The sequence below is a fragment of the Pelomonas sp. CA6 genome (genome assembly GCF_022549225.1).
GTDB lineage: Bacteria > Pseudomonadota > Gammaproteobacteria > Burkholderiales > Burkholderiaceae_C > Roseateles.
In genome coordinates, this window is sequence record NZ_JAKZFD010000015.1 from 1 (window position 1) to 54,574 (window position 54,574).

At 67.2% G+C, this 54,574-nt stretch carries 56 protein-coding genes (1 of these 56 cut by a window edge); 18 read left to right on the top strand and 38 right to left on the bottom strand.

What is annotated here, in order from left to right; translation table 11 throughout:
* Positions 1-233 precede the first annotated feature (233 nt).
* The 4 genes from LZ017_RS20210 to LZ017_RS20225 are packed head-to-tail and all read right to left on the bottom strand — an operon-like array spanning position 234 to position 5,378.
* Positions 234-1,601 carry a replication-associated recombination protein A gene (locus LZ017_RS20210; protein WP_241398736.1) on the bottom strand — a complete coding sequence of 456 codons (1,368 nt, stop codon included), beginning with the start codon at positions 1,599-1,601 and terminating at the stop codon, positions 234-236.
* 17 nt (positions 1,602-1,618) lie between these two features.
* Entirely contained in the window at positions 1,619-2,245 is a 627-nt protein-coding gene (gene lolA / locus LZ017_RS20215; protein WP_241398737.1) for an outer membrane lipoprotein chaperone LolA, read from the bottom strand.
* 47 nt (positions 2,246-2,292) lie between these two features.
* Complete coding sequence (locus LZ017_RS20220; protein WP_241398738.1) at positions 2,293-4,653, bottom strand: DNA translocase FtsK; 2,361 nt, start codon at positions 4,651-4,653, stop codon at positions 2,293-2,295.
* 56 nt (positions 4,654-4,709) lie between these two features.
* Positions 4,710-5,378 (bottom strand): Crp/Fnr family transcriptional regulator, encoded by a 669-nt coding sequence (locus LZ017_RS20225; RefSeq protein WP_241398739.1) that lies wholly within the window; start codon positions 5,376-5,378, stop codon positions 4,710-4,712.
* Between the two features lie 220 nt (positions 5,379-5,598).
* On the opposite strand from LZ017_RS20225, the gene trxB reads away from it, so the two are divergent.
* From trxB to rpmG, 3 genes are all read left to right on the top strand, one after another.
* Positions 5,599-6,558 (top strand): thioredoxin-disulfide reductase, encoded by a 960-nt coding sequence (gene trxB, locus LZ017_RS20230; protein WP_241398740.1) that lies wholly within the window; start codon positions 5,599-5,601, stop codon positions 6,556-6,558.
* Positions 6,559-6,842: 284 nt separating this feature from the next.
* A complete protein-coding gene (gene rpmB / locus LZ017_RS20235; protein WP_241398741.1) occupies positions 6,843-7,076 on the top strand; it encodes a 50S ribosomal protein L28 in 234 nt (77 codons plus the stop codon).
* A 22-nt stretch (positions 7,077-7,098) separates the two neighbouring features.
* Entirely contained in the window at positions 7,099-7,269 is a 171-nt protein-coding gene (gene rpmG / locus LZ017_RS20240) for a 50S ribosomal protein L33 (protein WP_025564431.1), read from the top strand.
* Positions 7,270-7,345: 76 nt separating this feature from the next.
* On the opposite strand, the gene LZ017_RS20245 is transcribed toward rpmG, so the two are convergent.
* The 3 genes from LZ017_RS20245 to LZ017_RS20255 form a co-directional block, all read right to left on the bottom strand.
* Positions 7,346-7,858 carry a DUF3016 domain-containing protein gene (locus tag LZ017_RS20245; protein WP_241398742.1) on the bottom strand — a complete coding sequence of 171 codons (513 nt, stop codon included), beginning with the start codon at positions 7,856-7,858 and terminating at the stop codon, positions 7,346-7,348.
* A gap of 134 nt (positions 7,859-7,992) precedes the next feature.
* Entirely contained in the window at positions 7,993-9,216 is a 1,224-nt protein-coding gene (locus LZ017_RS20250; protein ID WP_241398743.1) for a fatty acid desaturase, read from the bottom strand.
* Positions 9,217-9,386: 170 nt separating this feature from the next.
* Positions 9,387-10,655, bottom strand: a complete 1,269-nt coding sequence (locus LZ017_RS20255) for an RsmB/NOP family class I SAM-dependent RNA methyltransferase (RefSeq protein WP_241398744.1) — start codon at positions 10,653-10,655, stop codon at positions 9,387-9,389.
* 50 nt (positions 10,656-10,705) lie between these two features.
* Here LZ017_RS20255 and LZ017_RS20260 point away from each other — a divergent pair, with 50 nt between their 5' ends.
* Positions 10,706-10,954, top strand: coding sequence for a DUF1653 domain-containing protein (locus LZ017_RS20260; protein WP_241398745.1), 249 nt, complete (start codon positions 10,706-10,708; stop codon positions 10,952-10,954).
* Entirely contained in the window at positions 10,951-11,601 is a 651-nt protein-coding gene (locus LZ017_RS20265; protein ID WP_241398746.1) for a DUF1345 domain-containing protein, read from the top strand. Before LZ017_RS20260 ends, LZ017_RS20265 begins: the two co-directional genes overlap by 4 nt.
* A gap of 27 nt (positions 11,602-11,628) precedes the next feature.
* Here LZ017_RS20265 and purN read toward each other — a convergent pair whose 3' ends face one another.
* Positions 11,629-12,270 carry a phosphoribosylglycinamide formyltransferase gene (gene purN / locus LZ017_RS20270; protein ID WP_241398747.1) on the bottom strand — a complete coding sequence of 214 codons (642 nt, stop codon included), beginning with the start codon at positions 12,268-12,270 and terminating at the stop codon, positions 11,629-11,631.
* Between the two features lie 36 nt (positions 12,271-12,306).
* Here purN and trpS point away from each other — a divergent pair, with 36 nt between their 5' ends.
* From trpS to LZ017_RS20285, 3 genes are read left to right on the top strand one after another with little or no spacing between them, the layout of a single operon-like run.
* Complete coding sequence (gene trpS / locus LZ017_RS20275; protein WP_241398748.1) at positions 12,307-13,332, top strand: tryptophan--tRNA ligase; 1,026 nt, start codon at positions 12,307-12,309, stop codon at positions 13,330-13,332.
* A gap of 14 nt (positions 13,333-13,346) precedes the next feature.
* Positions 13,347-13,814, top strand: coding sequence for a DUF3717 domain-containing protein (locus LZ017_RS20280; RefSeq protein WP_241398811.1), 468 nt, complete (start codon positions 13,347-13,349; stop codon positions 13,812-13,814).
* Positions 13,815-13,819: 5 nt separating this feature from the next.
* The gene (locus LZ017_RS20285) at positions 13,820-15,181 is read left to right on the top strand and encodes an MATE family efflux transporter (protein WP_241398812.1); all 1,362 of its coding nucleotides are present in this window, start codon (positions 13,820-13,822) and stop codon (positions 15,179-15,181) included.
* A 25-nt stretch (positions 15,182-15,206) separates the two neighbouring features.
* On the opposite strand, the gene LZ017_RS20290 is transcribed toward LZ017_RS20285, so the two are convergent.
* The 5 genes from LZ017_RS20290 to clpS all read right to left on the bottom strand — a co-directional run bounded on the left by LZ017_RS20290 (position 15,207) and on the right by clpS (position 20,741).
* Positions 15,207-16,571 carry a HAMP domain-containing sensor histidine kinase gene (locus LZ017_RS20290; protein WP_241398749.1) on the bottom strand — a complete coding sequence of 455 codons (1,365 nt, stop codon included), beginning with the start codon at positions 16,569-16,571 and terminating at the stop codon, positions 15,207-15,209.
* Positions 16,568-17,275 (bottom strand): response regulator, encoded by a 708-nt coding sequence (locus tag LZ017_RS20295; RefSeq protein WP_241398750.1) that lies wholly within the window; start codon positions 17,273-17,275, stop codon positions 16,568-16,570. Before LZ017_RS20295 ends, LZ017_RS20290 begins: the two co-directional genes overlap by 4 nt.
* A gap of 89 nt (positions 17,276-17,364) precedes the next feature.
* Complete coding sequence (locus tag LZ017_RS20300) at positions 17,365-17,862, bottom strand: Spy/CpxP family protein refolding chaperone (RefSeq protein ID WP_241398751.1); 498 nt, start codon at positions 17,860-17,862, stop codon at positions 17,365-17,367.
* Positions 17,863-18,069: 207 nt separating this feature from the next.
* The gene (clpA, locus tag LZ017_RS20305; protein ID WP_241398752.1) at positions 18,070-20,388 is read right to left on the bottom strand and encodes an ATP-dependent Clp protease ATP-binding subunit ClpA; all 2,319 of its coding nucleotides are present in this window, start codon (positions 20,386-20,388) and stop codon (positions 18,070-18,072) included.
* Positions 20,385-20,741: an ATP-dependent Clp protease adapter ClpS gene (gene clpS / locus LZ017_RS20310; RefSeq protein ID WP_374109961.1), complete on the bottom strand. Its 357-nt coding sequence runs from the start codon at positions 20,739-20,741 to the stop codon at positions 20,385-20,387. Before clpS ends, clpA begins: the two co-directional genes overlap by 4 nt.
* A 192-nt stretch (positions 20,742-20,933) precedes the next feature.
* On the opposite strand from clpS, the gene LZ017_RS20315 reads away from it, so the two are divergent.
* Positions 20,934-21,176: a cold-shock protein gene (locus LZ017_RS20315; protein ID WP_241398753.1), complete on the top strand. Its 243-nt coding sequence runs from the start codon at positions 20,934-20,936 to the stop codon at positions 21,174-21,176.
* A gap of 162 nt (positions 21,177-21,338) precedes the next feature.
* Here LZ017_RS20315 and icd read toward each other — a convergent pair whose 3' ends face one another.
* The 3 genes from icd to hemN form a co-directional block, all read right to left on the bottom strand.
* A complete protein-coding gene (gene icd / locus LZ017_RS20320) occupies positions 21,339-22,592 on the bottom strand; it encodes an NADP-dependent isocitrate dehydrogenase (RefSeq protein WP_241398754.1) in 1,254 nt (417 codons plus the stop codon).
* A 144-nt stretch (positions 22,593-22,736) separates the two neighbouring features.
* On the bottom strand, positions 22,737-23,474 hold the full coding sequence (locus LZ017_RS20325; RefSeq protein WP_241398755.1) for a sulfite exporter TauE/SafE family protein: 738 nt from the start codon (positions 23,472-23,474) through the stop codon (positions 22,737-22,739).
* A 31-nt stretch (positions 23,475-23,505) separates the two neighbouring features.
* A complete protein-coding gene (gene hemN, locus LZ017_RS20330; RefSeq protein ID WP_241398756.1) occupies positions 23,506-24,909 on the bottom strand; it encodes an oxygen-independent coproporphyrinogen III oxidase in 1,404 nt (467 codons plus the stop codon).
* Positions 24,910-25,077: 168 nt separating this feature from the next.
* Between hemN and fnr the strand changes: the two genes are divergently transcribed.
* Entirely contained in the window at positions 25,078-25,812 is a 735-nt protein-coding gene (gene fnr / locus LZ017_RS20335; protein WP_241398757.1) for a fumarate/nitrate reduction transcriptional regulator Fnr, read from the top strand.
* Between the two features lie 155 nt (positions 25,813-25,967).
* Here fnr and LZ017_RS20340 read toward each other — a convergent pair whose 3' ends face one another.
* The 9 genes from LZ017_RS20340 to LZ017_RS20380 all read right to left on the bottom strand — a co-directional run bounded on the left by LZ017_RS20340 (position 25,968) and on the right by LZ017_RS20380 (position 33,924).
* Positions 25,968-26,285, bottom strand: coding sequence for a hypothetical protein (locus LZ017_RS20340; protein WP_241398758.1), 318 nt, complete (start codon positions 26,283-26,285; stop codon positions 25,968-25,970).
* Positions 26,282-26,563: a hypothetical protein gene (locus LZ017_RS20345; RefSeq protein ID WP_241398759.1), complete on the bottom strand. Its 282-nt coding sequence runs from the start codon at positions 26,561-26,563 to the stop codon at positions 26,282-26,284. The genes LZ017_RS20340 and LZ017_RS20345 overlap by 4 nt, the downstream gene beginning before the upstream one ends.
* 21 nt (positions 26,564-26,584) lie before the next feature.
* Positions 26,585-28,057 carry a cytochrome c oxidase accessory protein CcoG gene (gene ccoG / locus LZ017_RS20350; protein WP_241398760.1) on the bottom strand — a complete coding sequence of 491 codons (1,473 nt, stop codon included), beginning with the start codon at positions 28,055-28,057 and terminating at the stop codon, positions 26,585-26,587.
* Between the two features lie 90 nt (positions 28,058-28,147).
* Positions 28,148-29,047, bottom strand: coding sequence for a cytochrome-c oxidase, cbb3-type subunit III (gene ccoP, locus LZ017_RS20355; protein WP_241398761.1), 900 nt, complete (start codon positions 29,045-29,047; stop codon positions 28,148-28,150).
* Entirely contained in the window at positions 29,040-29,210 is a 171-nt protein-coding gene (locus LZ017_RS20360; protein WP_374109962.1) for a cbb3-type cytochrome oxidase subunit 3, read from the bottom strand. Before LZ017_RS20360 ends, ccoP begins: the two co-directional genes overlap by 8 nt.
* Before the next feature lie 11 nt (positions 29,211-29,221).
* Positions 29,222-29,848, bottom strand: a complete 627-nt coding sequence (ccoO, locus tag LZ017_RS20365; protein ID WP_241398762.1) for a cytochrome-c oxidase, cbb3-type subunit II — start codon at positions 29,846-29,848, stop codon at positions 29,222-29,224.
* A 15-nt stretch (positions 29,849-29,863) separates the two neighbouring features.
* On the bottom strand, positions 29,864-31,330 hold the full coding sequence (gene ccoN, locus LZ017_RS20370; protein WP_241398763.1) for a cytochrome-c oxidase, cbb3-type subunit I: 1,467 nt from the start codon (positions 31,328-31,330) through the stop codon (positions 29,864-29,866).
* Positions 31,331-31,369: 39 nt separating this feature from the next.
* Positions 31,370-31,552 (bottom strand): cbb3-type cytochrome oxidase assembly protein CcoS, encoded by a 183-nt coding sequence (ccoS, locus tag LZ017_RS20375; RefSeq protein WP_241398764.1) that lies wholly within the window; start codon positions 31,550-31,552, stop codon positions 31,370-31,372.
* On the bottom strand, positions 31,552-33,924 hold the full coding sequence (locus tag LZ017_RS20380; protein WP_241398765.1) for a cation-translocating P-type ATPase: 2,373 nt from the start codon (positions 33,922-33,924) through the stop codon (positions 31,552-31,554). Before LZ017_RS20380 ends, ccoS begins: the two co-directional genes overlap by 1 nt.
* A gap of 35 nt (positions 33,925-33,959) precedes the next feature.
* Between LZ017_RS20380 and LZ017_RS20385 the strand changes: the two genes are divergently transcribed.
* On the top strand, positions 33,960-34,409 hold the full coding sequence (locus tag LZ017_RS20385) for a DUF192 domain-containing protein (RefSeq protein WP_241398766.1): 450 nt from the start codon (positions 33,960-33,962) through the stop codon (positions 34,407-34,409).
* Positions 34,410-34,417: 8 nt separating this feature from the next.
* On the opposite strand, the gene LZ017_RS20390 is transcribed toward LZ017_RS20385, so the two are convergent.
* The 4 genes from LZ017_RS20390 to xseA all read right to left on the bottom strand — a co-directional run bounded on the left by LZ017_RS20390 (position 34,418) and on the right by xseA (position 38,758).
* Positions 34,418-35,821, bottom strand: a complete 1,404-nt coding sequence (locus LZ017_RS20390) for a sensor histidine kinase (protein WP_241398767.1) — start codon at positions 35,819-35,821, stop codon at positions 34,418-34,420.
* A gap of 58 nt (positions 35,822-35,879) precedes the next feature.
* Positions 35,880-36,581, bottom strand: coding sequence for a response regulator (locus LZ017_RS20395; protein ID WP_241398768.1), 702 nt, complete (start codon positions 36,579-36,581; stop codon positions 35,880-35,882).
* 120 nt (positions 36,582-36,701) lie between these two features.
* Positions 36,702-37,283 carry a superoxide dismutase gene (locus LZ017_RS20400; protein ID WP_241398769.1) on the bottom strand — a complete coding sequence of 194 codons (582 nt, stop codon included), beginning with the start codon at positions 37,281-37,283 and terminating at the stop codon, positions 36,702-36,704.
* 104 nt (positions 37,284-37,387) lie between these two features.
* Positions 37,388-38,758, bottom strand: coding sequence for an exodeoxyribonuclease VII large subunit (gene xseA, locus LZ017_RS20405; RefSeq protein WP_241398770.1), 1,371 nt, complete (start codon positions 38,756-38,758; stop codon positions 37,388-37,390).
* A gap of 388 nt (positions 38,759-39,146) precedes the next feature.
* On the opposite strand from xseA, the gene LZ017_RS20410 reads away from it, so the two are divergent.
* The 7 genes from LZ017_RS20410 to LZ017_RS20440 all read left to right on the top strand — a co-directional run bounded on the left by LZ017_RS20410 (position 39,147) and on the right by LZ017_RS20440 (position 43,883).
* Complete coding sequence (locus tag LZ017_RS20410; protein ID WP_241398771.1) at positions 39,147-39,779, top strand: MotA/TolQ/ExbB proton channel family protein; 633 nt, start codon at positions 39,147-39,149, stop codon at positions 39,777-39,779.
* Positions 39,776-40,192 (top strand): biopolymer transporter ExbD, encoded by a 417-nt coding sequence (locus LZ017_RS20415; RefSeq protein ID WP_241398772.1) that lies wholly within the window; start codon positions 39,776-39,778, stop codon positions 40,190-40,192. The genes LZ017_RS20410 and LZ017_RS20415 overlap by 4 nt, the downstream gene beginning before the upstream one ends.
* Positions 40,189-41,247, top strand: a complete 1,059-nt coding sequence (gene lpxK, locus LZ017_RS20420; protein ID WP_241398773.1) for a tetraacyldisaccharide 4'-kinase — start codon at positions 40,189-40,191, stop codon at positions 41,245-41,247. The genes LZ017_RS20415 and lpxK overlap by 4 nt, the downstream gene beginning before the upstream one ends.
* A complete protein-coding gene (locus tag LZ017_RS20425) occupies positions 41,228-41,425 on the top strand; it encodes a Trm112 family protein (RefSeq protein WP_241398774.1) in 198 nt (65 codons plus the stop codon). The genes lpxK and LZ017_RS20425 overlap by 20 nt, the downstream gene beginning before the upstream one ends.
* Positions 41,425-42,186: a 3-deoxy-manno-octulosonate cytidylyltransferase gene (kdsB, locus tag LZ017_RS20430; protein WP_241398775.1), complete on the top strand. Its 762-nt coding sequence runs from the start codon at positions 41,425-41,427 to the stop codon at positions 42,184-42,186. The genes LZ017_RS20425 and kdsB overlap by 1 nt, the downstream gene beginning before the upstream one ends.
* A gap of 161 nt (positions 42,187-42,347) precedes the next feature.
* The gene (gene adk / locus LZ017_RS20435) at positions 42,348-43,001 is read left to right on the top strand and encodes an adenylate kinase (RefSeq protein WP_241398776.1); all 654 of its coding nucleotides are present in this window, start codon (positions 42,348-42,350) and stop codon (positions 42,999-43,001) included.
* Between the two features lie 123 nt (positions 43,002-43,124).
* On the top strand, positions 43,125-43,883 hold the full coding sequence (locus tag LZ017_RS20440; RefSeq protein ID WP_241398777.1) for a 3-hydroxyacyl-CoA dehydrogenase: 759 nt from the start codon (positions 43,125-43,127) through the stop codon (positions 43,881-43,883).
* A 116-nt stretch (positions 43,884-43,999) separates the two neighbouring features.
* On the opposite strand, the gene LZ017_RS20445 is transcribed toward LZ017_RS20440, so the two are convergent.
* The 9 genes from LZ017_RS20445 to LZ017_RS20485 all read right to left on the bottom strand — a co-directional run.
* On the bottom strand, positions 44,000-45,244 hold the full coding sequence (locus LZ017_RS20445; protein ID WP_241398778.1) for a hypothetical protein: 1,245 nt from the start codon (positions 45,242-45,244) through the stop codon (positions 44,000-44,002).
* 76 nt (positions 45,245-45,320) lie between these two features.
* Positions 45,321-45,752 carry a biopolymer transporter ExbD gene (locus LZ017_RS20450; RefSeq protein WP_241398779.1) on the bottom strand — a complete coding sequence of 144 codons (432 nt, stop codon included), beginning with the start codon at positions 45,750-45,752 and terminating at the stop codon, positions 45,321-45,323.
* A 15-nt stretch (positions 45,753-45,767) separates the two neighbouring features.
* Entirely contained in the window at positions 45,768-46,196 is a 429-nt protein-coding gene (locus LZ017_RS20455; protein ID WP_241398780.1) for a biopolymer transporter ExbD, read from the bottom strand.
* Between the two features lie 24 nt (positions 46,197-46,220).
* Positions 46,221-47,072 carry a MotA/TolQ/ExbB proton channel family protein gene (locus tag LZ017_RS20460; RefSeq protein WP_241398814.1) on the bottom strand — a complete coding sequence of 284 codons (852 nt, stop codon included), beginning with the start codon at positions 47,070-47,072 and terminating at the stop codon, positions 46,221-46,223.
* 123 nt (positions 47,073-47,195) lie between these two features.
* Positions 47,196-47,840, bottom strand: a complete 645-nt coding sequence (locus tag LZ017_RS20465) for an ABC transporter substrate-binding protein (protein ID WP_241398817.1) — start codon at positions 47,838-47,840, stop codon at positions 47,196-47,198.
* A gap of 642 nt (positions 47,841-48,482) precedes the next feature.
* Positions 48,483-50,360, bottom strand: a complete 1,878-nt coding sequence (locus LZ017_RS20470) for an ABC transporter ATP-binding protein (RefSeq protein ID WP_241398781.1) — start codon at positions 50,358-50,360, stop codon at positions 48,483-48,485.
* A 14-nt stretch (positions 50,361-50,374) separates the two neighbouring features.
* Positions 50,375-51,850, bottom strand: coding sequence for an ABC transporter permease (locus LZ017_RS20475; RefSeq protein ID WP_241398782.1), 1,476 nt, complete (start codon positions 51,848-51,850; stop codon positions 50,375-50,377).
* Positions 51,851-51,865: 15 nt separating this feature from the next.
* The gene (locus LZ017_RS20480; RefSeq protein ID WP_241398783.1) at positions 51,866-52,849 is read right to left on the bottom strand and encodes an ABC transporter permease; all 984 of its coding nucleotides are present in this window, start codon (positions 52,847-52,849) and stop codon (positions 51,866-51,868) included.
* Between the two features lie 26 nt (positions 52,850-52,875).
* On the bottom strand, positions 52,876-54,574 hold the 3' portion of the coding sequence (locus LZ017_RS20485; protein ID WP_241398784.1) for an ABC transporter substrate-binding protein. Its footprint extends 566 nt past the window's final position; only the last 1,699 of its 2,265 coding nucleotides appear in the window; its start codon lies off the right edge, out of view; the stop codon is at positions 52,876-52,878.

The window sequence follows — 54,574 nt, forward strand, 5'->3', positions numbered from 1 at the left end:
TTGAAACAGGATGTCCATGGACCGACTCCGCAGCGACGCGCCCGTGGCGCCGCGTTCATTGGTGGAGCAGGCCCGCCCATAAAAAAGCCCACGGCGGGCGTGGGCGCAATGCCGCCGTCGGGCCTGCAAGTGCGGAAATTCTAGATAGGCCGCACTGCGCACAACGGCTGTGGATTACCCGCAGGGCGGCCCTGCGGCTTCGTGCTAGCGTCCGCCTTCGCGGCTGACGGCGGTCAAGCGCCGGTGTCGTCTTCGCGAGCCTCGTGATTCAATCGGCGCAGCTCGGCCAGGCGGTCGGCGATGCGAATCTCCAATCCGCGCGGCACGGGCTCGTAAAAGCGCTGGTCCTCCAGGCCGTCGGGCAGGTACTGCTCGCCGGCGACGAAGGCACCCGGGAAGTCATGCGCGTAGCGATAGGCCTTGCCATAGCCCAGCTCCTTCATCAGCCGGGTCGGCGCATTGCGCAGATGCACGGGCACCGGGCGGCTGCTGTCCTGCTTGATCAGCGCCCGCACCTGGTTGTAGGCCTTGTAGACGGCGTTGGACTTGGGCGCAATGGCCAGATAGACCACGGCCTGCGCCAGCGTCAGTTCGCCCTCGGGCGAGCCCAGGCGCTCATAGGTGTCGGCGGCGTCCAGCGTGAGCCGCAGCGCGCGCGGGTCGGCCAGGCCGATGTCCTCGCTGGCCATGCGGATCAGGCGGCGGGTGATGTAGCGCGCATCCACGCCGCCATCGAGCATGCGCACCAGCCAGTACAGCGCCGCGTCGGGATCGGAGCCGCGCACCGATTTATGCAGCGCCGAGATGACGTCGTAGAACTGATCGCCACCCTTGTCGTAGCGGCGCAGCTGCTCGCCCAGCGTGCGCTCCAGCAGCGCATCGTCGATCTCGGCGGTGCCCGACGGCGTCAGCTGGGCCACAGTCTCCAGCGTGTTGAGCAGGCGGCGCGCATCGCCATCGGCATAGCCGATGAGGCGCTGGACCGCACTTTCGCTGAACGGCGGGCATTGCAGCGCCGCGATGCCGCGCGACAGCAGCTCGCGTTGGTCCTCTTCGTCCATGGCCCGCAGCACATGGACAGTGGCGCGCGACAGCAGCGCCGAGTTGACCTCGAACGACGGGTTTTCGGTCGTCGCGCCGATGAAGCTGAACAGCCCGGATTCGACATGCGGCAGGAAGGCATCCTGCTGCGCCTTGTTGAAGCGGTGCACCTCGTCGACGAAGACGATGGTGCGCCGCCCCTGCCCGGCCGCCGCCTGGGCGCGCTCCACCGCCTCGCGGATGTCCTTCACGCCGCCCAGCACCGCGGAAATGGCAATGAACTGCGCGTCGAAATGCTGCGCCATCAGCCGCGCCAGCGTGGTCTTGCCCACGCCGGGCGGCCCCCACAGGATCATGGAATGCGGACGGCCGGTCTCCAGCGCCACGCGCAAGGGCATGCCCTCGCCGAGCAGATGGCGCTGGCCGACGACTTCGTCGAGCTGGCGCGGACGCAGGCGCTCGGGCAGCGGCGCGGCGCCGGGTGCGGCGACCGGCGCGCGCGCGGACGACGGCTGCGGCACCGGGTCGAACTCGTCCGGGAACAGCGAGGCGTTGCTCATGCGTGCATTCGCCGGCCTCAGCGCGACTGGACCACGTCGGTGCCGGCCGGCGGATCGAAGCGGAAACGCTCGGCCGGGAGTCGGGTGTTGACCTGCACCTCGCTGAACTGCATCAGCGAGCGTTGACCGAAGGCATCGGTGAACTCCATCGCCGCCAGGGTCTGGCCCTTGAAACCCAGCTTCAGGCCCTGGAAGCCGCTGTCGCTGCGGCGCGGCGAGGCCTGCACCCAGTCCAGGCCCTGTTCGGAGGGCAGGTTCTTCAGTTCGAACTCGCGCTGCAGGTCGCCGCCGGCGAGCAGGGCCACCGGCGTAGCGCCCAGCGCCTGGTCCATCGCGCGCACCGTGGCCTGGGCCAGCTCGGGGTCGTAGACCCAGACCTTCTTGCCATCGCCGATGATGAGCTGAGGCGCCGGCTTCTCGTAGCTGAAGCGGAACTGGTTGGGGCGCTGGAACTCGAAGCTGCCGCTGGAGCTCTTCTTGCGCCGGCCATCGGGCGAGCTGACGGTCTGGGTGAAGCTGGCGCGGCCGCTCTTCACCTCGGCGACAAATTGCTGCAGCGCGCCGACACCATCGGCACGGGCGGCGCCCGCGGTTGCGGCCAGCAGGGCCAAGCCCAGCGCCGAATTGAGGAACAACTTCTTCATGACTTGCTTGTCCATCGCGAAGGGAAAGGGCGTCTCGATCGCCGCGCTCATTCGTCGCGCTTGGGCACGATGATGTCGCGGTTGCCGTTGGTGGCCATGGACGAGACCAGGCCCGACTTCTCCATCTGCTCCAGCAGACGGGCCGCGCGGTTGTAGCCGATGCGCAGATGACGCTGCACCAGCGAGATCGAGGCCCGCTTGTGCTGCAGCACGATGGCGACGGCCTGGTCGTACATCGGATCGGACTCGGCGTCGCCGCTGTTGCCCAGGCCCGGCAGCCCATCGCCGCCTCCGCCCTCGCCGTCGAGCACCCCGCCCTCCAGGATGCCTTCGATGTAGTTGGGCTCGCCGCCCTGCTCCTTAAGGTACTCGACGACACGGTGCACCTCGTCGTCGCTGACGAAGGCGCCGTGCACGCGCACCGGCAAGCCGGTGCCCGAGGCCATGTAGAGCATGTCGCCCATGCCCAGCAGCGCCTCGGCGCCCATCTGGTCGAGGATGGTGCGGCTGTCGATCTTGGAACTGACCTGGAAGGACAGTCGGGTCGGAATGTTGGCCTTGATCAGGCCGGTGATCACGTCCACCGACGGACGCTGCGTCGCCAGGATGAGGTGGATGCCCGCGGCACGCGCCTTCTGCGCCAGGCGCGCGATCAGCTCTTCGATCTTCTTGCCCACCACCATCATCAGGTCGGCCAGCTCGTCGATCACCACCACGATGTGGGGCAGGCGCTCCAGCGGCTCCGGCTCCTCGGGCGTCAGGCTGAAAGGATTAGGGATCTTCTCCTCGCGCTCGGCGGCGTCGGCGATCTTCTTGTTGTAGCCGGCCAGGTTGCGCACGCCCAGCTTGGACATCAGCTTGTAGCGCCGCTCCATCTCGCCCACGCACCAGTTCAGCGCGTTGCCGGCCTGTTTCATGTCGGTGACCACAGGCGCCAGCAAATGCGGGATGCCCTCGTAGACGCTCATTTCCAGCATCTTCGGGTCGATCAGGATCAGCCGCACGTCGCGCGCCTCGGCCTTGTACAGCAGCGACAGAATCATCGCGTTGATGCCCACCGACTTGCCCGAGCCGGTGGTACCGGCGACCAGGCAGTGCGGCATCTTGGCTAGGTCGGCCACCACGGGCTGGCCGACGATGTCCTTGCCCAGGCCCATGGTCAGCGACGACGCGGCATCGGCATAGACCTGGGAGCCGAGGATCTCGGACAGGCGTATGGTCTGGCGCCGCGCATTGGGCAGCTCCAGCGCCATGTAGTTCTTGCCCGGGATGGTTTCGACCACGCGGATGGACACCAGGCTCAGCGAGCGCGCCAGGTCCTTGGCCAGGTTGACGATCTGCGAGCCCTTCACGCCGGTGGCCGGCTCGATCTCATAGCGCGTGATCACCGGGCCAGGCATCGCCGCCACCACCCGCACCTCGACGCCGAAGTCCTTCAACTTCTTCTCGATCATGCGGCTGGTCATTTCCAGCGATTCGGGCGTGACGGTCTCGATGCGCGGCGGCGGCGCATCGAGCAGGTCCACCTGCGGCAGCTTGGCGTCGCTGGGGTCCACGAACAGCGTCTGCTGGCGTTCCTTGGCGACGCGGGTGGACTTGGGCACCTCCACCACCGGCGTCTCGATCACGATGGGTTGGTGCTCCTCGACGACGTGGCGCTCTTCCTCCACCACCTGCTCGCGCTCGCGCTTGGCGACCTTGCCGACGCGCTTGTCCTCGGCGATCTCGCGCTGCGTGACCTGGCGCTCGCGCAGGCCCTCGATCCAGGTACCGATCAGTTCCGCCACGCGCAGCCACGAGAACTTCAGCGCCCAGGCCGAACCCAGCACGAGCGCGGCGATCCACACCACGCCCGAGCCGGCAAAGCCCAGCAGCCTCATGCTCAGCGGCCCCAGGGTGTAGCCGACGATGCCGCCGGCATGGCCCGGCAGGCGCGTCTCCCAGCCATAGAGGCGCGTCCATTCGAGCGCGCAACTGGCCGCCAGCAGCAACAGCAGCCCCCCCGCCGTGGGCAGCCGCTCGCGCAGGCCGCGCGGCGGCGTATCGTCGGCACGCAGCAGGCCAGCCAGGGCGCCCAGCCAGCTGCGCAGGCCCACCAGCATCAGCCACCAGCAGGAATAGCCGAAGCCGAACAGCAGCAGATCGGAGATCCAGGCACCCAGGGCACCGACGCGATTGCGCGTGAGCTCCTGGCCCGCGGCGACGCTGAAAGCGGAATCGGCCCGGTCATGGCTGAGCAGCGCCAGCAAGACCAGGCACCACAGAATCCCGGTCGCCAGCAACCACAGCGGCGTACGCAGCGGGTTGGACGGCGCCGCCACGGGCGCCGGAGACTTCTTGCCGCGCCGCAAGGTGGCGCGTTCGGCGGCCGGCGTCTCGCCGTTCAGAAGGGAACCTGGAAAACTCATCCCGCCATTGTGACGCAGGCCAACCGCTCAGGCCCCGGGGGCGGCGTCCCAGGTGTTCAATCGTGTTGCAGTCGTTCCTTGATGACGACCGACCCGTTCTCCAGAGTCTCGATCACGCCGCGGTCCTCCAGGTCCTTCATGACCCGGCTGACCATCTCGCGCGAGGCGCCGACCACCTTGGCCATGTCCTGGCGCGACACCTTGCCGCGGATGATCTTGACGCCCTTTTCTTCTTCCGCCATGTCCAGCAGCGTGCGGGCGACACGGCCGTACACGTCCAGCAGCGCCAGCGATTCGATCTGGCGGTCGGCATTGCGCAGCCGCGCAACCAGGCCGCGCAGAATGCCGTACGCCAAGCTGTTGGGTTCGGGTAGGCAGCGGGCGAATTCCGCACGCCCCAGCACCAGCATGTCGGTCTGCACCTCGGCGCGCACGGTGGCCGAATGCGGTTCGTTGTCGATCAAACTCATCTCGCCGACATAGTCGCCCGGCTGCAGCACGGCCAGGATCACCTCCCGGCCGCGGTTGTCGGCGGTCAGCACCCGGGCGCGGCCGTTCAGCAGGATGAACAGCGCGTTCGACTTGGTGCCCTGCTCCACCACCAGCTCGCCCCGCTTGAAGCGGCGCTTGACGACGCTGTCGGCGATGGACTGCGCCTGATCGGCCGTGAGCAGCGAGAACAGCGGCACGCGGCGGATCAGGTCAAGGTTGGACAGCATGGCCATGAGAGCTTTCCTCCTGTCTGGTCTTGCTCATTACGTCAGGCGAGTGTATGTGCCAAGACCTAGAATCCGGCCACTGTGTCAACTTGTTCACAACATCTTTCGGTCGCCAGCGCGTAGATTGCGCGATTCCGTGCACGGAATGCGAAGTCGACGCGCTCGCCGGCCGGCCTGACCAAGCCGGATCTTGCGACCCTCATGTCCGCCCCCATCTGCCGATCTCATGAGCCAAACCACCCGCCACGTCCCCCTGCTGATCCTGGGCTCCGGCCCCGCCGGCTTCACCGCCGCCATCTATGCGGCGCGCGCCAACCTGAAGCCGGTGCTGATCACCGGCATGGCTCAAGGCGGTCAGCTGATGACCACCACCGAGGTGGACAACTGGCCCGCCGACGTGATGGGCGTGCAGGGCCCCGAGCTGATGCAGCGCTTCCAGCAGCATGCGGAGCGCTTCAACACCGAGATCGTCTTCGACCACATCAACGCGGTTGACTTCGCCAAGCGCCCCTTCACGCTGAAAGGCGACAGCGGCACCTACACCTGCGACGCGCTGATCATCGCCACCGGCGCCTCGGCCAAGTACCTGGGCCTGCCCAGCGAAGAGGCCTTCATGGGCCGCGGCGTCAGCGCCTGCGCTACCTGTGACGGCTTCTTCTATCGCGAGCAGGATGTCTGCGTGGTTGGCGGCGGCAACACCGCCGTCGAAGAGGCGCTGTACCTGTCCAACATCGCCAACGTCGTGCACCTGATCCATCGCCGCGACAAGTTCCGCGCCGAGCCCATCCTGGTGGACAAGATGATGGAGAAGGTGGCGGCCGGCAAGATCGTGCTGCACACCTTCCAAACGCTGGACGAGGTGCTGGGCGACGCCACCGGCGTGACCGGCGTGCGCCTGCGCCATGTCGAGACCGGCACGACGCAAGACCTGACCCTCAAGGGCTGCTTCATCGCGATCGGCCACCAGCCCAACACCGAGATCTTCAAGGACCAGCTGACGATGAAGGACGGCTACATCGTCACCAAGAGCGGCCTGGAAGGCTTCGCCACGATGACCAGCGTGCCCGGTGTCTTCGCCGCCGGCGACGTGCAGGACCATGTCTACCGCCAGGCCATCACCAGCGCCGGCACGGGCTGCATGGCCGCGCTGGATGCCCAGCGCTACCTGGAGCAACAGGGCCACTGAGCGGCCCCGGGCCGCTCAGTGGCCGTGGCGCGCGCCTTGGCAAACAGATCGCGAGTAGGCTATACTCGCGGTCTTTCTTGCGCATACCTTGCGCTCGTTGATGGCATCGCATCCCTGATGCGGCACGCGTCGACGCAGCAGACACGGCTGTTCGAGCAAGAGAACACGGGTTACCGCCACCCTTTTGGCGAGGTGAGGCCGCCGCTTCACGGTTGCATGCTCAGGTTGTCCTGCGCGCTTCCGGCGTCTAGCGGTCGCTGTATGACAAGTATCGGAGTGTCCTCATGGCACGCGTCTGCGAAGTCACGGGCAAGAAGCCCATGGTCGGGAACAACGTTTCCCACGCCAACAACAAAACCAAGCGCCGGTTCCTGCCGAACCTGCAATACCGTCGTTTCTGGGTCGAGAGCGAGAACCGCTGGGTGCGCCTGCGCATCAGCAACGCGGGTCTGCGCCTGATCGACAAGAAGGGCATCGACGCCGTGCTGGCCGACCTGCGTGCCCGCGGTCAAGCCTAATCACTGAATCAGGAGCGATACCATGGCATCCAAAGGCGGACGCGAGAAGATCAAGCTGGAATCCACTGCCGGCACCGGTCACTTCTACACGACCAACAAGAACAAGAAGACCACGCCCGAAAAGCTGGAATTCATGAAGTTCGACCCCAAGGCACGCAAGCACGTGCTGTACAAGGAAATCAAGCTGAAGTAATTCGGCCCTCTTCCTTGAAGAAGCAAAGCCCGCCATTGGCGGGCTTTGTCGTTTCTGCCGGATCTTGCGCGAAGGCTTACTGGCCCTTGGCCATGCTGGAGGGCTTGCCCACCAGTTCCTTGCTCATCCAGTCGTCGATGAGCTTCTTCTCGTAGCGCATGGGATCGTCCGGTCCATAGCGCACCATCGTGGCGGTCTGGTAGCTCAGATCGGTCAGCGAGGCGTCGCCCCGCTTGAGTTCCTTGCCACCCTCGCTGAGCACATAGCTGAGGGTAATGCGCGGGATGGTGGCACTGCGCATCACGCGGATGCGCTGCATGCCGCTGCCCCGAGGCTCGATCTCGCCCGCAAGATCCACGTCCTTGACTTCGATCTTCAGCTGCTTGCCGGGCAGCTGCTTGGCCGCCTGTTCCTCGAAGTGCGTGGCCAGCACCTTGAGCGCATCATCACGGTCACGCTCGGACTCGCCCGCGTCACTGAACTTCTCCGGAGAAACGAACTTCACCTCGGCCTGGGCCAGGGCCATGCCGGCCTGCAGCGTCAGCACGACGGCGGCGGCACGGGCGATGACCGTGATCCTGTTGTTCATGGCAGCTCCTTGTGGGATTCATCGGAGCTCAAATTATGTGGCCATGATGAAAAAAAGCGCGGCCGGGGCCGCGCTCTTTACTGCTGCGAAACTTCGCGCAACGCACCGGTCATCACCGGTTACGGCTGCAACATTCAGGCACGCACAGTCCGCAGGCCCAGCGCAAACGCCTTCAGTTCGGCAATGCCGCTCTCTTCCGCCTTGCGGCACCAGGCCTGCAGGTCGGCCACCAGCTGCTCGGCGGAGACATTGGTCCGCGTCCAGAGCTGGCGCAGTTCCTCGCGCATGCTGGTGAGTTTGTGCAGCGCGGGGCTGGCCGCCAGCGCACCGGCGATCTGCTCGCGATAGGCGCTGGGAATGCGGTCCTGGTCACGGTGCAACCAGCGCTTGGCCAGCTTGAATTGCGCCCACTGCTCGCTGTGCTGCTGGCCAGCCGCCTTCAGGCGCGCCAGTTCACCGGCGCAGGCGGTGCGCATTTCGCGTGCGTAGCGGGCCATCAGCTCGTAGCGGTTAGCGATGATGGCCTCCAGCGTGTCCTTGTCGGCCACGGCCTTAAGCTCGCCGGTACGCATCTGCGGCGCGGTCTTGCGCACCTTGGCCCAGCCCAGCATCTCGAAGGCGCGGATATAGCCCCAGCCGATGTCGAACTCGAAGGGCTTGACCGAGAACTTGGCCGAGGTCGGGTAGGTGTGGTGGTTGTTGTGCAACTCCTCGCCGCCGATGATCAGCCCCCAGGGCGAGACATTGGTCGACGCGTCCTGCGCCTCGAAGTTGCGATAGCCCCAGTAGTGGCCCACGCCGTTGATCACACCCGCCGCCCAGAACGGGATCCAGGCCATCTGGATCGCCCAGATGGTGACACCGATCGCGCCGAACAGCGCCAGGTTGATGACCATCATCAGCGAGACGCCGAGCACCGAGTGACGGGTGTAGACGTTGCGCTCCATCCAGTCGTCGGGCACGCCGTGGCTGTACTTGGCCAGGGTTTCCTGGTTCTTGGCTTCGGCACGATAGAGCTCAGAGCCGCGCAGCATCACGGTTTCGATGCCGCGGGTGATGGGGCTGTGCGGATCCTCCTCGGTCTCGCACTTCGCATGGTGCTTGCGGTGGATGGCCACCCACTCCTTGGTCACCATGCCCGTGGTCATCCACAGCCAGAAGCGGAAGAAGTGAGACGGAATGGGCCCCAGGTCCAGCGCCCGGTGCGCCTGCGCGCGGTGCAGGAAGATGGTGACAGCGGCGATCGTGATGTGCGTCACGACCAGCGTGTACGCGAGGATCTGCCACCAACTGGCGCCCAGCAGGCCGTCGCTCAGCCAGTTCAGCACGCCATCGTGCACGGTATTCAAGAAGTCCATTCGGTCCTAGCCCGCCCCCGAGAGCATCGGGGGCACTGATCCACAGAAGCCGCAATTGTAGGCGACGCCCCCTAAATCAAGCCCTGCGGCTTTTCCTTGCCCCAAATCAGGCCCACCCGAAGCGCGCAGCATTGCCGCGCGCCATGGGCAGGCGACGAACGGTCGTGGCCTCAGCGATCGCGCTCCCAGACGGCGGCAAAGAAGCCATCGCTCTGGTGACGATGCGGCCACAGGCGCAGATAGCCGTTTTCGCACAAGGCTTGCGCCTGCGCCTCGGACACCTGGGCATGGCTCAGCACCTCCGTGGCGGGCTTGAGCTTGAACTCCGGATGCGCCTCGCTGAAGGCCTGGGCCACGGCCTCGTTCTCGGCATCCAGCAGGCTGCAGGTGGCGTAAACCAGGCGGCCACCCGGCTTGAGCATGCGCGCGGCGCTGTTCAGGATGGCCAGTTGCTTGGCCGCCAGTTCCTGCACGCCTTCGGGCGTCTGGCGCCACTTCAGGTCCGGATTGCGGCGCAGCGTGCCCAGGCCCGAGCAGGGGGCGTCAACCAGCACGCGGTCCACCTTGCCGGACAAGCGCTTCACGCGCTCATCGCGTTCATGCGCGATCTGCACCGGGTAGACATTGGACAGGCCGCTGCGCGCCAGCCGCGGCTTGAGCTTGTCCAGGCGATGACCGGAGACGTCGAAGGCATAGAGGCGGCCGGTGTTGCGCATCGCCGCGCCCAGCGCCAGGGTCTTCCCACCGGCACCGGCGCAGAAGTCCACCACCATCTCGCCGCGCTTGGCCTCCAGCAGCAAGGCCAGCAACTGGCTGCCCTCGTCCTGGACTTCCACCTGGCCACTGGTGAACAGCTCCAGCTTCTGCAGCGCCGGCTTGCCCTCCAGCCTCAGCCCCCAAGGGGAATACGGCGTCGGCACGGCCTTGAAGCCCTTGGCCTCCAGCGCGGCCTGCACCTCCTCGCGCTTGGCCTTGAGCAGGTTGACGCGCAAATCCAGCGGCGCGGATTCGCTCATTGCGGCGGCAAGCGCCCAGAACTCCGTTTCGCCCAGGCGCTGCAGCAGCGGCTCGGCCAGCCATTCGGGCAGGTTGTGACGCAGGCGCGGCGCCAGCTGGCTGCGGTCGACCGCCTGCACCTGCTTGAGCCATTGCTGCTCCTGCTCGGTGAGTGCGCCGCGCAGGAAAGCTTCGTTGCCGACCCAGGCCAGAATGGCCAGCCGGCGCGCCATGGGCCCACGCCCGGATTGCGCCAGATGCTGCAGCAGCAGGCGCTGGCGCAGCACGGCATAGGCCGTCTCGGCCAGGGTATGGCGCTCGCGCTGGCCCAGGGCCTTGCGTTGGCGGAAGAAGGCCGACACGAGATTGTCGGCGGGCGCGTCGAACAGCAGCAGGCTGTCCACCAGTTCGGCGCCAAGGTCCAGAAGGGCATTAGGATGCATCCCCGGATTATCCCCGCCCGCGCGTTCCTGCGCGGAACCCCGCCGACACGATGAGCCTCGACGACGATCTGCCCGCGTTGCCGCCCGCGCCAACCGGCCGCTACCGCCACTACAAAGGCCTGCCTTATGAGCTGGTCGGCGTGGCCCGACACAGCGAGACACTGGAGCCGCTGGTGCTCTACCGCCCGTTGTACGGCCGAGGGGAGTTGTGGGTGCGTCCGTATGCGATGTTCTTCGAGGAGGTCGTGGTGGACGGCGTGCGCCAGCCCCGCTTCGCCCTTGAGGACAGGTCGGCGTGACGTTGCTGCAGCAGCTCAAGCTGCGCCCGCGCCTGCTGCTGGGCGTGGTGGGCGGCGCGCTGCTGGCCGTGCTGTGGCCCAGCGACATGGGCACCCTGGCCCGGGTGCTGACCGGCTGGGCCGTGGCCACCTGGACCTATGTCGTGCTGGTGCTGTGGATGATGGGGCGCACACCCGCCGGACAGGTTCTGGCACACGCCAGGGCGCTAACGGACGGCGTGGCCACCGTGCTGGTGCTGGCCATGCTGGGCGCGCTCGCCAGCCTGGCCGCCATTGCGGTAGAGATTTCCATGCTGCGCCAGGCTGGACTGGGCAAGGCCTGGCCCCATCTGCTGCTGGTGCTGGCCACGGTGAGCGGCTCCTGGATGCTGCTGCCGGTGGAGTTCGCGCTGGCCTATGCCAGCCTCTATCACAGCGGCCGCCACACGCCGCACGGGCTGGAGTTCCCGGGACGCGAGGCGGAGCCCGACTACCTGGATTTCTTTTACTTCGCCGTCACGCTGGCCGCGACCTCGCAGACCTCGGACGTGGCCGTCAGCGCACGCCCCATGCGCCGTCTGGTGCTGGTGCAGGCCGTGCTGTCCTTCGTCTTCAACACCGGCGTGCTGGCGCTGACGATCAACATCCTCGCCAGCCTGATCAGCTGAACCGGCGCCGCAGGCCGCAGGCGCCGCTCAGGCGACGAAGAGCTGGGCCTCGCCAGCCAGCTGGCGCACGCGCGAACCCACGATCTGCAGCTGCCCCTCGACGAACCAGCGCACGGTGCGCGGGTACATGCGGTGCTCCAGTTGCAGCACGCGCGCCGAGAGCGCCGCTTCGTCGTCGCCATCCAGCACCGGCACCACGGCCTGGGCGACGATGGGCCCCTGGTCCAACTCCGCGGTGACGAAATGCACGGTGGCACCGGCCGCGCGGCAGCCGGTCTCTATCGCGCGCTGGTGCGTGTGCAGCCCCGGGAAGGCCGGCAGCAGCGAAGGGTGGATGTTGAGCATGCGGCCCTCGTAGCGGCCGATAAAGCCCGCGGTCAGGATGCGCATGAAGCCCGCGAGAACGACCAGGTCCGGTGCGAAGCCATCCACCACCCGGGCCAGCTCGGCATCGAAGGCCGCGCGCGCGGCATCGCCCTTGCCGAAGGCCTTGTGGTCCACCACGGCGGTCGGAATCCCCTGCTCCGCCGCGAAGCGCAGGCCCGCGGCCTCCGGCCGGTTGCTGATCACCGCGGCGACCTGCGCACGCCACCCTTCAGCGGCGCAGGTCTTGACGATGCCCTCCATGTTGGAGCCTCGACCGGAGATCAGAATCACGATGCGTTTCATGGGGCGGCAGTGTAGCCGCCTCCCTACAATTCCCCCATGTCCGTCCCGCCCCCCTCCTCTCCCGTTCGTCAACGCGTGCTCTCCGGCATGCGCCCCACCGGTGCCCTGCACCTGGGCCATTACCACGGTGCGCTGAAGAACTGGGTTCAGCTGCAACAGGCCTACGATTGCTTCTTCTTCGTCGCCGACTGGCATGCGCTGACCACCCACTATCAGCAGCCCGACAGCCGCCACAACCTGGAACGCAGCGTCTACGACATGGTGGTGGACTGGCTGGCGGCGGGCATAGACCCCGCGCAGGCCACCCTGTTCATCCAGAGCCGCATGCCCGAGCACGCGGAGCTGTTCACCCTATTGGCGATGAGCACGCCCTCCTCCTGGCTGGAGCGCATGCCCAGCTACAAGGAGGCGGTGCAGGGCAACCGCGAACTGGCCACCTACGGCTTTCTGGGCTATCCGCTGCTGCAGGCGGCAGACATCCTGATCTACAAGGCCGACCTGGTGCCCGTCGGCGAGGACCAGGCCCCGCATGTGGAAGTCACGCGGGAGGTGGCGCGGCGCTTCAACCACCTTTACACCCCCGAGAACCCCATCCTCCCAGAGCCGCAGGCCTTGCTTACCGAGACCTCGCGCGTGGCCGGTCTGGACGGGCGCAAGATGAGCAAGAGCTATGGCAACACCATCGCGATGCGCGACGCACCCGAGGTGGTGGAGGAGAAGCTGCGCACCATGCCCACCGACCCGCAGCGCATGCGCCGCGGCGACCCGGGCGACCCGGCGCGCTGCCCGGTCTGGGCCTTTCACGAGCTCTATTCCGACAGCGACACGCGCGACTGGGCCGACCGGGGCTGCCGCAATGCGTCCATCGGCTGCCTGGACTGCAAGCAGCCGCTGATCGCGGCCATCCACAAGGAGCAGGCCCCGTGGCGCGAGCGTGCCGACGAACTGCTGGCCGACCCCAAGAAGGTGCACTGGATCGTCGAGGTGGGCACCGAGCGGGCCCGTGCCGTCGCGCGCAAGACGCTGAAGGACGTGCGTCACGCGATGGGATTGGTCTACTGATGACGGTTCAGCACATGGCCGGCATCCACATCACCGACATCGAGGCCGCGATCAATTGGTGGCGCGCCCGGGAACCGGGCGATGGCATCAGTGCCTGCGCGCCGGTGCGCGCGCTGGCCGAGGTCTATGCGCTGATGGTCTACCACCACGAGCCCGAATGCGACGAGGACGGCCTGCCCGGCCCCGCCAAGACAGCCTGGCTGGATTGGTACGCCAGCACGCCGGACGCCCCCTGCATCGCGATCTGCTCCACCAGCCAGGGCGACGAACGGTGCAAGGGCTGCGGCCGAACCTTCGACGAGGTGCAGAACTGGCCCGTGCTGACGCCGGCCGAGAAGCGCGCCACCTGGCGCCGGATCACGCTGGAAGGCACGGCCTGGCGCTTCAACCGCTATGCCGAACGGGCACTGGAGATCCGCCCGGGGCCGCCGCAGGACATCGACAGCCTCCCCAGGCCAGCGGCCACGGAAGGCGACTCTTGAAGAAGATGCTGGGCGCGCAACGCCTTTACAGTCTGTCGCGCATCCTGCCATTGGCCTGGCCGGTCTTCATCGGCCAGCTCGCGGTACTGGCCTATTCGACCATAGACACCGTGCTGGTGGCACGCTATGGCGCGCTGGATCTCGCCGCGCTGGCGGTGGGCAATGCGATGTACACCAGCATCTTCGTCGGGCTAATGGGCGTGGTGCTGGCGATCTCGCCGCTGGCCGCGCAGCGCTATGGCGCGAAGGACCTGGCCGGCGTCGGCGAGAGCCTGCACCAGGCCGTCTGGCTGGCACTGGGCCTGACGCTGATGGGTGAGCTGGTGCTGCTGTGGCCGGAGCCGCTGCTGGCGCTGGCGCGACCGGAGCCGGAGGTCGAGGCCATCATCCGCCGTCACCTGCATCTGCTGGGCCTGGCCTTGCCAGCGGCGTTGCTGTTCACGGTCTACCGGGGCTTCAACACCGCGGTGTCGCGCCCCAAGGCCGTGATGGCGCTGCAGCTGGGCGGCCTGGCGCTGAAGCTGCCGTTGAGCGCGCTGCTGATCCACGGTGCCGCGGGGTGGGCCGGCCTGGGCGCACCCGGTGGGGCCTTGTCGACGGCGCTGGTGGTCTGGGGCCAACTGGCCGTGGGCTGGTGGCTGATCCGCCACGATCCGCATTACCAGCCCTTCGGTCTGCAGCAGGGCGGCCTGCACGCGCCGCGCTGGCCCATGATCGCCAGCCTGCTGCGCCTGGGCCTGCCCATGGGCATGACCATCCTGATCGAAGTCACCGGCTTCACCTTCATGGCCTTGTTCATCTCGCGGTTGGGCACGACGGCGGTGGCCGGCCATCAGCTCGCCGCCAACCTGGTGGCCATGATGTTCATGCTGCCCATGGCGCTGGGCAACGCCACCGGCGCGCTGGTCGGCCAGCGCATCGGCGCGCGCGACCTGGACGATGCACGCCGCCTGGGCTGGCACGGATTGGAGACGGCCCTGGGCCTCGCGGCACTGATGGGTGGCGCGGTCTTCCTGCTGCGCCACCCAGTGCTGTCGCTGTACACGCAGGACGCCGCCATCCTCGCCGCGGCCGCGCCGCTGCTGCTGTGGGTCTGGCTCTTCCACCTGGGCGATGCGGGGCAGGCGATCGCGGCCTCCGTGCTGCGCGCCCACCACGTCACGGTGGCCCCGATGATGGTGTACGCGTTCGCGATCTGGGGGGTGGGCATGGGCGGCGGCTATTGGCTGGCCTTTGCCCAACCGTGGCCATCGCTGGGCGGCGCGCAAGGCTTCTGGGCTGCGGCCGCGGCCGGTTTGCTGCTGGCGACCGCAGGGCTGATCTGGGTGCAGCGGCTGGTCGAGCGCGCGGAGCGGCCGCAGGCCTGAGTACGCGGACGGTCGCCGCGCCGTCTCAGGCCGTCAGGGGCAGGCGCAGCACGAAGCAGCTGCCCCCGCCCTCGCGCCCTTCGCAGCGCACGCTCCCCTTGTGGAGCTGGGCAATCTGCTTGACCAGATTGAGCCCCAGGCCCACGCCACCCGACACCTCGGCATGGCCGGGCAGGCGGAAGAAGGCTTCGAAGATGCGCTCGCGCATGGCCTCCGGCACGCCGGGGCCGCGATCGCAGACGCGCAGCTCCGCCCAGTGCCCCTCGCGCTTCAGTTCGAGGAGGATCTGGCCGCCGCCATAACGGCGCGCGTTCTCCAGCAAGTTGCGCAGCGCGCGGCGCAGCAGCCGCTCGTCACCCGGCAGTGCCAGCGCCGGCTCGTCGGCACGCAGCTCCGCGCTAACGCGGGCGCTTTCCTCGGCGGCCAGCGGCACCAGATCCACGTTCTCCAGCCGGGGCGGCTGTCCGCCGCTTTCCAGCCGGCTGGCCAGCAACACCTCGTCCACCAATGCGTCCAGCTCGCCGATGTTGGTGTGGATTTCCTTCTGCAGGCGCGCGCGCTGCTCGGGTCCACTGTCCTCCAGCATCGAAAACGCCATCTTCAGCCGAGCCAGCGGCGAGCGCAGCTCATGGCTGGCATTGGCAAGCAGGCTTTTGTGCGAGTTCACCAGGCCCTCGATGCGGTCGGCGGCCTGGTTGAAGCTGTGCGCCAGCGCGGCCACCTCGTCCTTGCCGCCCGCATCCACGCGGTGGCTCAGATGGCCGGCCCCGAACTCCTCGACGCCAGTCTTCAGATTCTCCAACCGGCGCGTCAGGCGCCGCACCACGGGGTAGGCGCCTATCGCCACGCCCAGGAACAGCAGCACCAGCAGCACCACCAGCGTCGTGCCGCCGCCGGGCCGCATCAGGCCCAATCCGGGCCAGGGGCCTTCGGGGCCGGGTCGGCCTTCGCCCCAGGCGCGCGGGGGCCCCGAGCCGCCCAGACCCTCGGGCCTCATGCCCTGGGGCGGACGGTTGCCACGCAGGAACACCAGTTCGCGACCATCGTCCAGCACCACGCGCTGCAGGCGCACCCCGGGGGTGTCGACGCGCCGCTCGAAGCTGGCGCTGGTGGCGATGCGCTCGCCGCGCGAATCATCCATCGCCATCGGCATGCGCAGGCGTTGGCTCCATTCGCGCAACTCCTCGGCCTGCAGCTCGCGCGGCGCATTGGCCGGTGGCAGCGCGCGATGCAGCAGCACGCCCATCGCGACAAAACGCTCGGACGACGCGGCCTCGAAATTGCCACGCTCCTGCTCGATCTGCCCTTGGAACAACCAGGCCGAGCCAAAGGCGAAGGCCAGCAGCACGGTCACCACCGTGAGGTAGATGCGCAGGTAAAGCGACTTCACTCGCCGTGGTCCTGCTTGCGCGCGAACACGTAGCCGGCCCCACGCACGGTCAGCACCCGGCGCGGATTCTTCGGGTCGTCCTCGATCAGGGCGCGGATGCGCGAAATATGGACGTCGATGGAGCGGTCGAAGGCCTCCAGCGGATGCCCCTTCAGCGCATCCATGATTTGGTCCCGCGACAGGACCCGGCCGGGGCTCTGCGCCAGCACCACCAGCAGGTCGAACTGATGGCTGGTGAGATCGCAGACCTCGCCCGACAGCCGCACCTGGCGTGCCGCCAGGTCGATCTCCAGGCGACCGAAGCGCAGCACCTCGTCGCCAGTCAGCTCCGGCCCGGTACGGCGCAACAGCGCCTTGATACGGGCCAGCAGCTCACGCGGCTCAAAGGGCTTGGCCAGGTAGTCGTCGGCCCCCAACTCCAGACCCACGATGCGGTCCATGGGTTCGCCACGCGCCGACAGCATCAGCACGGGCTGGCGGCGCCAACGCTTGTCGCTGCGCAGCTGGCGGCAGAAGTCCAGCCCGTCGCCGTCGGGCAGCATCAGGTCCAGCACCAGCAGGTCGAAAGCCTCGCCCTCCAGCGCGGCCTTTCCATCGGTCAGGGAGCCAGCCACTTCCACCTCGTACCCGGCGGCACTGAGGTAGTCGCCCAGCATGCCGGTCAGGCGGGCATCGTCATCGAGCAGCAGCAGTCTGGAGTTCATGTTCAAAGAGAGCACACCGCCGTGACGGGCAGCCGGCAGCGCTCGCGAGTCCGAAACAGCGTGCAGCATAGCGGCTCCGCCGGGGACTCTCAGCGGCCCGAGGGCTTCTGACGCTGTTCCATGCGCTCCTCGAAGCGGACCCGCATCTTCTTCATGCGCTCCGCCAGCTTGGCACGCTGCTCGGGCGACAGCACGCGGGCCGCGTCAACCAGGGCCTGACTCATGCGCTTGGAGCGCTGCTCATGCAGGGTCTGGGCTTGCTGGCGCAGCGATTCGATCGCCGCGGCGTCGATGTTGGGCGCCGTGAACAGGCCCATCTGCTGCTCGCGGATCTTGCGCAGCGCATCGTGCTGCCCCTGCAGGTCCTTGCGCGCCGCGTCCATGATCTGGTGAATCTGGCTGCGCTGCGCGTCGCTGGCGTCGACCATCTCCAACATCTGCTCAGCATGCCGGCCACCGAAACCGGGCATGTCGGGTCCCGGCCCCATGCCACGGCCGCCATGGCCTTGGGCCAGGGCCATGCCGCCGAAGCTTGCCATCAGGGCGGCCGCAGCGATCAGCTTGGTCAGGGAGGGCTTGACACTCATCATGAATCTCCTGGTTGAACATCCCACTGGATGCATGAGTTCAGTGTCGGAAACCGAGGTAAGGCCCAGATGCCGCCGCCGTAAAGATCTGTAAGCACGTCCAAGGATCGGGCGACATCAAACGATGAAGCCCGTAGACGCCCCTTCGCTGAAGGTTCGCCTACGGGCTTTGCCAAGCGCCAGCCCGGCAATGCCGGGCCCTCGAGATCAATCCGCCGTCGCCGGCTCGGACTTGGGCTTGTTGTCCTTCTTCAGCGGCTGGATGTCCAGCTGGACCTGACCCTGCGCGTCGATGTCCACGCTCAACCGACCGCCGTCGACCAAGCGGCCGAACAGCAGTTCGTCCGCCAGCGCGCGGCGTATGGTGTCCTGGATCAGGCGCTGCATCGGCCGTGCGCCCATCAGCGGGTCGAAGCCCTTTTCGGCCAGGTGCTTGCGCAGCTTGTCGCTGAAGCTGACCTCGACCTTCTTCTCCGCCAGCTGGCTTTCGAGTTGCAGCAGGAACTTGTCGACCACGCGCAGGATGATGTCCTGGTCCAGCGCACGGAAGGACACGGTCGCGTCCAGCCGGTTGCGGAATTCCGGCGTGAACAGGCGCTTGATGTCCGCCATCTCGTCGCCCTGCTCGCGCTTGGTCGTGAAGCCGATCGTGGACTTCTGCATGGTCTCGGCCCCCGCATTGGTGGTCATGATGATGATCACGTTGCGGAAATCGGCCTTGCGCCCGTTGTTGTCGGTCAGCGTGCCGTGGTCCATGACCTGCAGCAGCACGTTGAACACGTCCGGATGGGCCTTCTCGATTTCATCCAGCAGCAGCACGGCGTGCGGCTTCTTGGTGACAGCTTCGGTGAGCAGGCCGCCCTGGTCGAAGCCCACATAGCCCGGAGGCGCGCCGATCAGCCGGCTCACCGCATGGCGCTCCATGTACTCCGACATGTCGAAGCGGATCAACTCGATGCCCAGGATGTAAGCCAGCTGCTTGGCAACCTCGGTCTTGCCGACGCCGGTCGGGCCGCTGAACAGGAAGGAGCCGATGGGCTTGTCCGGCTTGCCCAGGCCCGAGCGGGCCATCTTGATGGCCGCCGCCAGCGCATCGATGGCCGGATCCTGGCCAAAGACCACGCTCTTGAGATCACGGTCCAGGCTCTTGAGCTTGCTGCGATCGTCATTGGACACCGAGGCCGGCGGGATGCGCGCGATCTTCGCGACAATGTCCTCGACCTCGGCCCGCGTGATGGTCTTCTTCTGCTTGCTCTTGGGCAGCACGCGCTGTGCGGCGCCAGCTTCATCGATCACATCGATGGCTTTGTCCGGCAGGTGGCGGTCATTGATGTACTTGGCCGACAGCTCGGCCGCTGCCTGCAGCGCACCCAGCGCGTACTTGACGCTGTGGTGCTCTTCGAAGCGCGACTTCAGGCCCTTGAGGATCTCCACCGTCTGCTCGACGGAGGGCTCGACCACGTCCACCTTCTGGAAGCGCCGTGACAGGGCCGCATCCTTCTCGAAGATGCCGCGGTATTCCGTGAAGGTGGTGGCCCCGATGCACTTGAGCTGGCCCGAGGAGAGCGCCGGCTTGAGCAGGTTGCTCGCATCCAGCGTGCCGCCCGACGCCGCGCCGGCGCCGATCAGCGTGTGGATCTCGTCGATGAACAGGATGGCGCCCGGCTGGTCCTTCAGCTGCTTGATCACCGCCTTCAGGCGCTGCTCGAAATCACCCCGGTACTTGGTGCCGGCCAGCAGCGCGCCCATGTCCAGCGAGTAGACCACCGCATCCGCCAGCACGTCGGGCACCTGGCCCTCGGTGATGCGCCAGGCCAGGCCCTCGGCGATCGCCGTCTTGCCGACCCCGGCCTCGCCGACCAGCAGCGGGTTGTTCTTGCGACGGCGGCACAGTACCTGCACGACGCGCTCCACCTCCAGCTCGCGGCCGATCAACGGGTCGATGCGGCCGTCACGGGCATGCTGGTTCAGGTTTTGCGTGAACTGCTCCAGCGGCGAGGCCTTGCTACCGCCGGCCCCGCCCTCGCCTTCCTCGCGCTCGGACTCGGCGCCATTGCCCTCCTGGCCCTTGGGCGGCTCGGGAGGCTCACTCTTCTTGATGCCGTGGGCGATGAAGTTCACCACGTCCAGGCGGGTCACGCCCTGCTGGTGCAGGTAATAGACCGCGTGCGAGTCCTTCTCACCGAAGATGGCCACCAGCACATTGGCGCCGGTGACTTCCTTCTTGCCATTGCCGGTGGACTGCACATGCATGATCGCGCGCTGGATCACGCGCTGGAAACCCAGCGTCGGCTGCGTGTCGACCTCTTCCGTGCCGCCCACGGTGGGCGTGTTTTCCTTGATGAACTGCGACAAACTCTTGCGCAGGTCTTCGATATTGGCTGCGCAGGCGCGCAGCACCTCGGCCGCCGACGGGTTGTCCAGCAGCGCCATCAGCAGGTGCTCCACGGTGATGAACTCGTGGCGCTGCTGGCGCGCCTCGACGAACGCCATGTGCAGGCTGACTTCCAGTTCTTGCGCGATCATGCGGCCTCCATAATGCACTGCAGGGGATGGCCGGCACGCCTGGCGGCGTCCAGCACCATTTCGACCTTGGTGGCCGCGACATCCTTGGTGAACACACCGCAGACACCACGGCCCTCGTGATGGATCTTCAGCATGATCTGGGTGGCCGTATCCAGGTCATGGCGGAAATACTCCTGCAGAACCATCACAACAAACTCCATCGGCGTGAAGTCGTCATTGAGCATCAGCACCTGGTAGAGGCGCGGCGGCTCCGTCCGCTGGGTGACACGCTCCAGCGTGGTCGCGTTGCCCGCGTCGCCGTCCCCCGGAGGAGCCGGAGGCATGGGTGCGGGCTGATGGGCAAAGACTGGCATGCGCCGATTCTATAAACAGCAACGCCTCCCTACATGAGGCCGGGACTCCGGCAGACAAGCCGCTTTTCCGGATTTCGCGTCAGCCGGCACGGACTGTCCCTCGGGGTGGTCCTGGATTGACACCCGGCTGACACGGATTCCAGAATCCGCGCCGGTGCTCAAGACACCGGGACGGAGTAGGAGGAAATAGAAATGGCGACTGGCACAGTCAAGTGGTTCAACGATGCCAAGGGCTTCGGATTCATCGAGCCCGAACAGGGTGGCGGAGATGTGTTCGCACATTTCTCCGCGATCCAGATGGACGGCTTCCGCACACTGAAACAGGGCAGCAAGGTCAGCTATGAGCTGGTCGACGGCCCCAAGGGTCAGCTGGCGCAGAACATCCGGCCGCTGGAGATTGCGGTCGACAGCATGGATGTGCGCGCCGCGGCCTGAACCCCGCAGGCCCCACGCCAGAAAGGCCCGCCTCGTGCGGGCCTTTTTGCTGCGCTGCCGCGACACGCAGCAAGCGATGGCGGCCTCCCCGGAAACAAAAAGCCCCGCTCCAGGCTGGAGGCGGGGCCAGGCATGCAGAACCGGGGCTCGCCCGGCTGGGCATCACATGTGGTCGATCATCACCTGACCGAAGCCCGAGCAGGACACCTGGGTCGCACCGTCCAGCAGGCGGGCGAAGTCATAGGTGACCTTCTTGGACAGGATGGCCTTCTCCATGGAAGAGATGATCAAGTCGGCCGCCTCGGTCCAGCCCATGTGGCGCAGCATCATTTCGGCGGACAGGATCTCGGAACCGGGGTTTACATAGTCCTTGCCGGCGTACTTGGGCGCGGTGCCATGGGTGGCTTCGAACATCGCGACGGAGTCGCTCAGGTTCGCACCCGGGGCGATGCCGATGCCGCCGACCTGGGCCGCCAGCGCGTCGGACACGTAGTCGCCGTTCAAGTTCAGCGTCGCGATCACCGAGTACTCGGCCGGGCGCAGCAGGATTTGCTGCAGGAAGGCGTCGGCGATGCTGTCCTTGACCACGATGTCCTTGCCGGTCTTCGGGTTCTTGAACTTGCACCACGGGCCGCCGTCGATCAGTTCGGCGCCGAACTCCTTCTGCGCCAGCGCATAAGCCCAGTCACGGAAGCCACCCTCGGTGAACTTCATGATGTTGCCCTTGTGCACGATGGTCACGCTGGGCTTGTCGTTGTCGATCGCGTACTGGATGGCCTTGCGGACCAGGCGCTCCGTGCCCTCCTTGGACACGGGCTTGACGCCGATGCCGGAGGTCTCGGGGAAGCGGATCTTCTTGACGCCGAATTCCTCTTGCAGGATCTTGATCAGCTTCTTGGCCTTGTCGCTCTGGGCCTCGAACTCGATGCCGGCGTAGATGTCTTCCGAGTTCTCGCGGAAGATCACCATATCGGTCTTCTCGGGTTCCTTGACCGGCGAGGGCACGCCCTTGAAGTAGCGCACCGGGCGCAGGCAGACGTAGAGGTCCAGCTCCTGGCGCAGCGCCACGTTCAGCGAGCGGATGCCGCCACCGACGGGAGTGGTCAGCGGACCCTTGATCGAGACCACATAGTCCTTCAGGACCTGCAGGGTCTCCTCGGGCAGCCAGACGTCAGGGCCGTAGACCTTGGTCGACTTTTCGCCGGCGTAGATCTCCATCCAGTGGATTTTCTTGGCGCCGCCGTAGGCCTTGGCCACGGCCGCGTCAACCACCTTGATCATCACCGGCGTGATGTCGAAGCCGGTGCCGTCACCCTCGATGTAGGGAATGATGGGGTTGTTCGGGACGTTGAGCGAGAAGTCGGCGTTGACCGTGATCTTCTGCCCGCCCTCGGGCACCTTGATGTGCTGGTACATGGAGTCGTCTCCGCGAAACGCGTGGTTGGTGATGACGTAAAACGCCGATTCTAAGGCAGTGCAGCTTGCGCGACGCTGAAGCCATCGCTTCCGGCAGGGGCCGCCCAAGCGCTCAAAACGGCGGAGGCCGACAGGAACGGGGCCTCAGGTGCAGAAGGCCTTGACCTGATCCCAGACACCATGCCCGAGCGCCCAGATCGAGCTGCTGGCGAGCACGGCGCCGCCCAGGCGCACGGCCCAACGCATGTCGCCGCCCCGTTTCAGACCGCGGGCCAGCAGCCACGGGCCGACCAGCAGCCCCAGCCCCGAGCTGAGGGCGAAGCCGGCCATCACCGCCGCCCCCTGGACCGGCCCGCTGGCCAGCGCCGCGATCAGCAGCGCCGACTGCAGCAGTCCGCAGGGCCAGGCCAGCCAAGCCAGACCGGCCAATCCCGCGCGCCAAGTCCGGCCCGATGAGGCCACCACTGGCGGGGCCGCCGACGGCACGCTGAGCACCGCCCCCCCCTGGGCCAGCGCCGCCGACAGCTGCGCCGAGCCGATGACGGCGGGACGGGGCGCTGCACGGCCAATATTTTCGATCCAGGCCGGTTGGCGGCCACGCCACAGCAGATACAGGCCGAGCAGCAAAGCGCCCAGGTGCAGCATCACCCACAGCGGCCGCAGCATCGCGCTGCCCTGCGCCCAGCCGGCCAGGCCGCCGACGCTGGCGGCGACAAAGGCACCGCCCGCCATGTAGCTGAGCAAACGACCGAGCTGCAGCGCCGCCGTGGGGCGCGCCGCGCTGCCGGCAAGGCCGGTGCAGGCCGCGCCGCACATACTCAGGCAGTGCGGCGTGCCCGCCAGTCCCAGCAGCAGTGCGGAAAGAAGCAGTCCGGCATCCATGGGCGGCAGTATGCCAACGCGGGGCCGGGCTTCAGATGATGCGCGAGAAACGCTCGCGGGTACGGTCGGCCTGCAGATAGCGGTCGAAGACCATGGCCACGGCGCGCACGAAGAACCAGCCCATCGCGGTCACCTGGATGGCCTGCGGCTCCAGTTGCACCAGCCCGTCCTGTTCGTACTGAGCCAACTGGGCCAGCTCGGCGCGGAAGTAGTCGCGCATCGTGATCAGGTGGGCCAGCTCGATGGACTCGAACTCCACCCGCCCCTGGCACATCAGCGCCATGATGACCGCGCGCCGCACCAGATCGTCGCGACTCAAGGCCAGGCCACGCTGGATCGGCAATTGGCGCTGTCGCAGCGCGTCGTAGTACTCGTCCAGGGTCTTGGCGTTCTGCGCGTAATGGGCACCGACGCGGGAGATCGACGACACGCCGAGGCCGATCAGGTCGCAGTCCGGCTGGGTGCTGTAGCCCTGGAAATTGCGGTGCAGTCGCCCCTGGCGCTTGGCCACCGCCAGTGAATCTTCCGGCAGGGCGAAGTGGTCCATGCCGATGTAGCAGTAACCATGACCGAGGAAGCCGCCGATCGCGCCCGACAGCATGCTGAGCTTGTCGGCGCCGGTGGGCAGCGCATGGTCGGCGATGCGGCGCTGCGACTTGAAGCGCTGCGGCAGGTGGGCGTAGCCGTACAGCGCGATGCGGTCCGGGCGCAGCGATGCGACCTGGTTCACCGTGTTCGCGAAGCTTTCCGGACTCTGCTTGGGCAGACCGTAGATCAGGTCCACGTTGGTGGACTCGAAGCCGAGTTGGCGCGCCTGCTGCATCAGCTGCTGCACGCTCTCGAAGCTCTGCATCCGGTGCACCGCCTTCTGGACCTCGGGATTGAAGTCCTGCACGCCGAAGCTCAGACGGTTGAAGCCGAGGCTGCGCAGGTGGCTCAGGCGCGCCTCGGTCACGGTACGCGGATCCACCTCGACAGACACCTCGGCGCCCGGGGCCAGCCGGAAGCGCTGGCGCAGCGACTGCATCAGCCGCGTCAGTTCGACATCTGACAGAAAAGTCGGCGAGCCACCGCCAAAGTGCAGCTGCGACACGCTGTTGGCCCCGCGCCCCAGGCGCTCCTGGACCAGATCCATTTCGCATTCCAGCGCGTCCAGGTACTCCGCGGCCTTCTCATGGTGCTTGGTGATCACCTTGTTGCAGGCGCAGTAGTAGCACAGCGACTCGCAGAACGGCACGTGCACATAGATGGACAGAGGACTGGCCCCTCCCACGCCCTCGGCCCGCTGCGCGAGCGCCTGGCGGAAATGCTCGGCGGAGAAGGCTTCGACGAAACGGTCGGCCGTGGGGTACGAGGTGTAACGAGGGCCGGGCACGTCGAAACGGCGCAGCAGATCCTCGTTGATCGCGGGGGTGTGGTCAGTTTGCGGAACCATGGCAACACTGTGCCAAGGGCGACGGCAAAACGATTGATCTCAGTCAAGCTTGTCGTGCATCATCGGGGAAACAATGGCGGCGCCTTGAGGACCATCATGTTGAATCCGAAGTCAAGCCCCACCGCTCCCCCGGCCAATGAGTGTGCAGGAGCCCAGATAATCCAGCGCATGAACCCGAATCGCGCGATCCACATCGAACCCTTCAAGGTGGCCTGCTCCAGCTGCAACCTGCGCGAGCTGTGCTTGCCGGTGGGCCTGTCGCAACCCGACCTGGAGCGGCTGGATCGCCTGGTCGCGACGCGGCGCAATGTGAACCGAGGCGACACGCTGTTCCGTGCGGGCGACAGTTTCCAGTCGCTGTACGCGGTGCGCACCGGCTTCTTCAAGACCTGCGTGTCCGCTGAAGATGGGCGCGACCAGGTGACGGGCTTCCAGATGGCCGGCGAACTGCTGGGCCTGGATGGCATCAGCAATGACCGTCATGCCTGCGATGCCGTGGCGCTGGAGGATTCGCAGGTTTGCGTGATCCCCTACAACCAGCTCGAAAGCCTGTCGCGCGAGTTCAACGACTTGCAGCACCAGTTCCACAAGATCATGAGCCGCGAGATCGTGCGCGACCATGGCGTGATGCTGCTGCTGGGCAGCATGCGCGCCGAAGAGCGCCTCGCCGCCTTCCTGCTCAATCTCACGCAGCGCCTGCAGGCGCGCGGCTTCTCGGCCTCCAGCCTGGTGCTGCGCATGACGCGCGAAGAGATCGGCTCCTACCTGGGGCTGAAGCTCGAAACCGTGAGCCGCACCTTCTCCAAGTTCCAGGAAGAAGGCCTGCTCGAAGTGAAGCAGCGCCAGATCCGCATCATCGATCAGACCGGTCTTCAACGCCTGGTCAACAGCGCCGCCTGCTGAAGACACCCGAGAGAACAAAAGGGGCCGTTACCGGCCCTTTTTTGTTGGTGTCTGCGATCGGCACCGGCACGCGCCGTGATCCGGAAACAACAGCGAACGGTACTAATGCACGGATCGCGCGCCCGTGGAGACTGGCAGATGTCGGCCGTTCGCGCTCAGCGCGGCCACATGCGCGGATGCGGCGGCGCCGAGGATTCCGGCGTCACGACCAGCAGCGCGGTAATGGCATTCGAGACGCTGAACAACAGCCATAGCGCGAAGAAGCTCAGGCTGTACACCGTCTTGCGCGACAGCTGCATCTCCGCCCCAAACCAGGTGAGGTCGGCCGGATCGACCAGCGAGAACACGAGGGCCAGCGTCACGCCGGCCATCAAAAAGCTGGGCCACAGCACATACATCGCATAGCGACTCAGTCGCCCAGGCTCAACAACAACACCCGGGCCGACATCCTGCGGATCCGGGCGCGCGTTCATGGCTGCTTGCCACGGCTGGCGTCAGCCGCCGCGTTGTTGCGAGCCTTCATCGCCGGCTGCATCGCGGTGGCGCCATCGGCCGCGTCGTCGGCCGAGATCTGAGCACCGGGCTGAGCCGTGATCACCGGGTCCGGGTGGGTCAGCGCCATGCTGATCGTGATGGCGCAACCCAGCACCACCGCCGCCGGCCCGCCGACGACCAACCACATCACGCGGACCTTCCACCAAGGGGCGCCCGCGCCGTCCTGCGGCACCGCGGCTTGAACTGCTTGACTCATCCTGACCTCCATCTGCCGCGCTCAGCGCGGCAGCACAAATGTGGATTTCTCTTGAACACTGTACTGCCGTTCGCCGCCTTGCGCCTCCCGGACGATCGAGAAGTGGATGGGGTGCGCCCCCGCCTTCTCATTGGCCGCGATCTCCGGCGGCACGCGCAGGGCCAGCGTGACCCAGCGCGCCTGCGCCGCATCAACCGTGATGGTGCCCGGCGCCGGCACAAAGCCCAGGCCCGGCAGTCCGTCCACCGACAGGTGGAAACGCTGCGGCAACTCCGTCGCGTTCATGATCTGCAGCCGGTAGACGTTCTCGATGTAGCCATCCTCGACCTGACGCGCCAGCGCGGCGCGATCACGAACGATGTCCACCTTGAACGGCGTGCGCATCATCAGGCTCACGACCAGGGCGACGCAGATCAGCACCAGCCCGGCGGTATAGACCAGCACGCGGGGCCGGAACATGCGCCGACGGACCTGTTCCTTGGTCCAGCCGTTGGCCATGCCATGCTGGGTGTCGTAGCGAATGAGGCCGCGCGCATAGCCCATCTTGTCCATCACGTCGTCGCAGACGTCGATGCAGGCCGCGCAGCCGATGCACTCGTATTGAAGACCCTTGCGGATGTCGATGCCCGTGGGGCAGACCTGGACGCAGAGCGTGCAGTCGACGCAAGATCCCAGGCCCAGCGCCTTGGGGTCCGCCTTCTTGGAACGCGAGCCCCGCGGTTCGCCGCGCGTCTCGTCGTAGGAAATGATCATCGTGTCCTTGTCGAACATCGCGCTCTGGAAGCGCGCGTAAGGACACATGTATTTGCAGACCTGCTCGCGCATGTAGCCGGCATTGCCATAGGTGGCAAAACCGTAGAACAGCACCCAGAAGGTTTCCCAGGGCCCCAGCGACGCGGCGGTGCGCATCAGGCCCAGCGAACCGAGGATCTCCTGGCCCAGCATGGTGATGGGCGTGAAGTAGCCCACGAAGGTGAAACCGGTCCACAGGCCGATCGCGATCCAGGCCGCCTGCTTGCCGCTCTTGCGCCAGAGCTTGTTCAAGCTCCATGGCGCGGCATCGAGCTTGATGCGTGCCTGGCGGTCGCCTTCAAAGCGCCGCTCCACCCACAGGTAGATCTCGGTGTACACCGTCTGCGGGCAGGCATAGCCGCACCACAGCCGGCCTGCCACCGCGGTGAACAGGAACAGGCCATACGCCGAAATCAGCAGGATGGCCGTCAGGTAGATGAAGTCCTGCGGATACAGGACCAGTTCGAAGATGTAGAAACGGCGCGCGCCCAGGTCGAACAGCACGGCCTGGCGACCGTTCCAGTTCAGCCAAGGCAGCCCGTAGAACAGCAGTTGGGTGAGCCAGACCAGGGCCCAGCGCCAGGTGGCGAACCACCCGGACACGCTGCGCGGATAGATTTTCTTCTGCGCCTGGTAGAGAGAAACGTATTGCGACCCCTCCCCTTCGGAGGACGTGGCGGCAGCTGGCTTGGACTGGCTCATCGGTACGACTTTCGCTTCACCCCCGCGGTCCGCCAGCACCCGACCTTGGATCGGGCCAGGACGCTGGCGGCGCGTCAGCGAAGCAGGGACTCAACGCTTGTTGGAGAGGCTCCAGACATAGGCGCCGAGCACGCGGATCTGCTCGGGGCTGAGGCGGGACTCATGAGCCGGCATGACGTTGTTCTTGCCGTTGTTGATCATGTCCATCACCGCTTGCTCGCCCCAGCCATGCAACCAGACCTTGTCGGTCAGGTTCGGGGCGCCCAGGGCCTGGTTGCCCTTGCCGTCCGGACCGTGGCAGGCCGCGCAAGCACCGAACTTGGGCTTGCCCAGTTGCGCCGCGATCGCGTTGTGCGGGCTACCGGAGAGGCTCAGCACGTAGTTGGCGAGATTGCGGACGTCGTCCGAGGTCCCAACCGCGGCGGCCATCGGCGGCATCACGCCGTTGCGACCCTTGCTGATGGTCTGGATGATGGTGTCGTGGTCGCCACCGTACAGCCAGTCCTTGTCGGTCAGGTTGGGGAAGCCCTTGGAGCCGCGCGCGTCGGCGCCATGGCAGCTGGCGCAGTTGTTGGCGAACAGACGCTCGCCAATACCCATTGCCGCCGGGTCGGTCGCCAGCGCATCGGCGCTCTTGCCGTTGAACTGGGCATAGACCTCGCTGATGGCCTTCTGCGCCTTGGCCTGTTCGTTCTGGTACTGACCGGCACTGCTCCAGCCCAGGGTGCCCGCGTAGGTACCCAGGCCCGGGTAGAGCGCCAGATAGGCACCCGAGAAGACCACGGTCAGCACGAACAGGCCCATCCACCAGCGCGGCAGCGGGTTGTTCAGCTCACGCAGGTCCTCGTCCCAGACGTGGCCGGTGGTGTTGTCGTTGGCCATCACGCGGCGGCGCGCCGCGATCATGAGCAGGACCAGGCAGGCGATCAGACCGACCACGGTCGTGGCAGCCACGAAGACCGCCCAGCCCCCCGAAATAAAGTCACTCATTCTTTGCTCCTTGCTTCGCCACCTCGGGTTCATCCGCGAACGGCAGCGCAGCCAGTTCATCGAAGCGGGCGCGATTGCGCTTGGCATAGGCCCATGCGGCGATGCCGATGAAGGCCACCATGGAGGCGAGCGTCACGAAAACGCGCACGTCATTGATATCCATGGTGTATCTCCTTAGCGCTTGAGCGCGGTGCCCATCACCTGCAGGTAGGCGATCACGGCTTCCAGCTCGGTCTTGCCCTTCACGTCCTCGGCCGACTTGGCGATCTCTTCATCGCTGTACGGCACACCCAGGGTGCGCAGAGCGCGCATCTTGGGCGCCACGTCCGCCGGGTTCAGCGGGCTGGTGGCCAGCCACGGATAGGCGGGCATGTTGGACTCGGGCACCAGATCACGCGGGTTGATCAGGTGGATGCGGTGCCATTCGTCGCTGTACTTGCCGCCCACGCGGGCCAGGTCAGGACCGGTGCGCTTGCTGCCCCACTGGAAGGGGTGGTCGTAGACGAATTCGCCGGCCACCGAGTAGGGGCCATAGCGCAGCGTCTCGGCGCGGAAGGGACGGATCATCTGCGAGTGGCAGTTGTAGCAGCCTTCGCGGACGTAGATGTCCCGACCGGACAGCTGCAGCGCGGTGTAGGGCTTGAGGCCTTCCACCGGCTGGGTGGTCGAGCGCTGGAAGAACAGCGGCACGATTTCCACCAGGCCGCCGACCGCGACGGTCAGCAGCACCAGCACGATCATCAGGAAGTTGCTGGTCTCGATGCGCTCGTGACCGGCAGGCTTGTGCGTCGTTGTTGCCATCTTGTTCTCCTTGTCTCAGGCGTGAGCGACCACGGCCGGGATGGGCTGGGGCTGCACACGGCCCGCGCGCACCGTCATCACCACGTTCCAGGCCATCACGCACATGCCGGCGAGGTACAGCAGACCGCCGCCCAGACGGATGACGTAGAACGGGAAGGTGGCCTTGACGCTCTCGACAAAGGTGTAGACCAGGGTGCCGTCAGGGTTGACCGCACGCCACATCAGACCTTGCATCACGCCGGCGATCCACATCGCGGCGATGTACAGCACGATGCCGATGGTGGCGATCCAGAAGTGCACTTCGATCGCGCGCTTCGAGTACATCTCGGTGCGGCCGAACATGCGCGGGATCAGGTGATACAGGCAGCCCATGGAGATCAGGCCCACCCAACCCAGAGCGCCGGAGTGCACGTGGCCCACGGTCCAGTCGGTGTAGTGCGACAGCGCGTTCACCGTCTTGATCGACATCATCGGACCTTCGAAGGTCGACATGCCGTAGAAGGACAGCGACACGATCAGGAAACGCAGGATCGGGTCATCGCGCAGCTTGTGCCAGGCACCCGACAGGGTCATGATGCCGTTGATCATGCCGCCCCAGCTCGGCGCCAGCAGCACCAGCGAGAACAGCATGCCCACCGATTGCGCCCAGTCGGGCAGCGCGGTGTAGTGCAGGTGGTGCGGACCCGCCCACATGTAAGTGAAGATCAGCGCCCAGAAGTGCACGATGGACAGGCGATAGCTGTACACCGGGCGGCCGGCCTGCTTGGGGATGTAGTAGTACATCATCCCGAGGAAGCCAGCGGTCAGGAAGAAGCCCACGGCGTTATGGCCGTACCACCACTGCACCATCGCGTCCTGCACGCCCGCATAAGCCGAGTAGCTCTTGAACATGCTGACCGGGATCTCGGCGCTGTTGACCAGGTGCAGCAGCGCCACGGCGATGATGAAGGCGCCGAAGAACCAGTTCGCCACATAGATGTGGCGAATCTTGCGGGTGCCGACGGTGCCAAAGAACACGATGGCGTAGGAGACCCACACCAGCGTGATCAGGATGTCGATCGGCCACTCCAGTTCAGCGTATTCCTTGCCGGTGGTCAGGCCCAGCGGCAGCGTGACCACCGCGGAAAGGATGACCAGCTGCCAGCCCCAGAAGGTGAACCAGGCCAGGCCCGGTGCGAACAGCTTGGTCTGGCAGGTGCGCTGGACCACGTGGAAGGCAGTGGCCATCAGCGTGCAGCCACCGAATGCGAAGATCACCGCGTTGGTGTGCAGCGGCCGCAGACGGCCGTAGCTGAGCCAGGAAATGCCCAGATTCAGCTCGGGCCAGGTCAGCTGGGCGGCGATCACCACGCCTACCAGCATGCCTATCACGCCCCAAAGCACGGCAGCGAGCGCAAAGGCTCGCACCACGCCATCTTCGTAGGTCGGTGCTCCTGCACGACCCTTGTCCAGCGCGCCGGCCGGACCCGCAAGGCTTGTCATTGTTGCTCCTTGATCGTCATGATCGACAGGTTGGGATTCTTAGTGGCCGCTTAAGGGAGCGGCTTGATCGCCATCAACAAGCGGTGCCTCCTCCTGGAGGATGCGCCGCCCTTCCTGATCCAGCTCCTCGAGTTGGCCGGTGTGCACCGCCCATCCCAAGACCCCCAGGATCATCAGCACCAGAAGCACCGACAGGGGGATCAGCACGTACATCACTTCCATCAGGCTCTTCCGGTTTTGACGTCAACATCGCCGTTTCGTCCCAGCCTCATGGCATTGGCGACGACCAGCAGCGAACTCAGCGCCATCCCCAGGCCCGCAGCCCAGGGAGGCAGCCACCCCACCAGCGCGAGCGGGATGCAGGCGGCGTTGTAGGCCGCGGCCCAGGCGAGGTTCTGGCGAATCACGCGGCGAGTGTCGTCGGCCTTCTGTAGCGTAGCGACAACATCCAGTAACCTTCCTGACAACAAGATACCGTCGGCGCGCGCTCTGGCGAGTTCGGCGCCCTGCCCCATCGCCAGCGAAACATCGGCCTGGGCGAGCACCGGCGCGTCGTTGATGCCATCGCCCAGCATCAGCACGCGGTGCCCCGCTTGTTGCAGTGCGCGCACATGCGTGAGCTTGTCCTCCGGCGACGCGGCCGCCTGCCATTCGTCGATGCCCGCCGCCTCGGCCAGTTCGGCAACACGCGGCAGCGCATCCCCGGACAGCAGCAGCACTCGCAAGCCGCGCGCGCGCATGGCTTGCACCGCGGCCTTCGCGTCGTCGCGCAGCCCTTCCTCGAAACGCCAGGCCAGCAACGCCTCGCCGTCCAGCGACAGCGCCAACTGGGCGGCCACGGGCAGCGGCGTCGTCGACACCCAGGCCGGCGAACCCAGGCGCCAGCTGCGGCCGTCGGCGTCCACGCCCAGCAACCCCTGGCCTGGAAACTCCTGGATGCGCTGCCAGTGATCGGCCGTGGGGAGCGCCTGCGGATCCAGCCCCCCTGCAAAACGACCGCCATCCGGCACGGCCTGCGCCGCCTCCCCGGGCTGCATCACCGAACGCAGCAGACCCTGGGCGCGGGGATGGCGCGAGGCCTGTGCCAGCGCCACCGCATGCAGCAAGGCCTCGTCGTGCCTGGCCTGTGGCAGGGCCGCGGACCAGCAGGGTTGCGCATGGGTGCGCTCGTCGCTGAGCGTGCCGGTCTTGTCCAGCACCAAGGTGTCCACCCGCGCCAGATGCTCCAACGCATCCAGCCGCGACAGCAGCACGCCGCGGCGCGCCAGCCCGCCGGCCGCCCCCAGCCAGGCGGACGGCGCCGCCAGGCTCAGCGCGCAGGGGCAGGTGACGATCAGCACCGCCACCGACACCGCCAGCGCGCGGCTGGGATCGACGAACTGCCAGGCCACCGCGGCCAGCCCGGCGATCAGCAGCACGGCCCAGATGAAGGGGCCCGCGACGCGATCGGCCATGCGCAGCTCGCCGGGGCGCTGGGTCAGTGCCTGGCGCATCAGCCGCACGATGGCGGCATGGCGCGTGTCTTCGCCCACCCGGGTCACGCGCAGCAGCAACGGCGCCTGCAGGTTCAGGCTGCCCGCCAGCACGGCATCGCCGGCCGCTTTGGGCTGAGGCGTGGCCTCACCGCTCAGCAGCGCCTCGTCGGCGGCGCTGGCGCCCTGGGTCACCACCGCGTCGGCGGGAAAGGACTGCCCGGCGGGAACGCGGATCAGATCGCCGACCTGCAGCAGCTCGGGCCGCACCCAGTCCTGGGTCCGTCCGTCGGGGTCCAGGCGCTCCACCTTGTCGGGCAGGTGGGCCGCGCCTTGTTCCAGCGCCTCGGCCGCGCGCTGGCGGGCGCGCAGTTCCAGATAGCGCCCGGCGAGCAGAAAGCTCAAGAACATGGTCACCGAGTCGTAATAGACCTCGTGGCCGAAGGGCCCGCCCGGGTCCAGCGTCACGCCGGTGCTGGCGACGAAGGCCACCAGCAGCCCCAGCGACACCGGCACATCCATGCCCGCCTTGCGCTGCCGCAGTTGCGCCCAGGCGGCGCTGAAGAAGGGACCGGCGGCCAGCAGCATGGCCGGCAGCGTCAGCACCCATTGCCCCCAGTTCAGCAGCTGCAACTGGTCCGGCGTGATCTCGCCGGGCTCGGCGACATAGCTGGGCCAGGCCAGCATCATCACCTGCATCATCAGGAAGCCAGCGACGAAGAGCCGCCACAGCGCCTGCCGGTGCGCCTGCTTGCGCAGCTTGCGCGCCGGGGCGGCCAGGTCGGGCACGGCTTCGTAGCCGGCGCGCCGTATCGCGTCCTGCAGTGCGCTCAGGCTGGTGCGTTGCGGATTCCAGAGCAGGCTCAGGCGTTCGCTGGCGCCATTGACGCGCGCCTCCACCACCCCGGCGCAGCGCACCAGGGCCTGCTCGATGATCTCAGCGCAGGCCGCGCAATGCATGCCCGCCAGGCGCAGTTGCGAGCGCGCCAGACGGGTGCCGTCCGCCCCCTGTTCCCACTCGGTGAAGCCGGACAGCTCCGCGTCGGGGGACGCTCTCTCCAGATCGCTCCGGGACGGGGATTCGGCTTCGGCGGGGCCGGCGGGAGCGAGGAAGGCGGACATGGCAGCCATAATCCGAAAAACCGCACCCTGGCAACATGACATACATCAAGACACTGCTCACTTTCCTGGCGGCCGCCCTGTTTTCCAGCGCGGCCCCGGCCCAGGACGCCCCCCAGTCGCTGCCCATGGTGCAGTTGAACGCCGGCATGCACCTGATCCACGCCGAAGTGGCGCAGACGGACGCCCAGCGCGCGATCGGCCTGATGCACCGCAGCAGCATGCCGCAGAACAACGGCATGCTGTTCGTGTTCGAACAAGCGGCGCAGCAGTGCTTCTGGATGCGCAACACTCTGATCCCGCTGTCCATCGCCTTCATCGACGACGCCGGCAAGGTGGTCAACATCGCCGACATGCAGCCGATGAACGAAACCTCACACTGCTCGGCCAAGCCGGTGCGCTATGCGCTGGAGATGAATGTCGGCTGGTTCGCCAAGCGCGGCATCAAGGCCGGGACCCAACTGGGCGGGCCGTTCTGGAAGCACTGAGCCCCGCGCTAATGCTTCAGCAGCCAGCTGATACGCAGACCGGCCACCTCTGGGCGCGTCTGCGTGCGCCAGTGGCCACCAAGGCGTTGGACGATCTCGAACGCGATCGCCAGCCCCAGTCCGGAACCGCCATCCCCTCGGATGTCGGCACGCTCGCCGCGCCAGAAGGGCTCGCACAAGCGCGGCAGGTCCTGCTCGGCAATGCCCGGCCCGTCGTCCTCGATCTCCACCCGTACGCCTTGCGGGCTTGACGCGGCGCGCAGCACGATGGCCTGCCCGCCATAGCGCAGCGCGTTGTCCAGCACGTTGGTCAACGCCTCGCCGAGCCAGATGGGGTGCGCGTGCGCGAGCAGCGGCATGGCGGGCAATTCCAGGCTCAGGCTGCGGCCGGCACGCAGCGCGCGCAGAGCCATCGGCTCTGCAGCCTCCCTGAGCAGCGGCCGTATGTCCATCCGCTCAACCTCCCCTTCGGTGGCCAAGGCCGCCTCGGCGCGCGCCAGGCTCAACAACTGCGTGGTCAGGCGGCTCATACGCTCGGTCGATCCCAACAGCGCCCGCGTCAGCGGCGCCACGGCAGCCTCCGCCACGGGGTGCTGACCCAGCTCCAGCGCCAGCTCCTGGGTGAGCACGCGCAGCCCAGCCACCGGCGTGCGCAGCTGATGGGCCGCATCGGCCACGAAACGGCGCTGCAAGGCCACCGACTGCTGAACCTCCTGCAAGAGCTGGTTGATGCGCTCAATCAAGGGCGCGGCCTCGGCTGGCACGCCTTGCAAGGGCAAGGGCCGCAGATCGTTGACCGCGCGCTGCGCCGCCTCGTGCGCGATCTCGCGCAGCGGCCGCACGGAACGGCGGATGCGCCAGGCCAGCAGCAAGGCGCTCAGCCCGCCCAGTGCCAGCGTGGGCAAGGCCAGTGCGACCAGCACATCCTGCATCAGCCGCCGGCGCTTGCCCAGCGACTCCACGACGATCAGCGACACCGAACGGTCCAGCATCGGCGAGGCCAGCGAGAACAGCACGCCGCGCACCGGCTGGCCGCGGTAGCGGCCGTCGAACATCCGCGGCCGCTCGAAACTCTGGCGCTGCGGCTGGGGTTGCGGCACCTGATCGTCGCCGGCCAACACCTGGCCGCGCTCGTCGACCAGCGCGAAGCTGCTGCGCTCGTTGCCCTCCCAGTTGAGCAACTCCATGGTCTGGCGACTGACGTCCAGCAGCGCCGAACGCTCGGTCCAGGCCACCTTGGTGGCCAGCGCGGTCACTGCGTCCTGCAGGCCGCGATCGAAGGCCGAGTTCGCCGCCGCGCGGGCCAGCCAGTAGCCGGTGGCACCCGTGGCTGCACTGCCCAGCACCCAGATCCACAGCAACGGCCCGAGCAGCTGCCGCCGCAAGCTGGAGCGGCGCGGCGGCGCGCTCATCGGCCCCCCGCGGGCGCCGCGCGCGCCGGTCCACGCCCGGCCTCACGGTCCCGTCGCGTCATGGGGCCTCGGCCTCGGCGTCGGCATCGCTGGCGTCGGCGCACTCCATCACATAGCCGAAGCCGCGCACCGTGCGTATCGCGACGCCCAAGGTGGCGAAACGCTTGCGCAGCCGGTGCACATAGACCTCCACCGAGTTTTCGCTGAAGTCGGAGGACCAGCTGGACAGCCGTGCGACGATGGCCTCCTTGCTCACGACCCGGCCGGCGCGCTGCATCAGCATCTCGGTCAACGCGTGCTCGCGCGGCGACAGCCGCACCGGTTCGCCGCGATGGAAGAGTTCGCGGTGCGACAGGTCCAGCACCAGCTCGCCCAGCTGCAGCGTGTCGCTGATCCGCCCTTCCAGACGACGCCGGAGCGCGCGCAGCCGGGCGATCAACTCGGGCAGCTCGAATGGCTTCACGAGGTAGTCATCCGCACCGGCGTTGAGTCCGCTGACGCGGTCCGCCAGTTCGTCCCGCGCACTGAGCAGCAAGACCGGCAACCTGGCGCCCTCGCCGCGCCAGTGGCGCAGCACGCTCATGCCGTCCAGTCCGGGCAGCCCCAGATCCAGCACCGCCAGCTCGAACTGGCCGATCAACCCGGGCGCGACGGCGCTGCGTCCATCGCCCAGCACGTCAACCTGCCAGCCTTCGCGCGCCAGCGCGCGGGCCACGCCCAGGCTCAGCGCCTCATCGTCTTCCACCAACAGAACCCGCATCGGCCACCCAATTCACACCCGTTGCTCACCGGCCGCACATTTCGTGCGGCCGTCGCATTCTGACGAAAAAAAACCGGCCCACAGGACCGGTCGGGATCAGCGGCCGAGGCCGGCGCAGACTCAGGCGAAGTTGGCCTGCGCGAACTCCCAGTTCACCAGATGGTTCAGGAAAGTTTCGACGAACTTGGGACGCAGGTTGCGATAGTCGATGTAGTAGGCGTGCTCCCACACATCGATGGTCAGCAGGGCCTTGTCGCCGGTGGTCAGGGGGGTGCCGGCGGCGCCCATGTTGACGATGTCCACGGAGCCGTCGGCCTTCTTCACCAGCCAGGTCCAGCCCGAACCGAAGTTGCCCACGGCGCTCTTCGTGAAGGCTTCCTTGAAGGCATCGTAGCTGCCCCACTTGGCGTTGATCGCATCGGCCAGCGCGCCGCTCGGTGCGCCACCGCCGTTGGGCTTCATGCAGTTCCAGAAGAAGGTGTGGTTCCAGATCTGCGCGGCGTTGTTGTAGATGCCGCCGCTGGAGGTCTTGACGATCTCTTCCAGCGTCTTGCTCTCGAACTCCGTGCCCTTCTGCAGGTTGTTCAGATTCACCACGTAGGCGTTGTGATGCTTGCCGTGGTGGAACTCCAGCGTCTCGGCGCTCAGGTGCGGCGCCAGGGCGTCCTTGGCATAGGGCAAGGAAGGCAGAACATGTTCCATGAAGACTCCTCTGTATCGGTTGAGTTTGACGGGCGTCAGGGCGGATTGTAGGCAGCCGGCCTTGTCCCCCGGCCCGGTGTTGGCTTGTGCGAACCCGGAACAGGTCAGGGCTGCGGGTCCGCCGGCTCGACCCCTTCCACCCGCAGCGCGGCCCGGCCGTCGGCGAGCACCGCGCCCAGGGCCTGCCCTGGGGCCAGTTGGCGCACCGACACCAGAGCCTGCCCTCGGCCATCGTCCAGCCAGGCGTAGCCGCGCGCGAGCACGCGCTGCGGGTCGAGTGCTTCCAGCCGCTGGCCCAGCGCGTCCAGGCGCAGGCGCTGGCGTTCGCACAGCAGCGGCGCGCTGCGCTGCCAACGCTCGCGCAAATGCTGCAAGCGCTGCTGGCGCGCCGCCAAGGCCTGCGGCAGCAGCATCGCCAGGCGGAACTCCAAATGCCCCAAGCGCTGGGACTGCAGGCGCAGCCGCTGTGGCAAGACCTGACCCCAACGCTGCCCCAGCAGGTCCAGCCTGCGCCGCTGGCGGGCCAGCGCATCGCCGGGCCGCGCCAGCCGCAAGGCCAGCCGGTCCAGGGTCTGGGCCATCACGTCCAGCCGCTGGCCCAGGCGCCGCGCCAGTCTCGCCTCCAGCGCCAGCAGCTGCTCCAGCAGCGCTTCGCGCGGCGAGATGGCGAGCTCGGCCGCCGCAGTGGGTGTGGGCGCGCGCAGATCGGCGACCAGATCGGCCAGGGTCAGGTCGGTCTCGTGGCCTACGCCACAGATCAGTGGCAGTTCACTCTGCGCCACCGCGCGCACGACCCGTTCATCGTTGAAGGCCCACAGGTCCTCCAGCGATCCTCCACCGCGCACCAGCAGCAGCACATCGACCTCGCGCCGCTCATTGGCCAGGGCCAGCGCGCGCACCAGCGCGTCCGGCGCGTCGGCCCCCTGCACCGGGCTCGGGTAGATGACGACCTCGACCTGCGGCGCACGCCGCGCCAAGGCAGTCAGCACGTCGCGCAGGGCCGCCGCGGCGGTGGAGGTCACGATGCCCAAACGACGCGGAAAGCGCGGCAGCGGCTTCTTGCCCGCGGGGTCGAAGAGCCCCTGGGCCTCCAGCGCGGCCTTGAGACGCAGGAACTGCTCGTAGAGCGCACCCTCACCGCTGCGCCGCATCGCCTCGGCGACGAACTGCAGTTCGCCGCGCGGCTCGTAAATGGCCATGCGGCCCCGCAGCTGCACGCGCTGACCATCCTGGGGGCTGAAGTCCAGCATCGCCGCGGTGCGCCGGAACAGCGCACAGCGCAGCAGCCCAGGCCGCCCGTCAGCATCCTTGAGGCTGAAATAGCAATGACCGCTGGCGGCGCGGGTGAAACCGGAAATCTCGCCCTCCACCGTGACCGCGCCAAAGCGCGCCGCCATCGCGTCGGACAAGGCCGACAACAAGGCCGCCACGCCCCAGACCATGCGTGGCGATGCGGGTTTCCAGCCCTCAACCATGCGCAAACCCAGGATTGGCGCGGGTCGGGAACTCCACAGCCGCGCCAATCCTGGTCCGGCGGGCCATTTCACCCGTCACGCCCGCGTCACATGGCGCTAAGCGATTGAATTTGCTTAACTTTTTCATGCTCAAAAATAAGGCAATCCAGCGCAGCCCCCGATCTGATCGGCCGAGGACGCATCCGCTCAGGACTTACGCACAAAGTTATCCACAGCTTCGGTGGATGAGTTGGCAGGCCCCCGACAGGACTCGCCCGGCGGGAGCACCCGCCCCTGTCGCGCGATGCCGCCAGGCCGCCTGGCGGACGCCTCGCTTGGGCCCATAATCGCGGCCACGGGAGGGGCACCCGGCCCCGGGGCCCGGCACCGACAAGAAGGGACGAACACCTTGTTTTCGATCATACAAGCCGCCGGCTGGCCGATCTGGCCCTTGCTGCTGTGCTCGGTCGTGGCGCTGGCCCTGATCATCGAGCGCCTGATCAATCTGCGCGCCTCCCGCGTGGCGCCCGCCAGCCTGCTGGACGAGGTACTGAGCGTGAGCCAGGCCCAGTTACCGACGCCGGACGTGGTCGGCAAGCTGGCCGAGAACTCGTTGCTGGGCCAGGTGTTGGCCAGCGGGCTGCGCGTCGCTGCCGCCGAGCCACGAGCCGCTGAAGCGCGCCTGCGCCAGGTCTTCGAACTGGCCGGCCGTGGCGCCATCCACCAGATGGAGCGCTACCTCAACACGCTGGGCACCATCGCCGCCGCGGCGCCGCTACTGGGGCTGCTGGGCACGGTGGTGGGCATGATTGAAATTTTCGGCAGCCAGAGTCCGAGCGGCAACAACCCGGCGCTGCTGGCCCACGGCATTTCGATCGCGCTCTACAACACCGCCTTCGGGCTGATCATCGCGATCCCGTCGCTGATGTTCTATCGCTACTTCCGCGGCAAGGTCGAGGCCTACGTGATCGACATGGAACAGGCCTGCGACCGGCTGCTGAGCCTGCTGCTGGTGCGCGCCGGCCAGGGAGCGGCGCGATGAAGTTCCGCCGCCGCAGCCAGGAGGAACCGGAGATCAACCTGATCCCCTTCATCGACGTGCTGCTGGTGGTGCTGATTTTCCTGATGCTGTCCACCACCTATTCGAAATTCACCGAGCTGCAGGTCACCCTGCCCACCGCCAGTGCCGACGCGCTGCAGGAGCGGCCGGCGGAGATCATCGTCGCGATCTCCGCAGACGGCCGCTATTCGGTGGACCGCAGCGCGGTCGATGGCCGTTCGGTGGAACTGCTCACCGCGGCGCTGCAACGCGCCGCCCAGGGCAAGCAGGACCCGCTGCTGGTGGTGTCGGCCGATGCCGCCACCGCCCATCAGAGCGTGGTCAACGTGATGGACGCGGCGCGGCGCGCCGGACTGCCCAAGCTGGTATTCGCCGCCAACAAGTCCTCCGAATGAGTCTGTCGCTGCGTCTGGCCCAGCGCCTGCAGCAGGCCTGGCGCGAGGACGATGCGCTGGCCCAGGCACTGCGCCCGCTGGCCGCCTTGCATCGCGTGGTGCAAACGCTCAAGGTCTGCGTCTACCGCCGGAGGCTGAAGCGCAGCGCTGCGCTGCCTGTGCCCGTCATTGTAGTGGGCAACTGGATCGTCGGTGGCGCCGGCAAGACCCCCACCCTGCTCGCGCTGCTGGCCCATTTGCGCGCCCTGGGGCTGCGGGTGGGGGTGGTCTCGCGCGGCTACGGACGCCGGGAGGATGGCGGCGCCCACCTGGTGCAGCCCGGCGACCCCGCCGAGCTCTGCGGTGACGAGCCCTTGCTGATCCGCCTGCGCAGCGGTGTGCCGGTGGCGGTGGGACGCGACCGCGTCGCGGCGGCGCGCCTGCTGCTTGACCGCCATCCCGAACTGCAGCTGCTGCTGTCCGACGACGGACTGCAGCATTGGCGCCTGCCGCGCCAGCTCAGCATCCTGGTCTTCGACGAGCGCGGCTTGGGCAATGGCCGCCTGCTGCCCGCCGGGCCGCTGCGCCAGGACCGAGAACTGCCGCCACCGCCAGGCAGCGCCGGCACACGGCTGGTGCTGTACAACGCGACGGCCCCGAGCACGCCGCTGCCCGGTCATCTGGCCCGCCGCGAACTGGCCGGTGCGGTTCGGCTGCGCGACTGGTGTGCCGGCGAACCGGCCCGGCTGGACGCGCTGCACGCGCTGCGCGGCCGCCCGCTGCTGGCGGCCGCCGGACTGGCCCAGCCGGAGCGATTCTTCGCGATGCTCGAACAACAAGGGCTGACCCTCGAACGGCTGCCACTGGCCGACCATGCCACTCTGCAGCCACTGCCCTGGCCGCGCGAGCGCGAAGTGCTGGTGACCGAAAAGGACGCCGTGAAGTTGCGCCATTTGGCCCAGGACGACCCGCCGATCTGGGTGGTGGCGCTAGACTTCCGGCCCGAACACGCTTTCTTCGAGGCCTTGCAGCACTGTCTGCGGCCGCTGCTGAGCCATGGATCCACGACTGATTGAACTGCTGGTTTGCCCCGTCTGCAAAGGGCCTCTGGAAGACGTGCGGCAGGAGGACCGGCGCGAGCTGGTCTGCCACGCCGACCGCCTCGCCTTCCCGGTGCGCGACGGTATCGCGGTGATGCTGGCCAACGAGGCTCGTCCGCTGGACAACCCCGTGGACGACCCGGCGGGCGCCTGATGGGCTTCGTCGTCATCGTTCCGGCGCGACTTGCGTCGACGCGCCTGCCCGGCAAGCCGCTGGCCGACATCCATGGCCTGCCGATGATCGTGCGCGTGGCGCGGCAGGCGGCGCTGTCTGGCGCCGAACGGGTGGTCGTTGCCACCGACGCCACCGAGGTCCGCGAAGCCTGCCTGGCCCACGGCGTGGAAGCACTGATGACGCGCGCCGACCACGCCAGCGGCAGCGACCGCCTCGCCGAGGCCTGCACCCAGCTGGGCCTGGCCGACGAACAGTGCGTGATCAATGTGCAGGGCGACGAGCCGCTGATCGCCCCCACCATGATCCAGGCCTGCGCGGCGCTGCTGACGTCGCGCCCGGACTGCGTGATGAGCACCGTGGCGCACGCGATCACCGACGCGGCGGAGTTCGCCAACCCCAACGTCGTCAAGTTGGTCTGCGATCGCGAGGGCCGCGCGCTCTATTTTTCGCGCGCACCGATTCCCTGGTGGCGCGACGCGCCCGCGGCCGGCGCCCATCCCTACCCCGAACACCCCGACGCGGTGCTGCGCCATGTCGGCCTGTACGGCTACCGAGCCGGGTTCCTGCGCCGCTTTCCACAGCTAAGCCAGAGCCCGTTGGAGCAGATCGAAGCGCTGGAGCAATTGCGCGTGCTGTGGCATGGCGAACGCATCGCCGTCCATGTCAGCGCGGAGCGGCCCGGCCCCGGCGTGGACACGCCGCAAGACCTGGAACGGGTGCGGCAGCTGCTCGCCGGCTGAGCCCGCTGCGGCCCTGCTGGCAGCCGCGACGACCTGGGGTTACAACCGAGCGCCAAGCGCCGCCGCGTCAGCCGTGCGAAGGCTGGCCCATGCTATCCTCGGCCGCAGTTTGTGAGGGCACGAACGAAAGTCCGCGCCCTCTTTGCATATTGAGGAGACCCATGAGACTGATTCTTCTCGGCGCGCCCGGCGCCGGCAAAGGCACCCAGGCCGCCTTCATCTGCCAAAAATTCGGCATCCCGCAGATCTCCACTGGCGACATGCTGCGCGCCGCCGTGAAGGCCGGAACGGAGCTGGGGCTGGCCGCCAAGAAGGTCATGGATGCCGGGGGGCTGGTCAGCGACGACATCATCATCGGCTTGGTCAAGGAACGCATCGCCCAGCCCGATTGCGCCCAGGGCTTTCTCTTCGACGGCTTCCCGCGCACCATTCCGCAGGCGGACGCGATGAAGGCGGCCGGCGTCAAGCTGGACGTTGTGTTGGAGATCGCCGTCCCCGATGAGGCCATCATCGAGCGCATGAGTGGCCGCCGCGTGCACGTCGCCTCGGGCCGCACCTACCACGTCAAGTTCAACCCGCCCAAGGTGGCCGGCAAGGACGATGTGACGGGCGAGGATCTGATCCAGCGCGACGACGACAAGGAAGAGACCGTGCGCAAGCGCCTGGAGGTCTACCAGGCGCAGACGCGCCCGCTGGTCGATTACTACTCGCGCTGGGCCGACAGCGGCGACGCACAAGCCCCGCGTTACCGCCGCATCGAAGGCCTGGGCTCGGTGGACGAGATCACCGCCCGCGCGCTCGCCGCACTGGGTTGAGACGCGCCGCCAACGCGGCACCGGCACAGCGACCCCGCGCAGGCGGTGGTCGCTCTTTTTTCGGCCACAATTGACGTTTACGTTAACGTAACTCACCCACCCTCTTGGAGCTAGGAGACAGACATGGAAATCGCAGGCAAGGTCTTCATCGTCACGGGCGGCGCATCCGGCCTGGGCGAAGGCACGGCCCGCATGCTGACGCGTGAAGGCGGCAAGGTCGTGATCGCCGACCTGCAGGTGGAACGCGGCGAGGCCCTCGCGGCCGAGCTGGGCGGCGCCTTCGTGAAGTGCGACGTCAGCCAGGAGGCCGACGGCCAGGCCGTCGTGGCCAAGGCCCTGTCCATGGGCAAGCTGATGGGTCTGGTGAACTGTGCCGGCATCGCCCCGGCCGCCAAGACCGTGGGCAAGGACGGCGCACACTCGCTGTCGCTGTTCGCCAAGGTGCTCACCGTCAACCTGGTCGGCAGCTTCAACATGATCCGTCTGGCCGCCGAAGCGATGAGCAAGAACGAACCGGAAGCCACCGGCGAGCGCGGCGTGATGATCTCCACCGCCTCGGTCGCGGCCTTCGACGGCCAGATGGGCCAGGCCGCCTATGCCGCCTCCAAGGGCGGCGTCGTCGGCATGACCCTGCCCATCGCGCGCGACCTGGCGCGCAACGGCATCCGCAACATGACCATCGCCCCCGGCATCTTCGGCACGCCCATGCTGTTCGGCATGCCCCAAGAAGTCCAGGACGCGCTGGCCGCCAGCGTGCCCTTCCCTTCGCGCCTGGGCCGGCCCGAGGACTATGCCAAGCTGGTGCACCAGATCATCACCAACGACATGCTCAATGGCGAGGTGATCCGCCTGGACGGCGCGATCCGCATGCAGCCGCGCTGAGCGCAGGCCCGCGCGCCCCAACGGGCCGCGCCAATGCAAAAAGGCCTCCCGCAGGGGAGGCCTTTTCTATGTGCCCGAGGGTGGCAGGGGCCCACCCCGGGTCAGCCCACGAGGACTTACTTCTTGGCGCTGCGCGCGTGCACGATCCACAGGCGGGCCAGGTCGGCGCTGCCGTCGTTGCCCTTCACGCCACGCCAGGTCTGCTGTGCCTTGCCGGCATCGCCGGCCAGGAACTGGGCCAGGCCGAGATAGAGCTTGGCATCTTCCGGACGCTTCAGGTTGTCCTTGGCGATGCCTTCCTCGACCAGCTTGACGCCCTTGGCGCCCTCGCCGCGGTAGGCCAGCGCCAAACCCAGCTTGATCAGCCCATCGCCTTCCTTGGCGTCGCGTGCATCCTTCTCGGCCGCGGCCTGGCCGGCCTTGGCTTCCTCGATGCGCTTGACCAGCAGGTCGGCCAGACGCTTCTGACGCGCGGCCTCGGCGCCCTGGCCGAGCACGCCGGCGGCGAAGCCCTTGTCCATCACCTTCTTGCCCTCTTCGGGGAAGCCGGCCTGGGCGGACAGCTGAGCCATCTCCATGTAATCGTTGGCGTCGCGCAGGTTGTCCGTCGCCAGGCGCAGGCGATAGACGTCCAGCGTGAAGCGCGGCGAAAAGCCCTTGCGGCTCTGCATCGAGCCCAGCACCTGGGCCCACAGCTGCTTGGTCGGGTAGTAGTTCAGCAGCTTGTCGACAGCCAGCGCCTCGGTCGCGGTGTCGCCCTTCTTGCTCGCGGCGCTCAGCAACAGATTGAGCTTCTGCTGCGACGGCGTGCGGCCGGCCTTCTCGTCAGCCTGGATCTCGGCCAGCGTTTCCTTCAGCACGGCGCCGACGTCACCGGAGTTCCACTGCGAATAGGACTGCACCTGCTTGACCGTGGGGCTGTTGCCGCCGGCGGCGAAGTAGCGGTTGGCCCAGTCCAGCGCCTTGGCGTGGTTGTTGGCGCGCGAATAGGTGCCGGCGATGGACTCCATCATCTGCAGCTGCTGCGCCTGCGACAGGCGGCCCGAGGCCTTCAGCGCCTCATAGCCCTTGACCATCTGGTCGGCATCGCCGGTGCGCGAGGCCGCAGCCACGCGCATCTGCTCCAGTGCCGCGTTCTCGTCGGCATTGCGGCCGCTGACGCCCTCGGCCTCGCGGACCTTGGCGAGCGCTTCCGCGCCCTTGCCGGCCTTCAGCAGGTCGCCCGCCGCCTTCAGATGCTTGCCCACGTCGGGGCGCACCTGCGCCTGCGCCTGGCCCAGGCCCAGCCGACCCTGCGGTGCATTGCCCAGCACCAGCGCTGCGGCACCCACGGCCACCGAGGCCAAAGTCTTCAATTTCATCAGGTTCTCTCCTGCAACGAAAAACGCGCCACCCTTGCGGGCAGCGCGTTCACTGTATCAAGCGTTCAGACCGCCATCAGTTCAGGAACTGCTCGTTCCCGACCATGGCCATCTTCTTGACGCCCAGGCGCTGCGCCGCCGCCATCACCGCGGCCACGTTGCCGTACTCAACCAGCTTGTTGGGCTTGATGTGCACCTCGGGCTGGTCTGGCTCGGCGACGACCTGGGACAGCTTGGCTTCCAGGTCCGCATGGTTGGCAACCGGCGTGCCGTCCCACATCACCGTGCCGTCGAAGTCGATGAAGACCTCGTGCACGATGGGATCCTTCAGCGGCTGCTGGTTGCTCGGTGGCGGCATGTCCAGGTTGATCGAGTGCAGCTGGATGGGGATGGTGATGATCAGCATCACCAGCAGCACCAGCATCACGTCGATCAGCGGCGTCGTGTTGACGTCCAGCATCACGTCCGCTTCATCGCCGCCCGAGGAGTTACCAACATTCATTCCCATGGTTCAACTCCTTGTTCAGCCACCCCGAGCCGGCGGCTCGGTGACGAACTTGACCTGCATGATGCCGGCGCGCTGGCACGCCACCATCACCTTGCCGACGTTCTCGTAACGCGACTTGTCGTCGCCACGGATATGCACTTCCGGCTGCGGATTCAGGACAGACACCTTCTTCAGGCGCTCCACCAGGGCCTCGGTATCAGGCACCAGGCTCACGCCCCAGTAGATGTCCCCGTCCTTGGTCACCGCGATTTCAATGTTCTCCGGCTTGGTGACGCGGACCGCATTGGTCTCTTTCGGCAGGGTCACCCCCACCGACTGCGTCACCACCGGCACGGTGATCAGGAAGATGATCAACAACACCAGCATCACGTCCACGAGGGGCGTGGTGTTGATGGTCGAGACCACCTCGTCTTCGCCGCCGGACGAACCGACGTTCATCCCCATGATGAGTCTCCGGGTGGCTTGGGATTAACGACCGGCAACCTTGCGGTTGCCCATCAGCACGCCGTGCAGGTCGGCAGCAAAGGCACGCACTTGCGACATCACGGCCTTGTTGCGGTTGACCAGCCAGTTGTAGCCCAGCACGGCGGGAACGGCGACGGCCAGACCGATGGCGGTCATGATCAGCGCGGCGCCCACGGGGCCGGCCACCTTGTCGATCGAAGCCTGGCCAGCCACGCCGATCTGGGTCAGGGCTTGCAGAATGCCCCACACGGTACCGAACAGGCCGATGAAGGGAGAGGTCGAACCCACGGTCGCCAGGAAGCCCAGGCCGCCTTGCAGACGCGAGTTCACTTCGCCGACGGCGCGGTCGATGTTCATCGTCACCCAGGTGTTGTGGTCGATGTTTTCGGTCAGCGCGCCTTCATGGTGCTCCGAAGCGTCCACGCCGGTCTGGGCGATGTAGCGGAAAGCGCCGGTTTCGCTCAGGCTCTTCAGGCCTTCTTGCAGGCTGGCCTTCTTGAAGAAGGAGGCGCGCACTTCCTTGGCTTCCTTGTTCAGCTTGGCGGTATCCCACAGGCGGATGAACAGGATGTACCAGGAGCCCATGGACATGATGGCCAGGATCACCAGAACGGCCTGGTCCACGGTGTTGCCGTGGGCAATGATGTTGCCCAGGCTGTAGGGGTTGTCTTTCTTCTCGGTGGCAGCGGCAGCGGCGGGAGCGGCAGCCTCGGCAACGGGAGCAGCAGTCTGTTCGGCGGGAGCGGCAGAGGCGGCGGACGCCTGCTGGTCTTGAGCATGGGCCACCAGGGGCGACACGGCCAGGGTCGCGGCACAAGCCACAGCCGCAATCAAGGCAGAGATACGAGAGATCATGGAGTTAGCTCCTACGCAAAAAGATCTGGCGATCTGGAATACGGGGTTAGGGCTGGAGCGCCTGACGGTGTCCCGGGACAGGCACCCCATGCGGGGAAGCGGGGCTCATGCGGCCCCGCCGGCTTAATCGATGTTGAAGACGAATTCCTGTTCGAACACGTGATCGCCCGGACATTCGTAGGTGTCCGTCAGCGCGCTGACCACGGCAGCGCGCAGAGCACGCTCGGCCTTGCGGTCGTTGGCGCCACGGATCACGGCCAGCTCCACGCTGGTGACACGGCCCGCCTTCACGGTGGCGGTCGCCTTGTACTCGGCACGGCCGGCCCAGTTCACCGCGGGAATGTCAGGCTTGCCCATCTTGGTGCAGACCATGGCGGCGGTGATCTTCGCGGGACGCGGTGCGGGAGCGGCGACCGGCGCGGGGGTCGGGTTGGTCGGCGCCACCGTGTTGGTCGGCGGCGGCGTCGTGCTCTGCACGGCCACCGCGGCCATGGGCGGCGGCGGCGCCGTCACGGTCACCTCGGGCGGCGGCACGAAAGGCGGCGGCGGGGCCTTCAGATCGGGCGGGGGCGGCACCACCTTCTCGGGCGGGGGCGGCGGCTTGACCTTCTCCTCGACCACCTTCACGTCGATCGGACCCTTGACGGCCTCGACCACCTTGGTGGCCAGGCCGCTGGCCAGCGCCCAGACGATCAGCACGTGAATCAAGATCACGATGCCGAATCCGGTCAGACGCGAACCGGCCTTCTGGTCTTGCGCAAAGTTCATGCGCGCTCCTTCATCAAACTGCGAAACACTTTCATCGAGACACTGGAGGGGAAAGTTCGCTCGACACAGCGGCTACGCTGCTCACGGCCGTCACCCCGAGTTAGAAGCGACTCTTGCCGGCGTTGCGGGAGGACGGAACCCCATCTAGGCAGCCAACGGGCTGCTGGATGAGGCGACCCCATGCAGGATGGACAGAAAGACTCAACACTCTGGGCACGGTACGGACCCGATCAAAGCAACAAAAATGCCCGCTGGCTTTTGACCACGGGCCTCTCAAGCAAAGTGACGCGTAGAACGGCTACACCTTTCACCTAGCTTGCGCAGCCCAAATCATAAACGAGCGTCAGCTGGGCTCAAGCATGGGGCTTACCCCAGGCTTTAACGAAGCTTACGCAGCTCGCCAATCCGGACAACCAACGCATCTCTGCACCGGTATTTGGTATTTTAGTGGTATGCGAACACACGACCACCCGGGCACCATATAGGGATTTCCCGCGACCGACAGTCTATACGCACAGCCGTAGGGGGTTGGCGTCTCGGCGCCCCACTTCGCCAGCACGCAAGAACAGGCGACGCTCGCGCCGCTGCGCGCACACAGCCACGGGTACCGGCCAACGGCAACCGTTTGCGCTTCAGGGTCTTTCAGGCGGTCATGCGCGGCACCGCGGCCAGCAGGCGCCGCGTGTAGGGCTGCGACGCGGCCGAAAGCACCTCGCCCGCCGGACCGGACTCGACGATACGGCCGCGCTCCATCACCGCCACCTCGTCGGCGATGTACTCCACAACGCCGATGTTGTGCGTGATGAAGAGGTAGGCCAGCCCATGGCTGCGTTGCAGTGCCTTCAGCAGGTTCAGGATCTGCGCCTGCACGGACACGTCCAGCGCCGAGGTCGGTTCGTCGCAGACGATCAGGCGTGGCTGCACCGCCAGCGCGCGCGCGATCGCGATGCGCTGGCGCTGGCCACCAGAGAACTCGTGCGGGAAACGCTGCAACGCGTCGCGGCGCAGGCCGACCTGGTCCACCAGCTCCTGCAACAGGCGCAGGCGGGCCGGCCCGTCCAGCTCGGGGCGCAGTGCCAGCAGCCCTTCCTCCAGCAGATCCTGCACGCGCAGGCGCGGATTCAGCGAGGCGAACGGGTCCTGAAACACGATTTGAACCTGCCGGCGAGCCGCCTTCAGTGCCGCGCCCTCAAGCTGGAACAGGTCCACCGGCGCATCGCCGGCGTGCAGCAGCGCCTGCCCCGAAACCTCGGCCCGCCCGCGCAGCAGCTGCACGATGGCCTTGCCCGAGGTGGTCTTGCCGCAGCCCGATTCGCCGACCAGGGCCAGCGTACGGCCCGGCTCGATCGCATACGACACTCCGTCGACCGCCTCGAAGACGCGCGCGGGCTGCCCCATCAGCGTGCGCGACAGCACATAGCGCACGCGCAGATCGCGCACCTCCAGCAGCGGGCGGGCGGCCGCGTCCTGCGCCACGCTGGCTGGCGCAAAATCGGCCGCCTCAGCCCGGGCGGCGGTCTCCGGCTTTTGCAGTGGCTCGCTGTAGGGCTCGCTGTAGGGCTCGCTGTAGGCCAGGCAGCGAACCTGCCGCCCGGACTCGCCCCCCAAGGCCGTCAGCGCAGGCCGGCGGCTGGCGCAATGCCGCATCGCCTGGTCGCAGCGCGGCGCGAAGCGGCAGCCGGGGAAACGCTGCCACAGCGGCGGCACGGTGCCGGCAATCGCCGCAAGCCGCTCGCCGCGGCGCTGCGCATCGGGCAGCGCCTGCAGCAGCAGCCGCGCATAGGGATGGCGCGGCGCGGCGAAGAACTGCGCCGCCGAGGCTTGCTCGACGATCTGCCCGGCATACATCAGCGCCACCTGGTGCGCCATGCCCGCGACCACCGCCAGATCATGCGTGATCAGCAGCAGCCCCAGCCCGCGCTCGCGCTGCAGCTCTTTCAGCAGGGCCAGGATCTGCGCCTGTATCGTCACGTCCAGCGCCGTCGTCGGCTCGTCGGCGATCAGGAAGTCCGGCTCGGCCGCCAGCATCATCGCGATCATCACGCGCTGCTTCTGGCCGCCGGACAGCCGGAAGGGATGGTCCCGCAAACGTCGCTCCGGCTCCGGCAGGCCCACGCGGTGCAGCCACTCCAGCGCCTTGGCGCGCGCGGCCTCGCCACGCAGCTCGGTATGCGCCTGGATCGCCTCGACCAGTTGGTCGCCCACGCGCATCACCGGATTCAGGCTGGTGCCCGGCTCCTGAAAAATCATCGCAATGCGACCGCCGCGGACCTGACGCATGCGCGCCTCGCTGAGGTCGAACAAATCCTCGCCGTCCAGCATCAGGCGGCCGCCGGCGATGCGGCCGTTGTCGGGCAGCAGTCGCATCAGCGCCAACGCGGTCATGCTCTTGCCGCAGCCGGACTCGCCCACCAGCGCAAAAGTCTGTCCACGCGACAGTGTGAGGCTGATGCCGTCGATCGCGCGGACCAGCCCCGCGTCGGCGTCCAGTTCGACCCGCAGGTCTTCGATGCTCAGCATGCCCTGCTCTTCCATCAGCCGGTGCCTTCCTCGGCGGCGCGGCGCTGCGCCAGCCATCGCGGACGCAGCTTGCGCGAGCGCGGATCGAAGGCGTCGCGCACCCCGTCGGCGAACAGGTTGGCCGCCAGCACCAGGCTCACCATGGCCCCGAAGGCGGCGGCGAAGCTCCACCAGACGATGGGCTCGCGCGACATCTCCGAGCGCGCCAGGTTGATCATGCCGCCGAAGCTGTTCATGTCGGGATCCACCCCCACGCCCACGTAGGTCAGCACCGCCTCGTAGAGGATGAGTTCGGAGAAGCTCAGCACCACGCTGATCAGCAGCAGGTGCAGCACATTGGGACCAATGTGGCGCAGCATGATGCGGCCATGCGAAACGCCGAAGGCGGTGGCCGCCTGCACGAAGTCCAGCTCGCTGAGCTTCAAGGTTTCGGCGCGTATCAGCCGGCACAGCTGGGCCCAGCCGGTCAGGCCCAGGATCGCGCAGAGCAGGAAGATCTTCAGGTCGGCCCGCTCCGCGCTGGTCTCGAACAACTCGCTGTGCTGGTCCAGGAAGACCTGCAGCATCAGCACGCAGGCGGCGATCAGCAGCACATTGGGCACCGAGGACAGCACGGTGTAGACATACTGGATCAGCTCGTCCACCCAGCCCTTGAAGTAGCCCGCCAAGATGCCCAGCACCAGCGCGAACGGCAAGGTGGCCAACGTCGACAGCGCGCCGATCACGAAGGCCGTGCGCACGCTCTTGAGCGCCTGGTAGAGCACGTCGTTGCCGGTGCGGTCGGTGCCGAACACATGGTAGTGGCCCATCAGCGCGACCACCGGGCCGGCCAGCAGCAGCAGAACGCAGACCGTCAGCCAGGCCGCGCGCCACGGCAGCTCGGTGTGGTCGCCCAGCAGCTGGAAAATCGCCTGGCGCCAGCCCGCCGCGTGCCAGGGCCGTGGCGCCAGCGCCGCGACGAACAGCAGCAGCGCCAGGCCACAGCCCGCCAGCGCGCCGGCCAGCCCCGCCAACGCACGCCGTGCGAGGTCGGCGGCCCAGGCCTGGCGCAGCTGCGACTCGGTCCCATCCAGATGCGCGCCGCCATGGGCCAGCCGCGGGTGCTCGCGCACGATCCGTCCATCATCCAGCGACACCGCCTCCTTGCTGAAGCCGCGGTAGGCCAGCGGCGCGGAATAGCTGGATTCACGCATGCCGATCTGGCGCGCCAGCGCCAGGTCCAGCAACGATTCGGTCCGCGTGCTGTAGAACAGGGTCTGGCCCGCGCCGCCGTCCAGCGCGCGGCGCAGGTGCAGGCTGTCCAGCGCGGCCACGGCCAGAAAGGCCAGCAGCACGATGCCGGCGCTCATCGCGGCCGGATCGCGCAGCACCCGGCGCCAGTTGGCGCGCAGATGCGGCACCCGCCACAGGCGCAGTCCATAGCCCAGCAGCGCGGCGAACAGCAGCCACAGCGCCACATCGGTCCAGAGCACGACGATCTTGAAGCCCATGTCCCTCTCCGCCGTTCAGGTCAGCCTGACGCGCGGATCCACCCAGGTGTAGACCAGGTCGATCAGCGCGTTGCTCGCGATGGTCAGCAGCGCACCGAGGAAGACCATGGTGCGCACGATGGCGAAGTCCTGCCCGGTGATCGCCTCGATGACGAAGGCGCCCAGACCGGGAATGCCAAAGAAGCTCTCGAACACCAGACTGCCCAGGAAGACATAGGGCAGATAGGCGCCTGCGCTGGTGATGATGGGGATCAGCGCGTTGCGCAACACATGGCGCACCAGCACCGCGGGCTCCGACAAGCCCTTGGCCCGCGCGGTGCGCACGTAGTCCTTGCCCACCTCCTCCAGCAGCATCGCGCGGTAGAGCCGCGCCTCGCCGCCCAGCCGTGACAGCAGCGACAACAGCACCGGCAGCGCCAGGAACTTGAAGGCGTCCAGCCCCGGCTCATAGCCGTTGATCGGCACCAGGCGCAGCACGCGCGAGAACAAGTACTGGCCGACGATGATGTAGAACAGGCTGGAGATGGACAGCATCAGCACGCAGGCGACCACGCCCCAGAAGTCGATGCGCGAATGGCGAAAGAACACCAGCAGCAGCGAGAAGCCCACGCTGACGATCAGCTGCAGCACGAAGATGGGAATGGCCAGCTGCAGGCTCACCCCCATGCGTTGCTTCACCTCGTGGCCAATGTCCACGGCCTGGCGCGCATCGGAGCGACCGAAGTTCAGCAGCATCAGCGAGACCGAACGCTCCCACAGAATCGTGTGCGTGAGCCGCTCAGCGCCGCGGGCCTGCGCGTCCCAGACCAGCGGCTTGTCATAGCCGCGCTCGGCCTTCCACTTGTCGATCTGCTCCTGGGTCACGCGCTTGCCGCCGATGTTCAGGCGTGCCATGTCGTCGGGCGTGTTGACCGTGAAAAAGAGAAAGAAGGTCAGCAGGTTCACGCCGACCAGGATCAGCAGGCCGTAGCCGGCCCGGCGCATCAGGTACTTGAACATAGGAGGGGCTGAGCCATGCGCCAGGGTCAGGTGTTGCCGGCCACCGTCGTGCGCGCGGTGGCGCGCTCGCGCGCCTGGAAGCTGCGCCGGGTGGTCCAGACGATGGTCAGCCCGCCCAGCAGCAACAGCCCGAGCGGCCACCAGACCGGCGCGTTCCACTGCGCCTGGCGCACCGCGCGCTCGGCCGCATCGATGCGGTAGTAGCGCCCCACGTCGCGCACGACGATGCTGGGCTTGCCGTTGTGCACCCAGGACTGGAAGGCCAGCCCCACCCAGGGCCAATAGCCCCAGGCCCAGGGCGCGTCCTCGCGCACGATGGCCAGCATGCGGTCCATCACCCGCTGCTTTTCAGGGCCGTCGTCCAGGCTCTGCAAGCGCTTGAACAGCCGGTCGTATTCCGGGTTCTCGTAGTTGGAGGTGTTCTCCCCCGCCTGCTTGGACTTGCTGTTGGGGCCGTAGAGCAGGAAGAGGAAGTTCTCCGCGTCCGGGTAGTCGGCGAACCAGCCCCACCAGTAGATCTGGTGCTTGCCCTTGAGAACTTTCTCCTGGAACTGGTTGAAGTCGGTCGCGCGCACGTCCAGCTGGATGCCCAGCTTGGCGAACTGCTTGACCATCCAGTCGTTCTCCGCCTTCATCTCGGGCGTGACGACGCGCTGGAAGTCGTAGCTCAGCACCAGTGGCTTGCCGGTCCTGGCGTCGCGCCCCTGCGGATAGCCGGCCTCGGCAAGCAGCTGCCGCGCCTCCTCGATAGAGCGGCGCCGCAGCTGCCCGTCGACCACCCGGTGCGTGACCGGGTTGTGCCAGCCCGGCTGTCCCTCGCGCGAGCCGAACACACCCGGCGGCACCGGCCCGTGCGCGGCGTTGCCTCCCTTGTTGCGGAAGATCTGGCCATAGCCCTCCTCCCAGTCCACCGCGATGGAAATGGCCTGGCGCAGCTTGCGGTGGCGCAAGTCTTCTTCGGGGCTTCGGCCATGGCCCACCACCGGGTCCAGCATGTTGAAGCCCAGGTACCAGTTGCTCGGGTCCGTGTCCTGCGGGAACTGGTAGCCACGCGCCTTGAACTGCGCGGCCACCTCGTCCGAATCATCGCGGTCGGCCAGGAACTCCACCCCCCAGTCGGCGCGCTCGATCTCCGGCAGGTCCAGATAGCCCTGCTTGAACATCTCCTTGCGCGGCACCCGCTCCTTGATGAGGTTGGCGACGATCTTGTCCACGAAAGGCATGGGCTTGCCGCAGTCGGCCAGCAGCCCGGCGGCACGGTCGCCCTGCGCGCCCTCGCAGGGATAGGGGTCGCCGCGGTAGTTCGGGTTGCGCGACATCACATGGCGCCGGTCCTGTTCGTACTCGGTCATCATGAAGGGCCCGGTGCCCACCGGCCAGCGGTTCCAGGACAGGCCTTGTTCGTTCATGCCCGGCTGGGCGTAAAACAGGTCCACCTCCCAGGGCACGGGCGCCAGGAAGGTGGTCGCCATCCAGTACTTCCACTGCGGATACTTGCCCTTCAGCGTGATGCGCAGGGTGTGCCGGTCCAGCGCTTGCGCGCCTTCCAGGGGCCAGCGCCGGAAGTCCAGGAAAGGCTTGTCGGGGGCGGATTCGGGCAGGCCCTGCAGCAGCTTGGCGTTTTCCCGCTGGATCCGCTCGCCGTACTCGCGCAGCCCCAGCACATGCTCGGCGAACAGCCCGAAGATGGGCGCCTCCACGCGTGGCGTCGCCTGCCGCTTGAGC

Excerpts from the sequence above, each read along its gene's own strand:
- LZ017_RS20210 (WP_241398736.1), bottom strand. The coding sequence starts at position 1,601 with ATGAGCAACGCCTCGCTGTTCCCGGACGAGTTCGACCCGGTGCCGCAG.
- lolA (WP_241398737.1), bottom strand. The coding sequence starts at position 2,245 with ATGAAGAAGTTGTTCCTCAATTCGGCGCTGGGCTTGGCCCTGCTGGCC.
- LZ017_RS20220 (WP_241398738.1), bottom strand. The coding sequence starts at position 4,653 with ATGAGTTTTCCAGGTTCCCTTCTGAACGGCGAGACGCCGGCCGCCGAA.
- LZ017_RS20225 (WP_241398739.1), bottom strand. The coding sequence starts at position 5,378 with ATGGCCATGCTGTCCAACCTTGACCTGATCCGCCGCGTGCCGCTGTTC.
- trxB (WP_241398740.1), top strand. The coding sequence starts at position 5,599 with ATGAGCCAAACCACCCGCCACGTCCCCCTGCTGATCCTGGGCTCCGGC.
- rpmB (WP_241398741.1), top strand. The coding sequence starts at position 6,843 with ATGGCACGCGTCTGCGAAGTCACGGGCAAGAAGCCCATGGTCGGGAAC.
- rpmG (WP_025564431.1), top strand. The coding sequence starts at position 7,099 with ATGGCATCCAAAGGCGGACGCGAGAAGATCAAGCTGGAATCCACTGCC.
- LZ017_RS20245 (WP_241398742.1), bottom strand. The coding sequence starts at position 7,858 with ATGAACAACAGGATCACGGTCATCGCCCGTGCCGCCGCCGTCGTGCTG.
- LZ017_RS20250 (WP_241398743.1), bottom strand. The coding sequence starts at position 9,216 with ATGGACTTCTTGAATACCGTGCACGATGGCGTGCTGAACTGGCTGAGC.
- LZ017_RS20255 (WP_241398744.1), bottom strand. The coding sequence starts at position 10,655 with ATGCATCCTAATGCCCTTCTGGACCTTGGCGCCGAACTGGTGGACAGC.
- LZ017_RS20260 (WP_241398745.1), top strand. The coding sequence starts at position 10,706 with ATGAGCCTCGACGACGATCTGCCCGCGTTGCCGCCCGCGCCAACCGGC.
- purN (WP_241398747.1), bottom strand. The coding sequence starts at position 12,270 with ATGAAACGCATCGTGATTCTGATCTCCGGTCGAGGCTCCAACATGGAG.
- trpS (WP_241398748.1), top strand. The coding sequence starts at position 12,307 with ATGTCCGTCCCGCCCCCCTCCTCTCCCGTTCGTCAACGCGTGCTCTCC.
- LZ017_RS20280 (WP_241398811.1), top strand. The coding sequence starts at position 13,347 with ATGGCCGGCATCCACATCACCGACATCGAGGCCGCGATCAATTGGTGG.
- LZ017_RS20285 (WP_241398812.1), top strand. The coding sequence starts at position 13,820 with ATGCTGGGCGCGCAACGCCTTTACAGTCTGTCGCGCATCCTGCCATTG.
- LZ017_RS20295 (WP_241398750.1), bottom strand. The coding sequence starts at position 17,275 with ATGAACTCCAGACTGCTGCTGCTCGATGACGATGCCCGCCTGACCGGC.
- LZ017_RS20300 (WP_241398751.1), bottom strand. The coding sequence starts at position 17,862 with ATGAGTGTCAAGCCCTCCCTGACCAAGCTGATCGCTGCGGCCGCCCTG.
- clpA (WP_241398752.1), bottom strand. The coding sequence starts at position 20,388 with ATGATCGCGCAAGAACTGGAAGTCAGCCTGCACATGGCGTTCGTCGAG.
- clpS (WP_374109961.1), bottom strand. The coding sequence starts at position 20,741 with ATGCCAGTCTTTGCCCATCAGCCCGCACCCATGCCTCCGGCTCCTCCG.
- LZ017_RS20315 (WP_241398753.1), top strand. The coding sequence starts at position 20,934 with ATGGCGACTGGCACAGTCAAGTGGTTCAACGATGCCAAGGGCTTCGGA.
- icd (WP_241398754.1), bottom strand. The coding sequence starts at position 22,592 with ATGTACCAGCACATCAAGGTGCCCGAGGGCGGGCAGAAGATCACGGTC.
- LZ017_RS20325 (WP_241398755.1), bottom strand. The coding sequence starts at position 23,474 with ATGGATGCCGGACTGCTTCTTTCCGCACTGCTGCTGGGACTGGCGGGC.
- hemN (WP_241398756.1), bottom strand. The coding sequence starts at position 24,909 with ATGGTTCCGCAAACTGACCACACCCCCGCGATCAACGAGGATCTGCTG.
- fnr (WP_241398757.1), top strand. The coding sequence starts at position 25,078 with ATGAACCCGAATCGCGCGATCCACATCGAACCCTTCAAGGTGGCCTGC.
- LZ017_RS20340 (WP_241398758.1), bottom strand. The coding sequence starts at position 26,285 with ATGAACGCGCGCCCGGATCCGCAGGATGTCGGCCCGGGTGTTGTTGTT.
- LZ017_RS20345 (WP_241398759.1), bottom strand. The coding sequence starts at position 26,563 with ATGAGTCAAGCAGTTCAAGCCGCGGTGCCGCAGGACGGCGCGGGCGCC.
- ccoG (WP_241398760.1), bottom strand. The coding sequence starts at position 28,057 with ATGAGCCAGTCCAAGCCAGCTGCCGCCACGTCCTCCGAAGGGGAGGGG.
- ccoP (WP_241398761.1), bottom strand. The coding sequence starts at position 29,047 with ATGAGTGACTTTATTTCGGGGGGCTGGGCGGTCTTCGTGGCTGCCACG.
- LZ017_RS20360 (WP_374109962.1), bottom strand. The coding sequence starts at position 29,210 with ATGGATATCAATGACGTGCGCGTTTTCGTGACGCTCGCCTCCATGGTG.
- ccoO (WP_241398762.1), bottom strand. The coding sequence starts at position 29,848 with ATGGCAACAACGACGCACAAGCCTGCCGGTCACGAGCGCATCGAGACC.
- ccoN (WP_241398763.1), bottom strand. The coding sequence starts at position 31,330 with ATGACAAGCCTTGCGGGTCCGGCCGGCGCGCTGGACAAGGGTCGTGCA.
- ccoS (WP_241398764.1), bottom strand. The coding sequence starts at position 31,552 with ATGGAAGTGATGTACGTGCTGATCCCCCTGTCGGTGCTTCTGGTGCTG.
- LZ017_RS20380 (WP_241398765.1), bottom strand. The coding sequence starts at position 33,924 with ATGTCCGCCTTCCTCGCTCCCGCCGGCCCCGCCGAAGCCGAATCCCCG.
- LZ017_RS20385 (WP_241398766.1), top strand. The coding sequence starts at position 33,960 with ATGACATACATCAAGACACTGCTCACTTTCCTGGCGGCCGCCCTGTTT.
- LZ017_RS20390 (WP_241398767.1), bottom strand. The coding sequence starts at position 35,821 with ATGAGCGCGCCGCCGCGCCGCTCCAGCTTGCGGCGGCAGCTGCTCGGG.
- LZ017_RS20395 (WP_241398768.1), bottom strand. The coding sequence starts at position 36,581 with ATGCGGGTTCTGTTGGTGGAAGACGATGAGGCGCTGAGCCTGGGCGTG.
- LZ017_RS20400 (WP_241398769.1), bottom strand. The coding sequence starts at position 37,283 with ATGGAACATGTTCTGCCTTCCTTGCCCTATGCCAAGGACGCCCTGGCG.
- xseA (WP_241398770.1), bottom strand. The coding sequence starts at position 38,758 with ATGGTTGAGGGCTGGAAACCCGCATCGCCACGCATGGTCTGGGGCGTG.
- LZ017_RS20415 (WP_241398772.1), top strand. The coding sequence starts at position 39,776 with ATGAAGTTCCGCCGCCGCAGCCAGGAGGAACCGGAGATCAACCTGATC.
- lpxK (WP_241398773.1), top strand. The coding sequence starts at position 40,189 with ATGAGTCTGTCGCTGCGTCTGGCCCAGCGCCTGCAGCAGGCCTGGCGC.
- LZ017_RS20425 (WP_241398774.1), top strand. The coding sequence starts at position 41,228 with ATGGATCCACGACTGATTGAACTGCTGGTTTGCCCCGTCTGCAAAGGG.
- kdsB (WP_241398775.1), top strand. The coding sequence starts at position 41,425 with ATGGGCTTCGTCGTCATCGTTCCGGCGCGACTTGCGTCGACGCGCCTG.
- adk (WP_241398776.1), top strand. The coding sequence starts at position 42,348 with ATGAGACTGATTCTTCTCGGCGCGCCCGGCGCCGGCAAAGGCACCCAG.
- LZ017_RS20440 (WP_241398777.1), top strand. The coding sequence starts at position 43,125 with ATGGAAATCGCAGGCAAGGTCTTCATCGTCACGGGCGGCGCATCCGGC.
- LZ017_RS20445 (WP_241398778.1), bottom strand. The coding sequence starts at position 45,244 with ATGAAATTGAAGACTTTGGCCTCGGTGGCCGTGGGTGCCGCAGCGCTG.
- LZ017_RS20450 (WP_241398779.1), bottom strand. The coding sequence starts at position 45,752 with ATGGGAATGAATGTTGGTAACTCCTCGGGCGGCGATGAAGCGGACGTG.
- LZ017_RS20455 (WP_241398780.1), bottom strand. The coding sequence starts at position 46,196 with ATGGGGATGAACGTCGGTTCGTCCGGCGGCGAAGACGAGGTGGTCTCG.
- LZ017_RS20460 (WP_241398814.1), bottom strand. The coding sequence starts at position 47,072 with ATGATCTCTCGTATCTCTGCCTTGATTGCGGCTGTGGCTTGTGCCGCG.
- LZ017_RS20465 (WP_241398817.1), bottom strand. The coding sequence starts at position 47,840 with ATGAACTTTGCGCAAGACCAGAAGGCCGGTTCGCGTCTGACCGGATTC.
- LZ017_RS20470 (WP_241398781.1), bottom strand. The coding sequence starts at position 50,360 with ATGCTGAGCATCGAAGACCTGCGGGTCGAACTGGACGCCGACGCGGGG.
- LZ017_RS20475 (WP_241398782.1), bottom strand. The coding sequence starts at position 51,850 with ATGGGCTTCAAGATCGTCGTGCTCTGGACCGATGTGGCGCTGTGGCTG.
- LZ017_RS20480 (WP_241398783.1), bottom strand. The coding sequence starts at position 52,849 with ATGTTCAAGTACCTGATGCGCCGGGCCGGCTACGGCCTGCTGATCCTG.